The 55,749-nt window shown below is 56.0% G+C and carries 57 protein-coding genes (2 of these 57 running past the window's edge); 33 read left to right on the forward strand and 24 right to left on the reverse strand.

The window, feature by feature from the left end; translation table 11 throughout:
* The 3 genes from ACOOFE_RS03225 to ACOOFE_RS03235 form a co-directional block, all read left to right on the forward strand.
* On the forward strand, positions 1–190 hold the 3' end of the coding sequence (locus ACOOFE_RS03225) for a transcriptional regulator (protein WP_420413620.1). It extends 206 nt beyond the left edge of the window; only the last 190 of its 396 coding nucleotides appear in the window; its start codon lies beyond the left edge, outside the window; the stop codon is at positions 188–190.
* 90 nt (positions 191–280) lie between these two features.
* Entirely contained in the window at positions 281–631 is a 351-nt protein-coding gene (locus tag ACOOFE_RS03230; RefSeq protein WP_141185094.1) for an ArsR/SmtB family transcription factor, read from the forward strand.
* Positions 632–778: 147 nt separating this feature from the next.
* Positions 779–1,885 carry a YeeE/YedE family protein gene (locus ACOOFE_RS03235; RefSeq protein WP_420413621.1) on the forward strand — a complete coding sequence of 369 codons (1,107 nt, stop codon included), beginning with the start codon at positions 779–781 and terminating at the stop codon, positions 1,883–1,885.
* Between the two features lie 91 nt (positions 1,886–1,976).
* Here the strand turns inward: ACOOFE_RS03235 and ACOOFE_RS03240 are convergent, their stop codons facing one another.
* A complete protein-coding gene (locus tag ACOOFE_RS03240; RefSeq protein ID WP_420413622.1) occupies positions 1,977–2,915 on the reverse strand; it encodes an MBL fold metallo-hydrolase in 939 nt (312 codons plus the stop codon).
* A 123-nt stretch (positions 2,916–3,038) separates the two neighbouring features.
* Here ACOOFE_RS03240 and ACOOFE_RS03245 point away from each other — a divergent pair, with 123 nt between their 5' ends.
* On the forward strand, positions 3,039–4,127 hold the full coding sequence (locus ACOOFE_RS03245; protein ID WP_420413623.1) for a YeeE/YedE family protein: 1,089 nt from the start codon (positions 3,039–3,041) through the stop codon (positions 4,125–4,127).
* Positions 4,128–4,134: 7 nt separating this feature from the next.
* Here ACOOFE_RS03245 and ACOOFE_RS03250 read toward each other — a convergent pair whose 3' ends face one another.
* Entirely contained in the window at positions 4,135–5,010 is an 876-nt protein-coding gene (locus ACOOFE_RS03250; protein ID WP_420413624.1) for a LysR substrate-binding domain-containing protein, read from the reverse strand.
* Between the two features lie 117 nt (positions 5,011–5,127).
* On the opposite strand from ACOOFE_RS03250, the gene ACOOFE_RS03255 reads away from it, so the two are divergent.
* Positions 5,128–6,102 (forward strand): NAD(P)-dependent oxidoreductase, encoded by a 975-nt coding sequence (locus ACOOFE_RS03255; protein ID WP_420413625.1) that lies wholly within the window; start codon positions 5,128–5,130, stop codon positions 6,100–6,102.
* Positions 6,103–6,122: 20 nt separating this feature from the next.
* Positions 6,123–7,547, forward strand: coding sequence for an aldehyde dehydrogenase family protein (locus tag ACOOFE_RS03260; RefSeq protein WP_420413626.1), 1,425 nt, complete (start codon positions 6,123–6,125; stop codon positions 7,545–7,547).
* Positions 7,548–7,688: 141 nt separating this feature from the next.
* Here ACOOFE_RS03260 and ACOOFE_RS03265 read toward each other — a convergent pair whose 3' ends face one another.
* The 10 genes from ACOOFE_RS03265 to ACOOFE_RS03310 form a co-directional block, all read right to left on the reverse strand.
* Positions 7,689–7,871: a hypothetical protein gene (locus ACOOFE_RS03265; protein ID WP_420413627.1), complete on the reverse strand. Its 183-nt coding sequence runs from the start codon at positions 7,869–7,871 to the stop codon at positions 7,689–7,691.
* Between the two features lie 50 nt (positions 7,872–7,921).
* Positions 7,922–8,479: an SRPBCC family protein gene (locus ACOOFE_RS03270; protein WP_420413628.1), complete on the reverse strand. Its 558-nt coding sequence runs from the start codon at positions 8,477–8,479 to the stop codon at positions 7,922–7,924.
* Positions 8,480–8,518: 39 nt separating this feature from the next.
* A complete protein-coding gene (locus ACOOFE_RS03275; RefSeq protein WP_420413629.1) occupies positions 8,519–9,391 on the reverse strand; it encodes an XdhC family protein in 873 nt (290 codons plus the stop codon).
* Positions 9,392–9,410: 19 nt separating this feature from the next.
* Positions 9,411–10,610 carry a vWA domain-containing protein gene (locus tag ACOOFE_RS03280; protein ID WP_420413630.1) on the reverse strand — a complete coding sequence of 400 codons (1,200 nt, stop codon included), beginning with the start codon at positions 10,608–10,610 and terminating at the stop codon, positions 9,411–9,413.
* Positions 10,611–10,613: 3 nt separating this feature from the next.
* The gene (locus ACOOFE_RS03285) at positions 10,614–11,495 is read right to left on the reverse strand and encodes an AAA family ATPase (RefSeq protein WP_420413631.1); all 882 of its coding nucleotides are present in this window, start codon (positions 11,493–11,495) and stop codon (positions 10,614–10,616) included.
* Between the two features lie 25 nt (positions 11,496–11,520).
* Entirely contained in the window at positions 11,521–11,664 is a 144-nt protein-coding gene (locus ACOOFE_RS03290) for a hypothetical protein (protein WP_420413632.1), read from the reverse strand.
* Between the two features lie 65 nt (positions 11,665–11,729).
* A complete protein-coding gene (locus ACOOFE_RS03295) occupies positions 11,730–14,150 on the reverse strand; it encodes an aerobic carbon-monoxide dehydrogenase large subunit (RefSeq protein ID WP_420413633.1) in 2,421 nt (806 codons plus the stop codon).
* Positions 14,147–14,656: a (2Fe-2S)-binding protein gene (locus tag ACOOFE_RS03300; protein ID WP_420413634.1), complete on the reverse strand. Its 510-nt coding sequence runs from the start codon at positions 14,654–14,656 to the stop codon at positions 14,147–14,149. Before ACOOFE_RS03300 ends, ACOOFE_RS03295 begins: the two co-directional genes overlap by 4 nt.
* Before the next feature lie 21 nt (positions 14,657–14,677).
* A complete protein-coding gene (locus tag ACOOFE_RS03305; protein ID WP_420413635.1) occupies positions 14,678–15,544 on the reverse strand; it encodes an FAD binding domain-containing protein in 867 nt (288 codons plus the stop codon).
* A gap of 394 nt (positions 15,545–15,938) precedes the next feature.
* Entirely contained in the window at positions 15,939–17,201 is a 1,263-nt protein-coding gene (locus tag ACOOFE_RS03310) for an MHYT domain-containing protein (protein ID WP_420413636.1), read from the reverse strand.
* 362 nt (positions 17,202–17,563) lie between these two features.
* Between ACOOFE_RS03310 and ACOOFE_RS03315 the strand changes: the two genes are divergently transcribed.
* From ACOOFE_RS03315 to ACOOFE_RS03330, 4 genes are all read left to right on the forward strand, one after another.
* Positions 17,564–18,421, forward strand: a complete 858-nt coding sequence (locus ACOOFE_RS03315; RefSeq protein WP_420415536.1) for a metal ABC transporter substrate-binding protein — start codon at positions 17,564–17,566, stop codon at positions 18,419–18,421.
* 119 nt (positions 18,422–18,540) lie between these two features.
* Complete coding sequence (locus ACOOFE_RS03320) at positions 18,541–19,413, forward strand: manganese/iron ABC transporter ATP-binding protein (protein WP_420413637.1); 873 nt, start codon at positions 18,541–18,543, stop codon at positions 19,411–19,413.
* Positions 19,410–20,312 (forward strand): metal ABC transporter permease, encoded by a 903-nt coding sequence (locus ACOOFE_RS03325; protein WP_420413638.1) that lies wholly within the window; start codon positions 19,410–19,412, stop codon positions 20,310–20,312. Before ACOOFE_RS03320 ends, ACOOFE_RS03325 begins: the two co-directional genes overlap by 4 nt.
* A complete protein-coding gene (locus tag ACOOFE_RS03330; RefSeq protein ID WP_420413639.1) occupies positions 20,312–21,178 on the forward strand; it encodes a metal ABC transporter permease in 867 nt (288 codons plus the stop codon). The genes ACOOFE_RS03325 and ACOOFE_RS03330 overlap by 1 nt, the downstream gene beginning before the upstream one ends.
* Positions 21,179–21,236: 58 nt before the next feature.
* Here ACOOFE_RS03330 and ACOOFE_RS03335 read toward each other — a convergent pair whose 3' ends face one another.
* Both ACOOFE_RS03335 and ACOOFE_RS03340 read right to left on the reverse strand, forming a co-directional pair.
* Positions 21,237–22,295 carry an MBL fold metallo-hydrolase gene (locus ACOOFE_RS03335; protein WP_141185111.1) on the reverse strand — a complete coding sequence of 353 codons (1,059 nt, stop codon included), beginning with the start codon at positions 22,293–22,295 and terminating at the stop codon, positions 21,237–21,239.
* A gap of 96 nt (positions 22,296–22,391) precedes the next feature.
* Complete coding sequence (locus ACOOFE_RS03340) at positions 22,392–22,778, reverse strand: YciI family protein (RefSeq protein WP_420413640.1); 387 nt, start codon at positions 22,776–22,778, stop codon at positions 22,392–22,394.
* 104 nt (positions 22,779–22,882) lie between these two features.
* On the opposite strand from ACOOFE_RS03340, the gene ACOOFE_RS03345 reads away from it, so the two are divergent.
* The 7 genes from ACOOFE_RS03345 to ACOOFE_RS03375 are packed head-to-tail and all read left to right on the forward strand — an operon-like array spanning position 22,883 to position 28,794.
* Positions 22,883–23,764: a fumarylacetoacetate hydrolase family protein gene (locus ACOOFE_RS03345; RefSeq protein WP_420413641.1), complete on the forward strand. Its 882-nt coding sequence runs from the start codon at positions 22,883–22,885 to the stop codon at positions 23,762–23,764.
* Complete coding sequence (locus tag ACOOFE_RS03350; protein ID WP_420413642.1) at positions 23,761–24,441, forward strand: malonic semialdehyde reductase; 681 nt, start codon at positions 23,761–23,763, stop codon at positions 24,439–24,441. The genes ACOOFE_RS03345 and ACOOFE_RS03350 overlap by 4 nt, the downstream gene beginning before the upstream one ends.
* Positions 24,442–24,450: 9 nt before the next feature.
* Positions 24,451–24,906 (forward strand): OsmC family protein, encoded by a 456-nt coding sequence (locus ACOOFE_RS03355; RefSeq protein WP_141185115.1) that lies wholly within the window; start codon positions 24,451–24,453, stop codon positions 24,904–24,906.
* 30 nt (positions 24,907–24,936) lie between these two features.
* Positions 24,937–26,022, forward strand: a complete 1,086-nt coding sequence (locus ACOOFE_RS03360; protein WP_141185116.1) for a C4-dicarboxylate TRAP transporter substrate-binding protein — start codon at positions 24,937–24,939, stop codon at positions 26,020–26,022.
* Positions 26,023–26,050: 28 nt separating this feature from the next.
* A complete protein-coding gene (locus ACOOFE_RS03365) occupies positions 26,051–26,611 on the forward strand; it encodes a TRAP transporter small permease (RefSeq protein WP_141185117.1) in 561 nt (186 codons plus the stop codon).
* Complete coding sequence (locus tag ACOOFE_RS03370) at positions 26,608–27,915, forward strand: TRAP transporter large permease (RefSeq protein WP_141185118.1); 1,308 nt, start codon at positions 26,608–26,610, stop codon at positions 27,913–27,915. Before ACOOFE_RS03365 ends, ACOOFE_RS03370 begins: the two co-directional genes overlap by 4 nt.
* Before the next feature lie 9 nt (positions 27,916–27,924).
* Positions 27,925–28,794: a dioxygenase gene (locus tag ACOOFE_RS03375; protein WP_420413643.1), complete on the forward strand. Its 870-nt coding sequence runs from the start codon at positions 27,925–27,927 to the stop codon at positions 28,792–28,794.
* Positions 28,795–28,878: 84 nt separating this feature from the next.
* On the opposite strand, the gene ACOOFE_RS03380 is transcribed toward ACOOFE_RS03375, so the two are convergent.
* The 5 genes from ACOOFE_RS03380 to ACOOFE_RS03400 form a co-directional block, all read right to left on the reverse strand.
* On the reverse strand, positions 28,879–29,559 hold the full coding sequence (locus ACOOFE_RS03380; protein WP_420413644.1) for a GntR family transcriptional regulator: 681 nt from the start codon (positions 29,557–29,559) through the stop codon (positions 28,879–28,881).
* Positions 29,560–29,751: 192 nt separating this feature from the next.
* A complete protein-coding gene (gene ccmI / locus ACOOFE_RS03385) occupies positions 29,752–31,182 on the reverse strand; it encodes a c-type cytochrome biogenesis protein CcmI (protein ID WP_420413645.1) in 1,431 nt (476 codons plus the stop codon).
* On the reverse strand, positions 31,179–31,667 hold the full coding sequence (locus ACOOFE_RS03390) for a cytochrome c-type biogenesis protein (RefSeq protein ID WP_420413646.1): 489 nt from the start codon (positions 31,665–31,667) through the stop codon (positions 31,179–31,181). The genes ccmI and ACOOFE_RS03390 overlap by 4 nt, the downstream gene beginning before the upstream one ends.
* An 11-nt stretch (positions 31,668–31,678) precedes the next feature.
* Positions 31,679–33,664 carry a heme lyase CcmF/NrfE family subunit gene (locus ACOOFE_RS03395; protein ID WP_420413647.1) on the reverse strand — a complete coding sequence of 662 codons (1,986 nt, stop codon included), beginning with the start codon at positions 33,662–33,664 and terminating at the stop codon, positions 31,679–31,681.
* The gene (locus ACOOFE_RS03400; protein ID WP_420413648.1) at positions 33,661–34,359 is read right to left on the reverse strand and encodes a Crp/Fnr family transcriptional regulator; all 699 of its coding nucleotides are present in this window, start codon (positions 34,357–34,359) and stop codon (positions 33,661–33,663) included. The genes ACOOFE_RS03395 and ACOOFE_RS03400 overlap by 4 nt, the downstream gene beginning before the upstream one ends.
* Positions 34,360–34,700: 341 nt before the next feature.
* On the opposite strand from ACOOFE_RS03400, the gene ACOOFE_RS03405 reads away from it, so the two are divergent.
* The 10 genes from ACOOFE_RS03405 to paaZ all read left to right on the forward strand — a co-directional run bounded on the left by ACOOFE_RS03405 (position 34,701) and on the right by paaZ (position 45,849).
* The gene (locus tag ACOOFE_RS03405; protein ID WP_420413649.1) at positions 34,701–37,040 is read left to right on the forward strand and encodes a multiheme c-type cytochrome; all 2,340 of its coding nucleotides are present in this window, start codon (positions 34,701–34,703) and stop codon (positions 37,038–37,040) included.
* Positions 37,041–37,103: 63 nt separating this feature from the next.
* The gene (locus ACOOFE_RS03410) at positions 37,104–37,484 is read left to right on the forward strand and encodes a Rap1a/Tai family immunity protein (protein WP_420413650.1); all 381 of its coding nucleotides are present in this window, start codon (positions 37,104–37,106) and stop codon (positions 37,482–37,484) included.
* Positions 37,485–37,893: 409 nt separating this feature from the next.
* Positions 37,894–39,099, forward strand: a complete 1,206-nt coding sequence (pcaF, locus tag ACOOFE_RS03415) for a 3-oxoadipyl-CoA thiolase (protein ID WP_420413651.1) — start codon at positions 37,894–37,896, stop codon at positions 39,097–39,099.
* Positions 39,100–39,221: 122 nt separating this feature from the next.
* Positions 39,222–40,220, forward strand: coding sequence for a 1,2-phenylacetyl-CoA epoxidase subunit PaaA (paaA, locus tag ACOOFE_RS03420; protein ID WP_420413652.1), 999 nt, complete (start codon positions 39,222–39,224; stop codon positions 40,218–40,220).
* 31 nt (positions 40,221–40,251) lie between these two features.
* Positions 40,252–40,539 (forward strand): 1,2-phenylacetyl-CoA epoxidase subunit PaaB, encoded by a 288-nt coding sequence (paaB, locus tag ACOOFE_RS03425; RefSeq protein WP_141185129.1) that lies wholly within the window; start codon positions 40,252–40,254, stop codon positions 40,537–40,539.
* Positions 40,539–41,357: a 1,2-phenylacetyl-CoA epoxidase subunit PaaC gene (gene paaC, locus ACOOFE_RS03430; protein WP_420413653.1), complete on the forward strand. Its 819-nt coding sequence runs from the start codon at positions 40,539–40,541 to the stop codon at positions 41,355–41,357. The genes paaB and paaC overlap by 1 nt, the downstream gene beginning before the upstream one ends.
* Before the next feature lie 12 nt (positions 41,358–41,369).
* Positions 41,370–41,891 carry a 1,2-phenylacetyl-CoA epoxidase subunit PaaD gene (paaD, locus tag ACOOFE_RS03435; RefSeq protein ID WP_420413654.1) on the forward strand — a complete coding sequence of 174 codons (522 nt, stop codon included), beginning with the start codon at positions 41,370–41,372 and terminating at the stop codon, positions 41,889–41,891.
* A gap of 23 nt (positions 41,892–41,914) precedes the next feature.
* The gene (gene paaE, locus ACOOFE_RS03440; protein ID WP_420413655.1) at positions 41,915–42,991 is read left to right on the forward strand and encodes a 1,2-phenylacetyl-CoA epoxidase subunit PaaE; all 1,077 of its coding nucleotides are present in this window, start codon (positions 41,915–41,917) and stop codon (positions 42,989–42,991) included.
* Positions 42,981–43,760, forward strand: coding sequence for a Phenylacetic acid catabolic protein (locus ACOOFE_RS03445; protein WP_420413656.1), 780 nt, complete (start codon positions 42,981–42,983; stop codon positions 43,758–43,760). The genes paaE and ACOOFE_RS03445 overlap by 11 nt, the downstream gene beginning before the upstream one ends.
* Before the next feature lie 34 nt (positions 43,761–43,794).
* Entirely contained in the window at positions 43,795–45,849 is a 2,055-nt protein-coding gene (paaZ, locus tag ACOOFE_RS03450) for a phenylacetic acid degradation bifunctional protein PaaZ (protein WP_420415537.1), read from the forward strand.
* Positions 45,850–45,898: 49 nt separating this feature from the next.
* Here the strand turns inward: paaZ and ACOOFE_RS03455 are convergent, their stop codons facing one another.
* The 4 genes from ACOOFE_RS03455 to paaG all read right to left on the reverse strand — a co-directional run bounded on the left by ACOOFE_RS03455 (position 45,899) and on the right by paaG (position 49,218).
* The gene (locus ACOOFE_RS03455) at positions 45,899–46,498 is read right to left on the reverse strand and encodes a TetR family transcriptional regulator (RefSeq protein ID WP_420413657.1); all 600 of its coding nucleotides are present in this window, start codon (positions 46,496–46,498) and stop codon (positions 45,899–45,901) included.
* 132 nt (positions 46,499–46,630) lie between these two features.
* Entirely contained in the window at positions 46,631–47,941 is a 1,311-nt protein-coding gene (gene paaK, locus ACOOFE_RS03460) for a phenylacetate--CoA ligase PaaK (protein ID WP_420413658.1), read from the reverse strand.
* Between the two features lie 25 nt (positions 47,942–47,966).
* On the reverse strand, positions 47,967–48,425 hold the full coding sequence (paaI, locus tag ACOOFE_RS03465) for a hydroxyphenylacetyl-CoA thioesterase PaaI (protein ID WP_420413659.1): 459 nt from the start codon (positions 48,423–48,425) through the stop codon (positions 47,967–47,969).
* Position 48,426: 1 nt separating this feature from the next.
* Positions 48,427–49,218 (reverse strand): 2-(1,2-epoxy-1,2-dihydrophenyl)acetyl-CoA isomerase PaaG, encoded by a 792-nt coding sequence (gene paaG, locus ACOOFE_RS03470; protein ID WP_420413660.1) that lies wholly within the window; start codon positions 49,216–49,218, stop codon positions 48,427–48,429.
* A gap of 122 nt (positions 49,219–49,340) precedes the next feature.
* Here paaG and paaN point away from each other — a divergent pair, with 122 nt between their 5' ends.
* The 6 genes from paaN to ACOOFE_RS03500 all read left to right on the forward strand — a co-directional run bounded on the left by paaN (position 49,341) and on the right by ACOOFE_RS03500 (position 55,540).
* The gene (paaN, locus tag ACOOFE_RS03475) at positions 49,341–50,990 is read left to right on the forward strand and encodes a phenylacetic acid degradation protein PaaN (RefSeq protein WP_420413661.1); all 1,650 of its coding nucleotides are present in this window, start codon (positions 49,341–49,343) and stop codon (positions 50,988–50,990) included.
* Positions 50,991–51,031: 41 nt separating this feature from the next.
* Entirely contained in the window at positions 51,032–52,171 is a 1,140-nt protein-coding gene (locus ACOOFE_RS03480; RefSeq protein WP_420413662.1) for an ABC transporter substrate-binding protein, read from the forward strand.
* 66 nt (positions 52,172–52,237) lie between these two features.
* Positions 52,238–53,110, forward strand: a complete 873-nt coding sequence (locus tag ACOOFE_RS03485) for a branched-chain amino acid ABC transporter permease (protein ID WP_420413663.1) — start codon at positions 52,238–52,240, stop codon at positions 53,108–53,110.
* 3 nt (positions 53,111–53,113) lie between these two features.
* The gene (locus ACOOFE_RS03490) at positions 53,114–54,070 is read left to right on the forward strand and encodes a branched-chain amino acid ABC transporter permease (protein WP_420413664.1); all 957 of its coding nucleotides are present in this window, start codon (positions 53,114–53,116) and stop codon (positions 54,068–54,070) included.
* Entirely contained in the window at positions 54,070–54,852 is a 783-nt protein-coding gene (locus tag ACOOFE_RS03495; RefSeq protein WP_420413665.1) for an ABC transporter ATP-binding protein, read from the forward strand. Before ACOOFE_RS03490 ends, ACOOFE_RS03495 begins: the two co-directional genes overlap by 1 nt.
* A complete protein-coding gene (locus ACOOFE_RS03500; RefSeq protein WP_420413666.1) occupies positions 54,839–55,540 on the forward strand; it encodes an ABC transporter ATP-binding protein in 702 nt (233 codons plus the stop codon). Before ACOOFE_RS03495 ends, ACOOFE_RS03500 begins: the two co-directional genes overlap by 14 nt.
* Positions 55,541–55,626: 86 nt before the next feature.
* On the opposite strand, the gene ACOOFE_RS03505 is transcribed toward ACOOFE_RS03500, so the two are convergent.
* Positions 55,627–55,749, reverse strand: partial view of a LacI family DNA-binding transcriptional regulator gene (locus ACOOFE_RS03505; RefSeq protein ID WP_420413667.1) — the final stretch only. The gene runs 864 nt beyond the window's last position; 123 of the gene's 987 nt are visible here — the last part of the coding sequence; its start codon lies off the right edge, out of view; its stop codon occupies positions 55,627–55,629.

Raw genomic sequence — 55,749 nt, forward strand, 5'->3', positions numbered from 1 at the left:
TGATATTACGGACCCATGGCCGGAAGATTTGGCAAAGGTCCAGAAGGAACCGCTGACCCCGACGTTTATTCTCGTTGAAGATGGCGAGGAGGTGGCCCGCCTGCGTGGGTATCCCGGTGAGCATTTCTTTTGGCCGATGCTGAGCAAAATGCTCGACAAACTGCCGGAACATGAAAAAAGTGGCAGTTGATTGAGATAGATTATTGCATCATGTAAGCAGAATGATCACTGCTGCTGCGATGCAATATGCGTCTAATGAAGTTTGGACCGGAACCGTTCGATGAATTTGCCAGTCTTCAATAAGGATATGAGCACCGAAGACTTTGACCAGTTGATGGGGCAAGCGCGCAAGGCAAGCGACCTTTTGAAGGCTTTGTCTCACGAAGTCCGGTTGGTGATCTTGTGCCTGTTGTCCGAAGGCGAAAAATCGGTGTCCGAGTTGGAAGAAATTCTCACCGTCCCGCAAGCGGCCGTCTCTCAGCAACTGGCGCGGCTCCGGCTGGAAGGCCTGGTTCAAACCCGCAGGGAAGGGCGGATGATCTTCTACAGTCTGGTCGATGACGAAGTCAGCTCGATTATCTCTACGCTCTATGATCTGTTCTGCAGGGACGTGCGGTCAGATCAGGGGTGAGATTACAGAGCTGAGACCGCTTTTCGGATTGCGCTGCAGCATGATCGGTCGTTGAAGTGGTGATATTGCCTTGCTAGGTTTTGACCAATCCGCAGGTGTGCGGTTGGAGGAGACGCGGAAAGGGGCCGGAACTGGCCGCCAGCTGACATGCTTGATTTCGACATGATGATTATGTTGCCGCTGTTCGGTGTTCTTGCCGGATGTGCCTTGGGTTTTGTCGGGCGGGCGACACACTTTTGCACCTTGTCAGCACTTGAGCGGCATTGGTATGCAGGCGACAGTAGTGGTCTCCGGACTTGGGTTTTGGCCGCCATGGTTGCCTTGATTGGCACACAGGTTCTGGTCGCACTCGGTATCGCGAACCCTGCCGCTTCCTTTTACCTAGAGCCAGGGTTCCCTTGGACAGGTGCCATTTTGGGTGGCGCTATGTTTGGGCTCGGTATGGCCCTGGTCGGTACCTGCGGTTTTGGTGCAGTACTGCGTCTCGGCGGCGGCAGTCTCAGGGCTTTGGTGGTGCTGACCGTGATTGGGCTGGCGGCGCTTGCCGCTCAACGCGGGATCGTCGGTCTGATCCGAGTGCCGCTCGTCGACGACCACATCATCACTTTCGCAAGTGCGGGCAGCCAATCCATGGGCGACATTGTGTCCAGCTGGGCCGGATTGGACCTGCGCTGGCTGGTTGCGCTGTTGATCATTGCCCTTGGCCTTGGCTGGGTTTTCCGATCAAAGTCTTATCGCGGTGCTTTCGGCAAAATAGCATCGGCTGTTGCCATCGGGTTGGTCATACCTTTCGGCTGGTGGGCGACGACCTTTGTGGCCGCGCAATCGTTCGAACCGGTACAAATCGAAGCCGGTTCCTTTGTCGTGCCGGTTGGCGACAGCATTTTGCAGCTAATCACGTATACGGGCGTTTGGCCGGATTATGGCGTTGGTCTGATAGCCGGCACGCTAATCGGTGCTGTGATCGCGGCACTCTGGAAACGGGACATCCGCTGGGAAGCGTGTGACGATGCCCGCGAACTTGGCCGTCATATTTTGGGCGGCACGCTGATGGGCATCGGCGGTGTATTTGCGATGGGCTGTACCGTTGGGCAGGGCATCACCGGGTTCTCAACGATGGCGATCTCGGCACCAATCGTCATGCTGTCGATGGCCTTTGGCGCCCGCGTCGGACTTGCCTGGCTGGTTGAAGGTTCAGCACTTGCCGCCTTCCGCCGCAACCACGATGCGGGCCATCAGCATCCAGCGGAATAGCCAGTTCTTCCAATAGTTTTCTAGGCTGTCCCGGCCTTGTGCCGGGACCATTATTGAGGCCTCGGTTCAAGGCCGGGGTGGCTTCGCAGCTTTAGCCCGCGACAAAACGGTAAGCAGCTCCTGAACGCTCCACACGGCCGATTCCCATATTGGGCAAGTGGAACCCAATCAAGCGGCTCTGGTCGGTCGCCATCCGGTCCAAGAGTGTTTTGCGGGTTTCGATGCCCTTTTGCGGATCTTGATCCGATCCGGAATTCCATTCGGGCTTTTCAAACGAGATCACGGAATTGGTGATTGCATCGCCGACCACGAGTAGGGATTCGCCGCCGCCATGGATCATAAAAGACATATGGCCGGGCGTGTGTCCGGATGTGTCGACAGCCTCGACGCCAGGAAGCACCTCCATGCCTGGTTTGATCATTTGAACCTGATCTTCCATGGTTTCAAAACGTGATTGTGCCCCGACGACGAAGCTCTTGCGGGCCTCAGGTGTTTTCGCAAGCGTATCGTCTGCACGCCAATAATCCCACTCAGCTTGCGGAACCCACAAAGTTGCCTCTGAATAGAGGACGTCATCAAAATCGTCGAGAATGCCCCATAGATGATCTGGATGAGCGTGTGTGAAGATAACATCTGTGACATCCGCCGGATCAATTCCCGCGTCTTCCAGGCCGGACAAAAGCTCTCCGGCAGAGGATTGGAAATTGGCTCCTGCGCCTGCATCAAACAGAACCAGCCGGTCATCCTGGCGCAGAACAGTGATGTTGCAGTCCGGAGTGGCTGCATCGGTTGGCAGGCCATGCGGTTTGAACAAGGCTTCGATTTCTTCGGCACTTCGGTCCGGCAGCAGGAAATTCATCGGAAGGCTAAGGTTGCCGTCGGATATGACTGTCACCTCATTTGCCCCGAGCTTTATAGCGTCGGACATGGCAAACGATGGTCGAATGCCGGCAAAGGCAGTAGCACCCAGTCCTAACCCGGTTTTGAGCAGCGTCCGGCGCGATAATTGATCCGTCGACGTGATTGCCATGAATTTCCCTCCACATATTCAAATTTATGAATTTATCTATGTTTCCTTGAGAAACGTCAATGCACATCAACAAATGGCGGCGCAATCGTAATGGGTGCTCGTTAGTCAAGGCGGCGGACTGCCATGGATCTGACCTATTTCCTGGACCGTTTTTCTGAACCCTGGGTTTTGACCATCGGGGGGTTTTTGGCAGGCGCCTTGTTTGGCGGCTTTGCGCAGCAAAGCCGGTTTTGCCTTCGGGCTGCTGCCTTGGACTTTGCCCACGGCGTATTTGGCGTTCGTTTGTCGATCTGGTTGTTTGCCTTTTCAGCAGCGCTTTTAGGGACCCAGCTCCTTGTCGGAGTAGGCGAAGTTCAATCCCAGGAAGCGCGGCAGCTGGCATCTCCGCAGAGCCTCTCCGGGGCCGCGCTGGGCGGGATCATGTTCGGTGTCGGCATGGTTTTGGCGCGTGGCTGCGCCAGCCGCCTATTGGTGCTCTCGGCAACGGGCAACTTGCGAGCGCTTTTGTCGGGGCTGGTGTTTGCTGTAATCGCACAAGCCAGTCTGCGCGGGATCTTGAAGCCCTTGCGTGAATGGTTTGCAGGCCTTTGGACGACGGCCGATATCGGCGGCAATGATCTGATTGCCCACTTGGGTCTTTCTCAAACTGCAGTCATCGCTTTCGCGCTTTTGTGGTTCGCCGCCGGATTGGCGATTGCCATCCGTGCAAGGACTAAGCCCTGGCAGGCGTTTTCTGCATGCGTTGCGGGGCTCGCAGTGCCGTTGGCCTGGTGGTTCACATCGTCTGTGGCAAGTCAGGCCTTCGATCCGGTGCAGATTGAAGGCATCACCTTTACCGGTCCGTCTGCTGATACGTTGATGCTGTTTTTGTCCCCGGCACATTCGGCTCTCGATTTTGGAATAGGTTTGGTCCCCGGTGTTTTTGCCGGTTCTTTTATTGCCGCATTGCTGACCCGCGAACTGGAGCTTCAAGGTTTTGAAGGTGGCCGGTCTATGGCGCGCTACGGAACGGGTGCGGGCCTGATGGGGTTTGGTGGCATGCTGGCGGGTGGTTGCGCTGTTGGCGCAGGCATCACAGGAGCCTCGGTATTTGCTGTGACGGCCTGGATCACGCTCTCTGCAATTTGGTTGTCAGCGGGGCTGACCGACTATGCCCTGAATGGCCGTCCAGTGCGCAATGGGCGGGCCGGGGCGGCCATCGAAACACCTTAAGACAGGGTCAATTGAGGATGTGTCTGAGCCAATCTTTGACCGTTTCGACCTCCGGACGGGTGCGGGTTTTATGGTCCCGTTCAACCAGGTAATGGTCTTGGCCGAGCGGAATGCTGGTCTCCAAAGGAATGGCCAGTCTGCCTGTGTCTCTTTGCCGGATCGCCGCGCGTTCCAGAATCAATGCAACGCCAGCCCCGGAGGCCGCTAGTTCGGCAGCAGCCAGAGTGGTGTCCGCCATGACACGCGGGTGGTCTTCTGACGGTGTCAGGCCGTAGTGGGCAAAATACCGGCCCCATTGATCTTCAAATCCCAGAATGTGAATGAGTGGTGTGGAACACAGCGCATCCGGCGACTTGATTTCTTGCGAAAGCGAAGGGGTACACACTGGAACAATGGTGTCTTTTGCCAAGAGCTCTGCATGACCGTCCGGCCACTTTCCATTTCCAAGACGCACATCGATGTCGACTTCGGTTTCCAGAACCGTTTCCGCCCAAATTGCCGATAAAAGCCGAACATTGATCAACGGATTTGCCTTTAGAAACTCCGGCAACTGGGGGGCTATGACGAGGACCGTTGTTGAAATCGGGGCGCGCAAGGTGATGGTACCAGTGTGTTTCGCGCCAAACAGGCCTGCGGTCGAGAGAGCCAGCTCGTCAATCGCTTTGCGGACGGACGGCAGATAGGCCTTGCCAATTTCGGTCATCGTCAACTTCCGCGTCGATCGCCGGAAGAGCGAATGGCCAAGCTGGCTTTCCAGATTGCGGATGTGGGTGCTGACAGCCGCCTGGGTGAGGCCAAGTTCCTGGGCCGCCGCGGTAAAGCTGCCGAGCCGGGCCGCAGATTCAAAGCTGCGAAGCCACAACAGATTGGGCAAGTTAGACATGTCTTTATTGATAAAAAATATCGCTAAATGTCCATCAATTTATTCGTTTTTCTTTCTGAAAAAAGTCGCTGATCCTTGGCTCAGTTGAATTGGTATCTCGGACACGCAGAGGCGGACATGAACGTAGGATTTATCGGGTTAGGGAATGTTGGCGGTAAGCTTGCGGGCAGTATCTTGCGCAACGGATTTGAGCTGACGGTTCTTGATCTCGACGAAAACTTGATGGCCAAATTTGTCTCGAACGGCGCCAAGCGGGGCGAAAGCCCGAGGCAACTGGCTGAAACTTGCGATGTGGTGATCACCTGTCTGCCAAGCCCGGCAGCCTGTGCAGCCGTGGTTGAAGGGCCTGACGGGATCTTGGAAGGGATCGGGCCAGGCACGGTTTGGGCGGAAATGTCGACCACCGATGCAAGCGAAGTGAAGCGACTGGCAGGTCTTGCAATCGCAAAGGGCGGCGAGGCAATCGAATGTCCGGTCTCCGGCGGTTGCCACCGTGCGGCGACGGGCAACATTTCCATTTTCGCCGGCTGCAGCCGTGAGACCTTTGAAAAGGCCTTGCCATTCTTGACCGTCCTCGGGCGGAGGGTGTTGCACACCGGTGAGATCGGTTCAGCATCAGTCCTGAAAGTGGTCACCAATTATTTGGCGACGGCCAATCTTGTTTCAGTGTGTGAGGCGCTGACAACGTGTAAGGCGGCTGGTATGGATTTGAACACGGCCTATGAAGCGATCAAGATTTCGTCTGGCACGTCCTTCGTTCACGAGACGGAGGGTCAGGTTATCTTGAATGGGTCGCGGGATATTTCTTTCACCATGGATCTGGTTGCCAAGGATATTGGCTTGTTTCAGGCGATTGCCGAAACGCATGAGGTGCCGCTTGAGTTGTCGCCCCTCCTGAACAAGATTTTTGCCGATGGCATCGAACGTTACGGTCCGCGGGAGCTTTCACCCAATATCATCAAGCGTTTGGAAGAGGACACTGGCCTAACAATTTTAGGCGATGGGTTTCCGGCCGAAATGGCAGACGATGAACCGGAAGAGCCGGGCTATGAAGTTGTTGCAAATCGTGCTCAAAGTGTTGCGGCTGAATAGGGATAGGCGCGAAAACAATCATGTTGGACAAAAGACAATTCTATATTGATGGCCAGTGGGTTGATCCGGTCGAAGGCAAGGATTTTGAGGTGATCAATCCGGCAACCGAACAGCCGGTTGCCGTGATTTCTCTCGGGTCTTCTTCGGACCTCGACAAGGCGGTCGCGGCTGCCAAGGTTGCCTTTGAAACCTGGTCAGAAACGTCCGTTGAAGACCGGGCGGCTTTAATCGAACGTGTGATCGAAATTTATGAGCGCCGCTCAGCTGAAATGGATGACGCAATCCGCCTGGAAATGGGGGCCCCGGCCAAGTTCGCGCGTGAACAGCAGACACCCGCCGGATCAGGTCATTTTCAGGCAACCCTGGAGGCGCTGAAAGCCCACGAATGGGAACGGCCGAGCCCACGCGGCGGCAGCACCTTGCGGAACGAGCCGATCGGCGTCTGCGGTCTGATCACACCGTGGAACTGGCCGATCAACCAAATCGCGGCAAAGGTTGCACCAGCACTGGCCGCTGGATGCACCATGGTCTTGAAACCGAGTGAAGTCGCGCCGCTCTCGGCAATGCTGTTCGCAGAAATTCTTCATGAGGCGGGCTGCCCGGCTGGTGTCTTCAATCTGGTGAATGGTGACGGGTTGGGTGTCGGCGCGCCGATGTCATCCCACCCGGACATCGACATGGTGTCTTTCACCGGATCGACGCGGGCAGGGACCTCTGTGTCCCAAAACGCCGCGCCGACGGTCAAACGGGTGGCACTGGAGCTCGGCGGTAAGTCTGCCAATCTTCTGTTCGCCGATGCCGATCTTGAAACGGCGGTCCGGACATCGGTTGAGGGCTGTTTTTCCAACTCCGGCCAGTCGTGTGACGCTCCAACCCGGCTGTTGGTTGAGCGCTCTGTCTACGATGAGGCCGTCACGTTAGCCAAACGGTTTGCGGAAGAAACCGAAGTCGGCAATCCGGAAAAAGACGGTGATCATATCGGACCCGTCGTCAGTCAACTCCAGTATGACCGCATTCAAGGGCATATCGAAGCCGGTTTGAAAGATGACAATAAACTGATCACTGGCGGCCCGGGCAAACCGGAAGGTCTGGAAACCGGGTATTATGTCCGCCCGACGATCTTTGCCGATGTGAGCAATGACATGCATGTCGCGCGGGAAGAGATCTTTGGACCGGTGCTGGCGATTTTACCGTTCGAAACGGAAGAAGAGGCCATCCGGATCGCCAACGATACGCCTTACGGGTTGGCCGCCTATATTCAGACTGGAGATCCGGAACGGGCCAATCGGGTCGCCCGTAAATTGCGCGCAGGCAACGTCTATATCAACGGCGCAGGCATTGATTACGATGTTCCCTTCGGCGGTTACAAACAGTCCGGCAACGGCCGCGAGTTTGGCCAGTTCGGTCTTGAGGACTTTTTGGAACTGAAGGCGATTACGGCCTGAGGCCGGTTTCGCCCTATCAGCCCCGCTTGCGCCGCCCCGGCCTTGAGCCGGGGTCTTGACGTTTGGCAAGGTGATCCCGGCTCAAGGCCGGGACGGCCAAGCATTGGTTCGCTTGCTGATGCCTTTGCTTAGCCGAAAACGTCAGCCAGCCGAAGAACAGATCTGCAGAAGCGCTGCGATCTGGGGTGTCGCGAGACCCAGGCAGCAGGCGTGAACTGTTGCCAGGAAAACAGTCAGCACGCTTCCGGTACCAAGAGCCAACAGGAGAGACATATCCTGCCGGATCTCATTCCAAGCATCTTTCACGGAAATTGTTGCTGTCATTCGTGGTGTCCTCCCAAATCAGTCTATGCCAGCCCAGCTGGACCGTAACCTTACTCAGCAGCCTCTTGTGGCTGGTCGTCTGTTTTCTTGCCGCCGAACAGGCCGCCCAGCCAGCCTTTCTTTTCTTTCGGAGCTTCCGCTGCTTCAGCATCGCCTTCTTCGGCTGAGGCACTTGGAGCAACTTGTTCTGCAAAAGCGGTAAAGAACTCGCCTGCCAGTCGCTTTGCCGTTGAATCAATCAGCCGTGCTCCAAGTTGCGCCAACTTGCCGCCGACTTTGGCGTCAACGTCATAGTGCAGAATGGTTGCCTTGGGGCCATCCTCTTCAAGACGGACAACCGCGCCGCCACGGGCGAAACCGGCAACGCCGCCTGCACCTTCGCCCTCAATGCGGTAACCATTCGGCGGGTCGAGATCGAGCAGTTCCACTTTGCCGCCGAAGGTTGCCTTCACGGGGCCGACCTTCAGCTTCACCTTGGCTTCCAGTTCCGTATCGGAGTTTTTTGTGAGCTCCTCGCAGCCGGGAATGGAAGCTTTCAGGATGTCCGGATCATTCAGAGCGGCCCATACGGTTTCGCGCGGGGCTTCGATCCTTTGGCTGTCGGTCATTTGCATAAAGGGTGTCTCCGTGGTGTCTGTGAATCAGTTTCAGATGAGATGAATGTCCGTGCCGCGTTGGCCTTTTCTGCGGACCATCAGAAGTTCGGCAAGAATGGAGAGCGCGATCTCTTCTGGTGTGATCGCACCGAGGTCAAGACCAGCAGGACCACTGATCCTGTCCAAATCCGCTTCTTGAATGTCCTTTTCGCGCAGCTTGTTTTTAAGTGCGGCGATCTTCCGATTGCTGCCGACAAAGGCGATGTGTTTTGACCGGGCTGCGAGGGCTGCCTCAAGGGCCGCAACATCCCCGCGCCCTTGTGTGGAAACCACGACAAATCGGTCTGCATTGCTGTTTTCTGGAACACCAAAGCCGTCGATCCACTCGCAGTATTCGGGGAACGCAGACAGATCGTCCAGCGGTGCGTAGGCGACACAGTCAAAACCAATTGACGGCCCCTGTTTCGCAAGCGCCACCGCAACCGGGCTGGAGCCCAGAATGACAAGTTTGGGCCTTGGCAGAACGGGCTCAACGAAAATATCCATTGTTCCCTGGCTCGGGCACATGTTTTTGGCGAATTGAATGCCTTCGCGATTGTCGCCAGCTTCGACACCAAGCTCAGCCAGGAGTTCTTCCGGCTGGATGGAAATCAGCTTGGTTTCACCGTCCTCAATCGCAGCTTTTGCCGCTTTCACCACCGCCGAGCGGGCACAGCCGCCGCCAATCCATCCACCAAAAATACTACCGTCTGCACCGATCACCGCCTTTGCGCCAGCCTTGGCAGCTGTGACAGAAATCGTACGGACAACAGTTGCCACGGCAAAGGGTTCAGCCTCATTGCGCAAGCGGTCCGTCAGGGTGGCGAGATCATCCGTCAAGGTCGGGTGGGCTGTGCCGATGGTGGCAGGATCGGAGTGTTTCATAGGTTTTTCTCCCATCGCATCAGAGGCTCGCCAGATAGGGTTCAAGGGCAGCGAGGCTGTTTAGATTATGGGCCGGTGCAAACAGGTCGACATGGGGCAGGGCGGCCTGCATGCCGCTTGTCACCGGTTCGTATCCGTCCCAACCAATCATCGGATTGAGCCAGACTATCCGCTTGCAGCGTTTGCGCAGGCGGTTCATTTCTTCGCCGAGCTGGTCCGGAGTGCCCGTGTCATAGCCGTCCGAGAGGATCATCACGCAGGTACGGGAATGAATGACGCGGGCCGCATGGTTTTGGTTGAAGTCGGCCAGTGCCTCGCCGATTTTGGTGCCGCCTCCGATGCCCTGCGCCATCAGGCCCATCCGGTCGAGCGCGCGTGTTGTGTCGCGTTCCGAAAGAGCGGATGAGACATGCACCAGTCGGGTGTGAAAGAGAAAGGCTTCGGCTTCCCGGAAATTGTCGAGCATACCGTGCACAAACCGGGTGAAGACGCCGGTGTAGTTGCTCATGGAGCCGGAGGCATCGAGCAGGATCACCAGTCGTAGCTGGCGCGCGCGCGGACCCTTGTGGATCAATTCAATTGGCGTGCCGCCGTGAGCGATGGAATGATGGATTGTCTTGCGCAGATCCAGGCGTGGACCCTTGCGTTTTTGCTTGTCGCGCCGGGTTAGGCGGATCCGCATGGCTCTTGCGAGCTTTTCTGCCAATTCATGAGCTTTGGCCATTTCATCCGGATCATGGATGTTGCGGAAGTCGACTTTGCCGAGGTTTTCCGCAATGCTAGCGCCTTCCCGGCGGCCGGACGGTGTGTCGTCATTGCTTTCGTCCTCTTCGCCCGGGATCCGCTCAACATCGCCTGCGATGGTGTCCTGGCGAGCGCCTTGTGCATCCACCAGTTCGCGGATGGTCTTCATGGACTTCTTTGAGCTGGTGCCAGATACCTTGATGCCGGATTTAACGCCGCGCCCAAGCCAGTAAGCATCGAAAAGTTCGTCGAATTTCTTCCAATCCGAAAGCCGCCCACAGAAAAGCGCCCGGAACGCTTCTTTCAGTTTTTGCGGCCGTTTGAGGGCCTCAGACCGCAACAGTTTGACAGCATCTTCCGTTTCTCCCAATCCCACCTTGTAGCCGCTGTCGCGCAGCGAGCGCACAAATCCGGCGAGCCGGACCCGGAGGGCGGCACCAAGATCGTTGCGTGTTTCAAGGGAAAGACTGGTCACGGATTAAGCCACCTTTCCAAGCAGGCGGTCGGTGACTTCCGGCGTGATCCGGGCCTGGTCTTCGCGGGTTTTCAGAACACACACGAGCGTATCGAAAACCAGTTCACGTTGCTCATGGAGTTTTTTCGTTCCGAGACCCACAAGGGCTGCCGCCCAGTCAATGGTTTCGGCAACACCGGGAACCTTCGTCAGATCCTCTTTCCGCAATTTGCCCATCAATTCAGCGATTTGCAGGGCAAGGGCCGTGTCCAGCCCGTCGACGCGGCTCAAGAGAATACGGGCCTCGCGGCCGGTGTCCGGGTAATCGACATAGTGATAGAGGCATCGCCGGCGCAGCGCGTCCGAGAGTTCACGAGTTCCGTTTGAAGTGAGGATTACCCGGGGAATGCTCTTGGCTTCAATCGTGCCAAGCTCGGGAATAGACACCTGAAAGTCCGAAAGAAGTTCCAGAAGAAAGGCTTCGAATTCCTCGTCGGCCCGGTCGACTTCGTCGATCAGAAGAACCGGAGCCTTGTCCTGCCGGATGGCCGCTAGCAGGGGGCGTTCCAGGAGGTACTTTTCGGAAAAAACCGCTTCTTCGACCGTTTCGGCATCTGCGCCGCGGCCTTCGCGCGCCTTAATGGCAAGAAGCTGGCGCTGGTAATTCCACTCATAGATCGCATCGGACCGGTCAAGGCCCTCATAACACTGCAGCCGGATGAGATCCGTGTCTTCTAGCTTTGCCAGCGCTTTGGCAACTTCGGTCTTGCCAACGCCGGCCTCGCCTTCAAGAAGCAGAGGACGGTTCAGCATCTCCGTCAAAAGAAGAGCCATCGCCAGTCCGTTATCGGCGACGTAGCCCGTGGCGGCCAGCGCTTCGGCAAGGGTTTCTTTTGTCTGGGTCATCTTGGTCCGTTCAGTGGCACCCTCATTAGGATGCATCGGCCTTTTCCGGTCTGTTCTGGTTGGGTTTCGGCCAAACAACCAACCCGTTTGCGATGGCGATCTCGAACATGCGCGGGTAGGATGTTCCGGCTTGCAGGATCAGTTCATCAATCTGAACTATGCTGCTCATAAGGTGTTCCCTATTCTTTCCTCTCTCCCGGAAATCCGGGAGAGAGGTGGCTTGCAAACCTGCCCTTATCCGTGGGCACCAAGGTCCTTGGCCGCTTGCCAGATCCGCCAGGCATCATGCGGCATCTGAATGTGCGTTGAGCCCAGGAACTGGAACGCATCATTGACGGCATTGGAGAAGGCCGGGACACCGCCGACATTTGGGCTTTCACCCACGCCCTTTGCCCCGATGGGATGATGCGGGCTTGGGGTCACGGTATGGTCTGTCTCCCAATGCGGTGTTTCCACGGCAGTTGGGATGAAGAAATCCATGAAAGACGCGCCCATGACGTTGCCCATCTCGTCGTAGCGGATCTCCTGGCCCATCGCGATGGCGAAAGCTTCCGTCAAACCACCATGCACCTGGCCCTCAATGATCATCGGGTTGATCCGCGTGCCGCAATCATCCAGTGCGTAGAAGCGCCGGGTTTTTGCAACGCCGGTATCCACATCGATATCCATGACGCAGAAGTAGGCGCCAAATGGATAGGTCATGTTCGGTGGATCGTAGTAGCTAACCGCTTCGAGACCCGGCTCCATGTTGGGCGGCGGGGCGTTGTAGGCGGCCCAGGCGATTTCCTTCATGGACTTGCGTGCCTGCGGATTGCCTTTCACCTGGAAACCATCGACGTCCCACTCAAGGTCGTATTCTGAGACCTCCAGCATATGAGCTGCGATCATCTGAGCCTTGTTGCGGATCTTGCGCGCGGCAAGGGCAATGGCAGCACCGGCGACCGGCGTCGAGCGGGAGCCGTAGGTTCCAAGGCCGTAAGGCGCCGTATCGGTATTACCTTCCTCAACCATGATGTCATCGGCCGGTATGCCGATTTCAGTCGCAATGATCTGGGCCCAGGTTGTCTCATGGCCCTGGCCCTGAGACTTGGTGCCCATGCGCGAGATGACGGAGCCTGTCGGATGGACCCGGATTTCGGCACTGTCGAACATGGCAACACCGAGAATGTCGCAGTTCTTGGAAGGTCCAGCGCCGACGATCTCGGTGAAAAACGAGATGCCAATGCCCATGATCTCACGGGTTTCGCCGCGCTTGAAGGCTTCCTGTTTTGCCTTTTGCTCTTCACGCAGCTGACGGTAGCCGATGGTGTCCATCGCCTTCTGCATGGCGGTATGATAGTCGCCGCTGTCATACTCCCAGCCGAGAGCGGACTGATACGGGAATTGTTCCTTCTTGACGAAGTTTTTCATGCGCAGATCGGCCGGATCCATCTCAAGTTTTTGCGCCAGGATGTCCATGGCCCGCTCGATACAGTAGGCGGCTTCCGTCACGCGGAAGGAACACCGGTAGGCCACGCCGCCTGGCGCCTTATTGGTGTAGACACCGTCGACTTCGAGATGCGCCGCCGGGAAGTCATAAGACCCGGTGACGATGTTCATGAATCCAGCCGGCCATTTGGATGGATCGGCACAGGCGTCAAAACCACCGTGGTCGGCGAGGACGTGCACTTTTAGTCCGGTCACGGTGCCGTCTTTTTTTGCGGCGATTTCCGTGGTCATGTGATAGTCGCGGGCAAAGGATGTGGTGGAGAGGTTCTCCATCCGGTCTTCAACCCATTTCACCGGAACACCGGTGACGATGGAGGCCACGATCGAGCAGATGTAGCCCGGATAAGCGCCCACCTTGTTGCCGAAGCCGCCGCCAATATCCGGTGCAATCACATGGATCTTGTGCTCTGGAATGGTTGAGAGCAGGGAGGCGACTGTCCGGATGACATGTGGCGCCTGGAACGTTCCCCAAACGGTCAATTCACCCTTCACTTTGTCCATGGAGGCCACGCACTGGCAGGTCTCCAGCGGAGACGGGTGCGTGCGGTGATAGGAGATCATATCCTTGGTAACGACGTCTGCCTCGGCGAAGGCTTTTGCAGTTTCGTCCTTGTCGCCCACCTGCCACTTGAAGATGTGGTTGTGATGGTCGCGCGGACCATGCGCACCTTCGGTTTTACCTTCTAAATCCGGGCGCAGAACCGGGGCATCCGGATCCATCGATTTGAACGGATCGACCAGAACCGGCAGTTCCTCATAGTCGACTTCGACAAGCTGGATGGCATCGTCTGCGATGTAGCGGTTTTCCGCGACAACGAAAGCGACTTCCTGGTTCTGGTAGAGCACCTTGCCGTCAGCCAGCACCATCTGGACATCACCGGCTAGCGTCGGCATCCAGGCAAGGTTCACGCCTTTCAGGTCTTCGGCCGTCAAGACAGCAATCACACCTGGGATTTTGAGAGCTTCGGTTGCGTCGATCTTGGTGATCTTCGCGTGTGCATAAGGCGAGCGGACGAAGTCACCGAAGACCATGCCCGGCAGTTTCAGATCGTCGACATACTGGCCCTGGCCTTGCGTGAAACGAACATCTTCCACGCGCTTGCGTTTGCAGCCCATGCCTTCAAGGGCTGCTTCCCGCTGTTCCCGTGTCGGGGTCATGTCATTCATTCTGCAGCCTCCTGGAATTCAGTGCCGTTGAGCTTGGCCGCGGCATACTGGATGGCTTTGACGATGTTCTGGTATCCGGTGCAGCGGCAGAGGTTGCCGGCAATGCCCATGCGGATTTCTTCTTCCGTTGGGTTTGGGTTTTCTTTCAAGAGCACATGCGCGCGCATGATCATGCCCGGGGTGCAGAAGCCGCACTGAAGGCCGTGCATCTGGCGGAACCCTTCCTGCAAGGCAGACAGTGTGCCGTCGGCATTGGCCATGCCTTCAACAGTCGTTAGCTCCGCGCCGTTCGCTTGAGCTGCAAACATTGTGCAGGTTTTCACCGACATGCCGTTCATCTCAACCGTGCAAGCACCGCAATGTGAGGTCTCGCAGCCGATATGAGGGCCGGTGATATTCAGATCTTCCCGCAGGAAATGGATCAAAAGTGTGCGCGGTTCGACAAAGCGCTGCACCTTCTTGCCGTTCACCGTCATTGTGACCGGGATTTGTTCAATGTCGCTCATCTATTTCTCCCTCGTCACCGTTTATGAGCTTGCGCGTTCCGCTGCGCGGGCAAGGGCCCGTTCCAGCATGATGCCAGCCATCTTGGTGCGGTATTCTGCTGGACCGCGTCCGTCAGATGCCGGTTCCGTGATCGCTTCGGCAGCGGCGATCGCTTTTTTCACGGTGTCCGGGTCCAGGCTGGATCCTGTCAAAATGCCTTCAGCGTCTGCGGCATGAAGCGGTGTGTCCGCCACATTCGTCAGCGCGATGGAACAGGACGAAACTGTGTTTCCATCCATTGTCAGCACGACTGCGGCGGCCGCGGTGGCGTAATCGCCAACCTTCCGCTTCAGTTTTTCATATGCAAAACCGTGGCCAGACGGTGGTGTCGGGATGCGCACCGCTGTCAGGATTTCTTCCGGTGCCAGTGCGGTGAAGTAAGCTGCCTCATAAAAGTCGCGCGCAGCCACTTCACGGTTACCTTCCGGACCTGTCAGAACGTAGCTCGCATTGAGGCATTGCATCAGCGCCGGCATGTCATTGCCCGGATCGCCGTTAGCAACATTTCCGCCGAGCGTGCCGAGATAGCGGATTTGCGGGTCGGCAATCAGCAGCGACGTTTCGCGGATGATCGGCAGCTTTTCGCTCAGAAGGTCCGAGTGGATCATCTCGTGCTGTGTGGTCATCGCGCCAATGACGATGGTGCCGGCGTCTTCCTTGATCCCCTTGAGGCCTTCAACGCCTGCCAGATCAACCAGGTGTTCTGGCGCTGCCATGCGCAGCTTCATCATGGGAATTAGGCTATGTCCGCCAGACAATGGCCGGGCTTCATCGCCATGTTGGGCCAAAATAGAAACCGCTTCGGCAACGGTTGATGGCCGGTGGTAGATAAACTCACCAGGGATCACGTTGGTCTCCTCCCTCATTCTGTGCTGCGGTCTGCACCTACGTCAGCAAGTGAGCCACATCGACGTCCCAAACCTCTCATTCGGGTGATGTCTCGACATTCAGTCTGCTACCAAGGGTGGATGGTGTTGCGTTGCACCCTCAAGGCTGAGTGCACCGGAAGCCTGAAAATTGCACAAACTGCGGAGGCTATTGCACGAAGTACGACAGAAATGCTGTCGTATTTTGCGTCTATGAGAAACTACGTAGGTTTGCAGAAGGGCCTAACTGACTGAGCTATCTGTATTAGGCGTCTCTGCAGACAATAGGGAGTACACTCCGGCCGAAAGGTGCCGCCATTCGTGCAAAACCCCTTTTTGATCGGCTTTAGGCGGCGCTGTGGCAGGACTGCCGAAATTATTGCGCTGCAGCGGTGGACGGATCGCCGCTGGATTGCTCAAGGGAGGTCAATTTGGATTTGACGTGGCCCCATCGTGACCGGCTTACCGGAACCGTTTGACTGTCGTCTCCCGCTAGGTGCAGAACGCCACCATCGCCGGCCCTTTTGAAATTGATGACTTTTGTCAAATTGACGATATGGCTGCGGTGGACCCGATTGAAAATTTTGGGATCAAGCTGCTGCTCTGCTTCACTGATCGACAGAGGGCAGAAATACTCGCGGCTGCTGTCGTGGAGCCGGGTGTAGTGCGCATCCGCATGGATGGCGACGATCTCAGCGGGATCTATTTGCGTTTTCCGGCCATCAAGTTCAATCGGTATCGGCTTGCGAATGGCGCTGGCCGACTTGCGGACGGCTTTTGCTGCAGCTTGCAGACCAGAGGCTGGCTTCGGCTGCAGGCCTGTCTTTTGTTCAATTGGATGGGAGGTTGCTTGATCTGGGTCTACATCAGCGGAAATGTTGGCCGTAGGTGCGGAAACTGCGGTGCCTGCTTCTGCTTCGATTGATTTGTCACCGGACTGTGCTGGAACCAGCGCCAACAAAAATAGCGCCGATACTAAAAAGGCGACGCAGGAGACCAGAATGGCCAATGCTCCCGGCCCCAGAGAGGGGGCAGTCAAACTGGCAGCTGTTTGAGCCGGGTCAAAGGTCAATCCGGTCATTGCGGTGTAATGCATGGCGGAAATCGCAAGGCCCATGACAACGGCCGACACGACAATAGGCGGTCGCCGACCTGCGCTGAACAAGAGCCAAAGCGCCAAACCGGCAGCATTAAACGCGATCAAAAAGCTGGCAAGGACATAGGCGGGGTCATGCGCCATATGCAAAGACGTGTGCAAGGCATACATGCCGAGGTAGTGCATGGTGCAAATCCCGGCCCCCATCACAAAGGCAGACAGGCCGAGGCGGAGTGGGGTCAGGCGTTTGTTGCTGGCCGCAAAAACCGCGATACCGACAACCAGCACACAAACGAGAAACGACAGCAATGTCGGCAGAACCAGATAGTCTATGGTGACCTGAAACTTTGCTGCCAGGATGCCGACAAAATGCATGGACCAGATGGCAAGGGCCAGTGTCAGCGCAGCGCCTGCCAATAAATGGCGGCGGCGTGGATCTTGAGCGCTGCCGACCTGGACTGCCAAGCTTAATCCAACAAAACTCCCTTGGAAGGCCATAACCAAGGAAAGTGCCACGAGCCAAGGCTCGTGCGTCACTGTCATCGTGATGCCCCTCCCGTCTAGTGCCGTTCTCGCGCCTGACTCGGCTTTCCGGGAATTCATGATAGGCGAAGACTGTCAATTGTCCAAGTGTCTGCAAAAACACCGCGATTGGGTTTGCAGAACCTGGTGACAGCTTTCAAAGATCGCCGTGTTTTGGGAAGTCTGCTGTAATCAATCTTGGGAAAGCGGATCATTAGTGCCGCCGAGGGGTGGAGATTAATTCAGTTTTTAATGCAACTCATTCGCAACTGGGTTGACAGTTGCGAATGAGTTGCAATATCAATTGCGAGAAGGGGCAATATTCAAAGGGACATTTCAAAGTGAAAAAGACAATTCTCTTCGCCGCAGTTGCGGCGGTCGCCATGGCAGCGGCTTCAGGGGCCTCGGCCAAGGACAAGATGAAGGTCGTAACAACCTTCACTGTGATTGCTGATATGGCTGCAAATGTTGCCGGCGATGCTGCAGAGGTTGTCTCTATCACGAAGCCGGGGGCTGAAATCCATGGTTATGAGCCGACACCTCAAGATATCGTTCGGGCCCATGATGCCGATCTGATCCTTTGGAACGGTATGAACCTCGAACTCTGGTTTGAACAGTTCCTTGCCAATGTTGGTGAAGTTCCATCAGCCACTTTGACCGACGGTATCGACCCGATTTCCATCAAAAGCGGATCTTATGAGGGCAAGCCCAATCCGCACGCCTGGATGGGTCTTGGCAATGCGCAGATCTATATCGACAACATTGCAGCAGCGTTTTCAAAACATGATCCGGACAACGCGGTGACGTATGAAAAGAACGCTGAGGTCTACAAACAAGAACTGCGCGCGGTCATTGAACCTCTGCAGGCGACGATCAACAAGGTTCCAGAAGACAAGCGCTGGCTGGTCACCTGCGAAGGCGCCTTTAGTTATCTCGCCCGCGATTTCGGCATGAAGGAACTATATCTGTGGCCGATGAACGCCGATCAGGTCGGGACACCGAAACAGGTGCGGTCTGTGATTGATGGTGTCAGGGAAAACAACATTCCGGTCGTTTTTTGTGAGAGCACGGTCAATACGGCGCCAGCCGAACAGGTTGCCCGGGAAACCGGCGTGTCTTATGGCGGCGTCCTCTACGTCGACTCCCTCAGCGAAGCCGATGGCGCCGTTCCAACTTACCTCGATCTTTTGAAAGTCACCTCAAGCACGGTCGCTGAAGGCCTTGCAGCTGCAACCAACTGAGTGCGTTTGTCTGCTGAGCCCTGTTATTGCAGTTGTTTTGCAGATGAATGCAGCACACAATCACCTAAAGCGTCTAAGGGCGAAAAAGCTGCATGTTGAATGTTTTGAGGGAAGCGGGAATGGAGGTGGCTCCAGACCAAGCCGACAATGGGATTTCGGCTGAAGACGTGACGGTCACTTATCGAAACGGCCATACCGCTCTTTGGAATGCAAGTTTTGACATTCCGCGCGGCACGGTGACAGCTTTGGTCGGGGTCAACGGTGCCGGTAAATCGACCCTCTTTAAGGCGATCATGGGGTTTGTGCCTGCGGCCAAGGGCGATATCCGAATTCTCGATATGAGCGTCCGGGAGGCCTTACGGAAAAACCTGGTCGCTTATGTCCCTCAATCGGAAGAAGTAGATTGGTCGTTTCCGGTGCTGGTTGAAGATGTGGTCATGATGGGCCGTTATGGCCACATGGGCTTTCTGCGCTGGCCGAAAAAGGCAGATCATGAGGCGGTGTCAGAAGCGCTTGCCAGGGTCAATATGCAGAATTTCCGGCACCGTCAGATCGGGGAACTTTCTGGCGGACAAAGAAAACGGGTGTTTCTAGCCAGAGCATTGGCGCAGGACAGTCAAGTCATCTTGCTGGATGAACCCTTTACCGGCGTCGATGTGAAGACCGAAGAGCAGATTGTCGAGCTCCTGCGCGAGCTCCGAGCAGAAGGCCGGGTCATGCTGGTATCTACACACAATCTCGGTTCTGTGCCGGAATTCTGTGACCGGACGGTGCTGGTCAAAGGAACTGTGCTGGCGCATGGACCAACGGAGACAACGTTCACGCGTGAGAACCTGGAGCATGCCTTTGGCGGGGTGCTGCGCCACTTTACCATCAGTGATCAAACGCTTCACACAGATGGGGATGAGCGCACGGTCACCATCCTGACCGACGATGAGCGGCCCTTTGTGCAGTATGGTGGTGAAGTGCAAACCACTGAGGGGCGGAAATGATATCCGTTCTATTGGAGCCGTTCAGTTACAGTTACATGACCAATGCCATGTGGGTGTCGGCCTTGGTCGGCGGGGTCTGCGCATTTTTGTCTGCTTACCTGATGCTCAAAGGCTGGTCGCTGATCGGTGATGCGTTGTCTCACTCGGTCGTGCCGGGCGTGGCCGGCGCCTATATCCTCGGCTTGCCGTTCGCGCTGGGCGCCTTTATCGCCGGAGGGCTTGCAGCCGGGGCAATGCTGTTCTTGTCAGAGCGATCTGGTTTGAAGGTCGATGTCATCATCGGTTTGATCTTCACTTCTTTTTTCGGACTGGGCCTCTTCATCGTTTCGGTCAATCCAATGTCGGTGTCGATCCAAACCATCACGATGGGCAACATTCTGGCGATCACACCTGAAGACACCTTGCAGCTTGCGATCATTGGATTTGTCTCGCTGGCTGTCCTTCTCGTTAAGTGGAAGGACCTGATGGTGACCTTCTTTGACGAGAACCATGCCCGGACGATTGGGCTTCGGCCTGGCCTTTTAAAGGCCGTCTTCTTTATTCTGCTGTCGGCCTCTGTCGTGGCTGCGATGCAAACAGTTGGGGCTTTTCTTGTTATTGCCATGGTCGTAACGCCCGGCGCGACGGCCTATCTGCTGTGCGACCGCTTTCCACGGCTGATCATGCTGTCGGTCGTGATCGGATCGCTCACCAGTTTTGTTGGCGCCTACATCAGCTATTTTCTGGACGGTGCAACGGGCGGAATCATCGTCACCCTGCAAACACTAATCTTTCTCGTGGCCTTTGTGTTTGCGCCCAAACACGGCCTTCTGGCTGCCCGCCACAAGGCGGCTGAAGCTCTGCGCCAAGGGCCGGCTGACACAAACATGCACCAGGCCGTTGTCGGGGAGGACCTGTGATGGACCTCGATATGTTGATGCTGCCTTTCAAATTCGCGTTCATGCAGAATGCGTTTTTGATATGCGTGCTTGTTTCTGTCCCAACCGCGCTCTTGTCCTGCTTTCTAGTGATGAAGGGGTGGGCCTTGATGGGGGATGCTGTCAGCCACGCTGTGCTGCCCGGCATTGTGCTTGCCTACATCTTTGGTATCCCTTTGATCCTGGGGGCGTTTGGAGCAGGAATGATCTGCGCCGTTGCGACGGGCTATTTGTCCGGCAACAGCCGGGTCAAGCAAGACACGGTCATGGGGGTCGTCTTCTCCGGCATGTTTGGTCTTGGCATTGTGCTTTATGTTTCGATCGAAACGAATGCGCACCTAGATCACATCCTTTTTGGCAACATGCTGGGGGTTGGCAGTCAGGACCTTTGGACAGCGGGCATTATTTCGGTGCTGGTTGCCGGTGCGCTTGTCTTGAAATGGAAAGATCTTGTGCTGCACAGTTTTGATGCCGCTCAGGCGCAAGCCTCCGGCCTTCCGGTCAATGTGCTGCACTACGGATTGCTGGCAGCCCTGTCCTTAACGATTGTTGCCACATTGTCTGCGGCCGGATTGATCCTCGCGATCGGCTTGCTGATCGCTCCGGGTGCGATTGCCTTTTTACTGGTGCGCAAGTTCGGCACGATGCTTTGGGTCTCTGTGATTGTTTGTATGGGGTCTATGCTTGCCGGGACTTACCTGAGCTTCTTTTTGGACAGTGCCCCGGCGCCGACGATCGTGCTGATCCTGACGGCTGTCTTTATGATTGCGTTTATCAGGCGCCAAATTGTGACCCGGCGAATGTCGATGCGCCGGATTTCTCAGACTGAAGCGACTGCATCGGAATAAAAAAAGCCGGCTCACGCACTCGCGGGCCGGCTCAATTGTTTGATCAAAGATCTTTCGATCAGTTCTGCACTGGTAGAGTTAGAGAAACCAGGTCAGTCCCAACAATCGTGTCTCCTTCAAACCCGCTGTCCGAAACTGCGCCGAGATAATCTTCATTGGCCAAGGCGCCGTCAGGCAACTTGTAAGGGCCTTGGCGCGGTGCGCCAACGGGTGGGATCAAATGGGTCAGCATGAGATGTTTGACACCGGCACGGCGGGCCAAATGGCCAAGATCGGTGGCATTGCTTTGCCGGAAATAGATCGGCGGCGGGAAACCGGTCCCGCCATCCGGTCCCATCACCGGGTGGATTGTAGAATGAACCACGATGTCAGCACCATTAGCGAGTTTTTCAACCTGGGCTGATGTAGACGTTTCCCGAGGTGGCTTACGGGTGTCGTTTCCGGCATCTCCACCGATTACAACGCTGCCGGCCGGCGTATCAACCCGGTAGGAGGCATGACCTGCAATATGAGTTGAGCGGATAGCGCTGACCGTGACATCACCTTTGGCCCAAACCTGTTTTGCATCCTCTTCAGGCTTGAAGTCTTTCACGTTGATCAGGTCTGCAGGACCTCCGGGGAGCCGTTTTTTGTTTTCGGCAAGACGCTGGGCGATTTCACCGGAATTGATGAGCGCATCCCCAATATGTTTGGCAAAGCGTTCGCAGCTCAGGGCAAAACCAAGAGGAGACTTGGTTTCCTCGCTGCATACCAGATCCACCTTCGGACCGCCTGAATTGAAGTGCCAGCGCAACTGCATCATGTCGGCGAGGCCTTCCGTGTGGTCGGAGTGCAGATGGGTTAGAAAAACCGCATCTAGTTTTCCGACCGGAACTCCGGCCTGTGACAAGCGCTGTGTCGTTCCACGGCCGGTGTCGAACTGCAGACGAACGTCATTGCATTTGTTTTCCTGCGATCCGTATTGAACAAGAGTACCGGCACCCGCCTGTCCTTGAAAGACAGGAGGTCCGCCTTGGGTGCCGGTTAGTGTCACTTTGAGGCAAGGTTCCGCCATGGCGGTTTGAGCGGCAAAGGTACCCAAACCAATCAGCATTCCTGAGATTACTGTTCTCAACATTCTCTCCTCCCAACAGTTTTCGCTTTTGAACGGCGTGTTTTTGTTGGGCCACCGGAGCTCAGGATTGGCTGCCGGTCGCCAGTTAGCTTTTTGGTGTCATTTGAAGTCGATTTTTGCAGTAGACAGGCCGACCGATAGGGTGAAGCTGCCTTCATTGATCAGCCAGCGGCGGATTGTGTAGCTGCGTACTCCGCGCGCATGCATGGGGTCACCATCTGCAAGTTCCCGGGCGGCATCGAGCGATTCTGCTCTGTAAACAATCATGCCTTCTCCGAACATCTCTTCACCGCTTTCGTCAGAGACAGGACCGGCGAAGGCGAGGCTGCCTGCGGCCTCCATTTTGGCTTGGTAGGCAAGATGATCGGGCAGGGTGCCTGGAATATCTGCGTCGGGTCCTACTGGCTTGGTATTCACCACATAAAGCTCAAGCGCCAGGGCGCCTCGTTCTTTGGCTGTGCGTTTGTAATCTTCCCACTTGGGCATTCCGTTTCTCCCGATTTTTGGTGAGTATAAAAAAATCGATATTATTTGACAAATGAAAAAAACGTCGTCAAAGTGGAGGCTGATTTCGAAACACCGAGGAAACTATGCGCATCATTGTGGGAACGGGGCCGGCAGGGCCAGGCGTCTACCTGATCGAGGGGGAACAGGCGTGGAATTTAACGGCACTCGACAATGCCGTTGGCCATGATCTGATGGGACTAATTGCCGGTGCAGCTGATGCTGCGGCTTTAGCGGCCCGCAAGGACGGTGTGGCCGCGTGTGACGCTGCAGCCATCACACCTGCGCTACCGGTAACGAAGCCCGGTAAGATTATCTGTCTCGGCCTCAATTACGTCGACCACATCAAAGAGGGTGGATACGATGTGCCCACCTATCCTGCGCTATTTATGCGGTCCACCACATCAATGATCCCTGCAGGCGCCCCAATGGTCCGCCCTTCCTGTTCTGAACAGCTGGATTATGAAGCCGAGTTGATGGTGATTATCGGCAAAGGCGGTCGGCATATCAGCGAAGCGGATGCCCTTGATCATGTCTTTGGCTATACGCTGTTCAATGATGGGTCCGTGCGCGAATACCAGCGCAAGACGCACCAGTGGACGCCGGGCAAAAATTTTGATGGCACAGGCCCGATTGGACCAGTTGTTGTGACGCCAGATGAGCTTCCGGATGGCGCGGAAGGTCTGAAAATCGAAAGCCGCGTCGGCAGCGAGATCCTTCAAAGCGCGACCACATCCGATATGCTTTGGAGTGTCGCGCGCACCATTTCCACCATCTCCGAATATACGACCCTCGAGCCCGGCGATTACTTGGCGATGGGCACCCCTCCAGGGGTTGGCCATGCCAAAAAACCGCAGCGTTGGTTGCGCCCGGGCGAGATTGTTGAAGTCGAGATTGAGGGCATCGGCATATGCGCCAATCCGATTGTGGCTGAAGAAGATGTTTCTGCGACGGAGGCCGCTGAATGACAATGTCTGCCTCAGTCGCGCCTGTCGGTGAAGCCTTGGAAAAACTCCGGGCCGAGGCGCAAGACGTGGTGCGATCCTTGCGGGGCCGGCTTCCGCACCTTGACGATGATAGTATCGATCTCATTCTTCGGGGGGCGCGCTCGCATTACGCCTGGCAAGACAAGCCTGTGTCCCGTGAGATGTTGGAGACGCTCTACGAGATCACCGCTTCCGGCCCGACAAGCATGAATACCTGCCCAGCACGGTTCTTCTTTGTTGAAAGCATGGAGGCTAAGCAGCGGCTGGCAAAATCGCTCAAGGATAAGAACATCGACAAGATGATGTCGGCTCCGGTGAGTGTGATTATTGCCCACGATCTCGAATTCTGGAAAGAACTGCCGTTCTTGTTTCCGCATGAGGACCGCAGGCCGCATTTTGTCGGCAAACCCGAGCACTCGGAAGTAACCGCATTTCGCAATGGAACATTGCAAGGCGCCTATTTCATGATAGCGGCGCGGGCACTTGGGCTCGATGTCGGGGCCATGTCCGGGTTTTCGAACCAGATTGTGGATGAAGAGTTTTTTGCAGGAACAACTCTCAAGTCCAACTTCCTGTGTAACCTGGGATATGCGGATGAAAGCGCATTGTTCCAGAAATTACCGCGGTTGCCGTTCGAGACGGCCTGTAAGTTTCTCTGAGAGGCACAGATGGCCATTCGGCAAAAAACAGTTATTACGGTTCGTATGACCGGCACTGCCAGCAGCCATTCCCGCTGCGAGGTTCTGGTGCGCGATCTGAAGTCAGAGATTGATGAGCCGGTTGAACGAGGCGGCACCAACACCGGGTTCTCTCCAACCGAAACCGCATATGCCGCGTTGATCGGTTGCACGAACACCATCGGCAACAAATGTGCAGACAAGCTTGGGGCCGATATCGGCCACCTCAGCTTTCAAATGGAAATTGATTTCGACCGGCGGGGCGTCCTCTTGATGGAGGAAGTGGATGTTCCATTCAAGGAAATCCGGCTCGACATCACGTCCGACGGCCCGGCGAGTGACGAAGAACTCGCGCAGGTCGCGGAAGAAACAGCCAAATATTGCCCGATTTCAAAGCTCTACGAACAAGCGGGAACCAATCTCGTGATCAGTTGGAAGAAGGCCTGAAACCTCGGAAGTTTTTTGGGAGGAAATACAATGATCGGAAAACTGACTAGACGGAGCGTGATTGCACTTGCAGCGTTGAGCGCAACGGCAATGCCATCCTTCGCGACCGAAGTTATCAAAGCGGTAGCGATCGACGGCTATCCGTCCAGAGCTATGTGGGTGAAAGAATTCTCAGAGTTCTTCATCCCAGAAGTCGATAAGCGCCTTGCCAAGACCGGCAATTACAAGATCGAATGGCAAGAAAGCTACGGCGGCTCAATCGTCAAGCCGAAGGGCGTCCTTGAGGGGATTAAGCTTGGCCTCGGCGACATCGGTATCGTCACCACGATTTTCCATTCATCGAAACTGCCAAGCCAGGCTTTGTCGGCTGTGACACCGTTTATCGCGCCGGATGCAAGAGCGGTCGCGAAGGCGGTCGATGAAATCGCCAAAGAATTCCCGACAATGCAGAAGGAATTCGAGGCGCAGAATCAAGTCTATCTGGCAACGGGGGTTGTGCTCGATACCTATCAGGTGTTCTCCAAGGAACCGATTGATTCTATTTCCGATTTGGCCGGATCCAAAGTGGCCGGTGCCGGCATGAACCTGCGGTACCTGGAAGGCCTGGATAATGCGGCTGGTGTTCGTGGTGGTCTGACTGACTTCTATAACATGCTGCAGACCGGGCTTGTCGACAATGCCATGTTGTGGCCGGAAGCAGCCAAGACTTTCAAGATCGCAGAAGTCGCCCCTTATATGCTCAAAGCGGATCTTGGTGCGGTGAATTCCAAGACGATCACCGTCAACAAAGACTACTGGGACAAGTTGCCGGATGAGGTCAAAGGTGTCCTTCAAGAGGTCGCCGTGGCTTATCGTGACCATGTTGCCGGTGTCGCCATGGACCGGGCGGATGCAAGCCGGACTGCCTACATGGAATCGGGTGGAACCGTTGTTGAAATGGATCCGGCCGAGCGGGCTCAATGGGCTGCAAACATGCCGAATATTGCGGTCGAATGGGCGGCTGGTCTCGATACCAAGGGCGAGCCGGGCAGTGATATGCTCAAGGCTTATACGGCTAAGCTCAAGGACGCTGGTTATACGCCGGTCCGGGACTGGTCCGCGGAACTGACGCAATAAGCGCCGTATCAGAAACAGGATAGCTCATATGCTGCGTCTTTTGGACATCGGCCTGCGGGCTATCTCAACAGTGGCCAACTGGGTGGCGATTGGCGCCAACGCAGTTGGCACATTGATCGTCCTCGCCCTCGTTCTGGTGGTAAGTTATGATGTGGTGGCGCGTGGATTTTTCAACGCGCCATTCAGGGGAGCTGTCGAAGTTGTACAGTTCTCAATGGTTCTCATAGTCTTCCTACAGTTGCCGGACGTGGTGCGTGTTGGCCGTCTGACCCGCTCAGATGGGTTTCTGACAGTTTTGGGGGTGACACGCCCTGGTCTTGTAAAGTCGCTCCGCCGGCTGATCGATTTTGCATCTGCCGTGTTCATGGCGCTTGTCGCCTATGCGATTTGGCCAGAATTCCTAGAAATGTATGAAACAAAAGACTTCTTTGGCGTGCCAGGTGTGTTCACCGCGCCTTGGTGGCCCATAAAACTCGCGATCTATCTCAGTGCGGGTCTGTGCACAGTGATATTTCTGCTGAAGGTCTATCGGCCAGAAACCAAGCTTCCGCCGTTGCGTATGAAAGTAAACAAAGAGGACCAGGCGTGACACCTTTTGAAATTGGCACTCTGTCCGTCATCGCGATCGTAGTCCTGGTCTATATCGGCGTTTACATTCCGATTGCGCTTGGCCTCGTGTCTTTCGTTTCCATCCTGTTGATGCGGGACAATTTTGACCTCGCCATCAATCTTTTGAAAATCGCCATTGGCGACAGTGTGATGGAATACACCTTCGCCACGGTCCCCTTATTTACGTTTATGGGGCTAATCGTCTCAAAGGCGGGACTGGGCGCTGATATATATCAGGTGATGAATTCCGGTTTCCGGAGGGTCAAAGGCGGGATCGGAATGGCAACGGTCGGAGCCAATGCGGTCTTTGCGGCCGTGACTGGATCCTCCATCGCGTCTGCCTCGGTGTTTTCCAAGGTCTCTGTGCCGCAAATGTTGGCTTTCGACTACAATCCACGCTTTGCCGTTGGGGTGGTCGCCGGATCGTCGGTGCTTGGAATGATCATTCCGCCATCAGCGATGTTGATCATCTACTCTTTTGTGGCTGAGCAAAGTGTCGGCGATATGTTTTTGGCCGGGGTGGTTCCGGGACTGATGCTGGCCGCCGCTTATGTTGTCGCGATTTTCCTGATGGGCCGGCTGACGCCCAAATATGTTGGTGGCCGCTCGGTGGAAGAAACAGAGTGGATGTCACCGCTGGAAATCGCCGATAAGACTGTGCCAACGTTGGTGCTGATCGTTGCTGTCCTTGGTGGGATCTATACTGGCTGGTTGACGCCTGTGGAAGCGGGCGCTGCAGGATCGCTCCTGGGATTGTTGATCGCAGCGTTCCGCAAAAAATTGTCCCTGCAATCGCTCTGGCAGGCACTTTTAGAAACCGGTCATATCACCGCGTCCATTCTTTTCCTGATTACGGCTGCTTCGATCTACAGCCGGATGCTCGGGCTTGCTGGTGTGCCGAATGAGCTTGGCGATCTACTCAACGACACACAGATGACCTTCTTCTGGATCATGGTCATTTATGTACTCATGATGATTTTTTTGGGCACGATCCTCGATACGGCGTCGATCATCCTAATCGTCGTGCCGTTATTCCTGCCGCTGGTCGAGCCCATGGGCCTGTCGCTGGTCTGGTTCGGAATTGTGACGGTTGTTGGTGCAGAAATCGGGCTCCTGACACCGCCGCTCGGCATCTCCTGTTTTGTCATCAAAGCCACGTTGAACGACCCCAGGATTTCGCTCAAGGACGTTTTTGTCGGCGCGTTTCCGTTCGCGCTGGTCATGCTGATCGTCCTGGTTGCCTTGATCCGCTGGCCGTCATTGAGCCTGGCCATCCTAAACTAAGAGGACTTCATGCGCCGCGTCACCAAAGACAACATAACCGACGTTTTCATGAACTATTTCGGTCCGGATACAGACCCGCGGCTGAAGGAAATACTGAAGAGCCTCGTCACTCATTTGCATGATTTTGCACGTGATACGAACTTGACCCATGCCGAATGGCGTAAGGGCATTGAGTTTCTGGAGTGGGCTGGAAACATTTCTGACGAAGAGCGGCATGAATTTGTGCTGCTTTCCGATGTGCTCGGGTTGTCGTCCCTTGTCGACATGTTGAATTCCAGTCCGGACGGAACATCGTCAAGCGTGCTTGGTCCGTTCCATATTACCGGAGCACCAGCTTTGCCGATTGGCGGCGACCTCAGAAAGGACTTCAAAGAGCAAGTCCTTTTGGCCGAGGGCACGATCCGTGATGTCATGGGGAACCCGATCGAGGGAGCGGAACTTGATATCTGGCAGACCGCGCCAAATGGGATGTACTCTAGTCAGGATCCGGATCAGGACACCTATTCCTTCCATGGGATTCAAACAACCGGAAAAGACGGGCGTTATGCCTTTACGTCCGTGAAACCTATTAGTTACACGGTTCCAAGTGACGGGCCGGTTGGCGATATCTTGAATGCCAGCGGCCGCCACCCGTGGCGTCCGTCACACCTCCACTACATTGTAAAAGCGCCTGGGTATCGTGATCTGGTGACTGAGATTTTCCCGGATGATGATCCATATTTGGATGAAGACACGGTCTTTGGTGTCCGTGAAGATTTGATCATGACCTATGTCGAACAGCCGGCCGGAAGTTTCCCGGAAGAAGGGTTCGAGCTCTCCGGCAAGGTCGATGGGCCCTATTTGAAGGCTTCTTTCGATCTGATCCTGGTCAAGGCGTAGGCGGCAACGCTTAAAAAACAGAGGCGGGAGTTATGTGCCCGCCTTTTTTGTTGCTGTGTCTCGTTCTGAAATGAATCGTTCGCGTTACGCGACGGCTTCGGAAGAAAAGTGCTTTTCCAGAAAAGCCCCGGTCCGCTGATAGTGATCTAGCAGTAAGTAACAGGCTTTTTCAGTGTCGCGGTCGACCGCGGCATTCATGATCTCAGTATGCTCTTTGCCGATGTCGCGAGTGGAATAATCCAGCGCTTTGCCAGCCAGATAACGGTAGCGGATATTGAGATCGTAAAGCTGGTTGCAGAACTTCAGCAAGACATTCGATGTGCAGGCCCCGATCAGGCTCATGTGAAAGGCCTTATGCAGGTCTTCGAACCGCTCAACGTTACTGCGCGGTTCGCGCATCATTCTGTGATGGCTGATCACCAGCTGATCTTCCCAAGTCTGATTGGCATGCTCGATGCTCTCGCGCAGAGCCATCTCCTCAAGATGACAGCGAAGTTTCAAGATCTCTGCGAAATTCTCAGGACCGACCTCGGCGCTGCGGAACCCGCGTTGATCAAGCCGCTCCACCAAAAGGTCTGACACCAGCAACGTGAGGGCTTCGCGGATCGGTGAGCCGCCCATGTCCAGGATTTTGCGGAGACTTTCTATTTTAAGCTTTTCACCCGGCGGTATTTCTCCAGTCAGGATCTTGTGCCGAAGCGCTAGATAAGCACGCTGGGTGGCGGACGGCTCTTGCGCCGGATCTAATTGGGCCTGGATGCTCATGAGGTTGATAATATCGATATTTTTCGAAGTTTGTCAGATATCACGAAAATTTTAGGTCGCCTGTTGATACTACCTACTGCGCAGAGTGTCCAGCGCTTGCGCGTTGCGAAACTCAAGGATCTTGGCCAGGGTTCCTGAGGGCTTCAGGTGTTGCAGCTTTCCGGTTAGGACAGACACACCGTCGCAGCGAAATTACTTGCCGATCAAGCTCCCAACGCTCTTTTTGATCCGTGCTAGTATGATCGGGTCGGAAGCATAGTGATCCTCCGCCTTGGCAAAAGCTGCTTCTGCTTTTTCGGTGTCACCCAGGGTCGCGTAAGACCGCACCAGCATTGTCCATCCATCAGGGTTGTCGGGGTTTTCTTCCAGCTTGGCGGCCAATCCTGCGACCATCCCTTGAATGAGGTCAGCTTGATCATCTTGTGACAGGCTTTGGACAGCAGCTACGTCTTCGTCGGTTATTCTTTTGGTGCCGGATTGGCTTTCAATGAGGTCCAAACCCAGATCAGTCGCAGTCTCATTGATCTTGGCAAGGACGAAGGGGGCCGCGGCAAACCGCTGACGGGCTTCTTCGATGGCCAAACGTGCCAGATCGTCTTCGCCGAGAGCAGCTCGGATTTGAGCCAGCTCCTGCCAGCCCTTGTAGTTGGTCGGGTCACCCACCAAGGATTGATCCAGATCTGCTGCCCGGTCGGCGAGGGCAACCGGATCCCTACCGTTGCCATCACCGCCGGCTCTGGCGACTTCGGTGTCGGTTGCTTCCGGCAAATAGTCTTTGACATCCCGTTTGGTGAAGCGGGCCATATTGACGATGTCGCGCCGGACGAGCTGCATCCATGGTGCGCGCGGATCGGAATCTGCTGCAAGGGCGGCCCAGTCGTTCAATGCGCCCTCAAAATCTTGTGCCTGGGCCTTTGCAAGAGCCAGGTAATAGCGTGCCCGCGGGTCGTTGTTTTCTGCCCGGATTTGCTCGAACAGAATCTTTGCTGCCTGGGGAACCTTGTTGCCATTGGCCAAGGTCATGGATTCAGCATAAGTGGACAGAACGCTCGGATCATTGCCGGACAATTCCGCTGCGCGTCTGTAAGCATCGGCTGCAGACGCATTGTCACCGGTCGCCGCATAGCTTTTTGCGAGCAGCCACCAGTTTTCAAAAGATTCCGGGCTCTCCTTGACTGCTTCAACCAAAAGCTGGATGCGGCTGTTGATGTCGCCTGCCTCCGCCTTGCGGATCAGGGTTTCCGTTTTACGAGCCGCCAGCGGCTGGTCTTGCAGTTCAGGATGGCCGAGCCAGAGATATCCACCGATCGATCCGACACAAATTGCGATCAAGACAATGACTGCAACGATCGGCGAGCGGTGAGACACAGACATGCCGCCGACCGAATGACGGGCTGTGCGCAGAGCACGCGCTTCGATTTCTCTTTGGGCGGCATCAAACTCCGACTGTGAAATCAGCCCGGCGTCCAGGTCTCTATGGACCTCATCTGCCTGATCCCGATAAATAGATAGTGCTGCGTCGGTTTCATCCCGTTCAACTTCGGTTCGGCGCAAAAACGGCCAGACCAGCCAAAGGGCGCACAGACCCAAAGCGGCAATTGTCAGTATCCAAAAAGAGGTCATGACCGGCCATCCTTCAGTATTTTCTGCGCCGAAGAGCGTTCTTCCTCGGTCAGCGAAATCTCTTCAACAGGGTGCCTATGGGATCTCATATATCCGATGGCAGCCCCCAGGCTCAGCAGCAGTGCCATGACCGGCGTCAACCAGAGAACAGCGTTCTTGAGAGACAAGCGCGGGTTCAACAGGACATAATCGCCATAGCGGTCCGCGATGTAGGAGAGGATCTCCTTATCCGTTTCGCCTTCTTCCATACGGGTGCGCACCAGGACTCTGAGGTCTTTGGCCAAACCGGAATTGGAATCAAAGATCGACTGGTTTTGGCAGACCATGCATCGGAGCTGGCGGCCGATTTCCCGAGCGCGTTCTTCTTTGGCCGGGTCGGCAAACATTTCGCTGCCGTCAACCGCAAGGGCTGTGCTGGATGCAAGAGTTAAGGCGATAAGTGCTGCCAGAAGCGGTCTTAGTGATAGCCGGAGAACTGTGGTCATCAGACGGCCTCCTATTCGGCCGGTTGGGGCACTGCCCCAGCCGATTTACGGGAGGCCGGAACGCCGACACGGAGGCGGCGGTCACCGAGCGAAATCAGTCCGGACAAGGAAATAAGCAGGGCGCCAAGCCACATCCAGGGAACGCCAGGATTATAATAGAAGCGGACCACAAACTGGCCATTGGCAGCTGGATCGCCCAGCACTGCGTAGTAATCGCCGTGCCAGCGGGTTTCAATGCCGGCTTCTGTCGTGGGTTTTTGCTCAACCGGATACCAGCGGCGCTCGGGATAGAGCGTGGTCACCGGTTCGCCGCCTAAGGTGACGTTAACAGTGGCGACAGATGTCCTGTAATTCGGCCCAAAGCCGTCCTTGACCTGAACCAAGTTATATTCATAACGGCCGACCTCAATCGGGACGCCCGGTGTGACGGTCTGGATCTTTTCGATGCTCCAGAGGGATGCTGCGACGACACCGGCCGAGGCGATTGTGATCCCCAGATGTCCGGTATAAAGCCCCCAGGCCGACAGCGGCAGGCCGAACAATCGTCTTGGAATAGCTGACCATTTTGCCGACCCGACACCGGCACGGCGGGCGAGATCCAGGAGCGTTGCAACGCCTAAGAAAAGCGCGGTGCCGATACCGAAGATGCTGACCGGATCGGGCGTGCCGAAGACGACCAGCAGCAGGATTCCCAGCACCGCAGTTGTCGATGCTGTTATCAGCGTATCCCTGCGAACGCGGCGCATGTTGGCCCGTTTCCAGGACAAGAACGGCCCAATTCCAGCGAGCAGCACAACGCCAGCAAAGATCGGCAGGAAAGTTCGGTTGAAGTACGGCGCGCCGACGGTGATTTTTTCGCCTGTCACGATATCAAGGAACAGCGGGAACAGTGTGCCGACAAACACGGTCGCCGTGCAGGCACTCAACAGCACATTGTTCATCAGCAAACCCGTCTCGCGGGAGAGTGTTCCAAAAGTTCCGCCTTCCCGGATGTGCGACGCCCGCGCTGCAAAAAGGGTCAAGGCTCCACCAATCGCCAAGACCAACAGCAGAAGGATGAAGACGCCGCGTTCAGGATCGTTAGCGAATGCGTGAACGGACGACAGAATGCCCGATCGCACCAGGAAAGTGCCCACCAGACTGAGCGCAAAGGTCAGGATCGCCAGCAGGATTGTCCAGGTTAGGAGGGCTGCGCGTTTTTCAACGACGATGGCCGAGTGGAGCAGTGCCGTTCCCAGGAGCCAGGGCATGAAGGACGCATTTTCAACCGGATCCCAGAACCAGAAACCGCCCCAGCCGAGTTCGTAGTAAGCCCACCAGCTGCCAAGCGCGATACCGGCGGTCAAGCCGGACCAGGCCAGCAATACCCAGGGGCGCATCCAGCGAGCCCAGCTGGGATCAACTTGGCCACGAACCAGAGCTGCAATGGCAAAGGAGAACGCCGTCGAAAATCCGACATAACCGAGATAAAGCAGCGGCGGATGGAAGGCGACGCCCGGATCCTGAAGCAGCGGGTTCATGCCCTGGCCATCGAGCGGAGGATGAGGAATGCGCTCAAACGGGTTCGATGTGAGCAGGATAAATCCGATGAAACCAACGCCGATCATGGCCTGGACGGCGAGCACTACGGAGCGCATGCTGACCGGAATGGTCTTGCCGAAGAACGCGATTAGAACACTGAACAAGGCCAGGATCAGCACCCAGAGAAGCATCGACCCTTCGTGGTTCGCCCAGACACCCGTCACTTTGTAAAGTAGCGGCTTGCTGGAATGGCTGTTGAGCGCAACGTTCAGAACCGAGAAGTCGGACACCACATAAGCGTAGGTGAGAGCTCCAAAGGCGGCCGCGATCGCAAGGAACTGGATCTCCGCTGCGTGATCCGCAAAGCGCATGGCGGAGGCGTTGTCGGTTTGAAGACCCCAAATCGGGACGATGGCCTGGAGAACGGCAACTGCAAGCGCCAAGACTAGACAAAAATGACCAAACTCGATGATCATGAACAGGCTCCGTCCCGGAAAGATTGAGGTGAGGTGGACCCAGTCAGGACCTCCCTGACAACAGAGTTTGTCGAGGTCTCTGGCACTGGTAACGGCAACCGTCTTTGAAGCGCTGCCGGATCAATCAGAGAATAGGCATTGCGTGCCGGAAACTGGACCAGTTTGCTTTTTTTCAGCCGGGTGAAAATCCGGCTAATGGTTTCGGTATTCAGCCCCAAATAGTCGGCAATGTCCTCCCGGGTCATCGGAAGTTCGACGTAGATGCCCTGGTTCACAGGCCGGCCAATCCGGTTAGCCATGTCCAAAAGAAACAGGGTGACCCGTTCGGTGCTGTCGAGCCGGCCGAGGGTAACGAGATGCGCAGAACACTCTTCCAGCCGTTGATGCATGACATTGAAGAGTTCGCTTACCAGAGCTTGCGGGCAACCTTGCCTCGATCCGTCGCTCATTTGAACCATTGTTTGAAGGTCGAGCTCGCATAACATCGTGTCGCAGAGCGCCTCGATCCATTCACCCGTTCGGGGACCCGCGCTGGTCCCAACACCGCAAATGACATTTCCGGCGGTTTCTATGCCGAGTATCTGGCGCCGGCCGTCAGCCAGCCCAATGCAGATAGCGGTCATGCCGCTGAGAATGACCCAGATTTTCCGGCAAAAACCTTCTGAAATATCCAGTCTGTCGCCACGGCGCAGCATTTTGTGCCGGCGGCTTGAGTGAGTGGACTGCGCGCTCCGGCAAAGCCTGTGTGCACACATGGACTCGCTGCATTCCAGATTGCCATTTATCGAAACATTGTAACTCGACATGCGGCCCCGCACGAACCTGTTGCCTACTTGACTTTGGTTAGTAAGGTTCACGCAAAGAACGCTACAGTGCCTTCGAACTCCTCTCTATGATTTGAATCATTTCAAATCTTTGAAACTAAATATGTAAACTTTGATACCTGCTAATTGCAGAACTCTGACAATTATCAGGGAATGAGATTCTGCTCCTTCGTAGCTTCAGGAAGACTGAACTCGGAGAGGAGTCGGGTCTTATGAGAAACCTGTTGATTGCGATTGGCGTGCTGCTGTGTGGCTCTGCCTTTGCGCAAGAAGTGCCCGAAAAGGTCGACCTTGCGGTCGCCCAGGAAAAGGGCTGTTTGTCGTGCCACGAGGGAATTGAGAAATTCACTGGTGGCGTGATGATGGAAACCATTGAAGCCATGGGGCCGGATCTCGGCGATCCTGCTGGCTGTGTGGTTTGTCATGGCGGCAATCCGCAAGGGCTGACCGCCGAAGATGCCCACAAGGGCACAGTTCAAGATCTGGCTGATGCCGGTGGTCCGCATACTTTCTATCCCGACCCCGGCGCCTTGCCGATTGCGGAAAAAGCCTGTGGCCAGTGCCATGAAGGCTATACCGAGCGCTTGACCAAATCCCTGATGAACACCGAAGCCGGCAAGCTTCAGGGCAACCTGTGGTCCTGGGGCGTGATTGACGGCCGCCGTGCGGTCTACGGCAATTACACCCTGGTTGATGAAGACGGCAAAACCCCGGCTGTCGGGACGGACAAGTATAAAGAGTACATGACCGCTTATGCCGAAGCGCATCCCGATCAGTTGCCGGACTCCATGGAGCAGGTGCCGGATGTGGATGTTGAGGCGGTATCTGATCACCCGAATCTGGCTGGTATCACCTATTCCCGTCAGCAGTGTCAGCGCTGTCACGTTGGTGTGACGGGCCGCGAAAAACGCGGTGACTTCCGCGGGGCCGGGTGCTCTTCCTGTCACGTTCCCTATTCGAACGATGGCTTTTATGAAGGCAGCGACCCAACCATCGCGAAGGATCAGCCGGGCAAATTGCTGACCCACCAGATGCAGGGATCTCGGAAGTCCAAGGTCAATCACAACGGTCTTGAGTATTCCGGAATTCCGACGGAATCCTGTGTGAGCTGTCATAACCGCGGCAAGCGGATCGGTGTCAGTTATCAAGGCATCATGGAATTTCCCTATGGCTCGCCATATGATGAAAAGGGTGGCAAACAGCCGAAGCTTCACACCAAGAAGTACCTTTACATCAAGGAAGACCTGCACCACGCGCAAGAGTCGCGTCCGGGCAACCCGGAAGGCGGGCTGCTATGCCAGGACTGCCACACAACCATCGACATGCACGGCGACGGCAACCTGCCGGGAACCACGCTGGCACAGGTTGAAGTTGAGTGTGAGGACTGTCACGGCACCGTCAGCCAGTTCCCGTGGGAGCTGCCGCTCGGATATGGTGAAGAGTTCGGCGTTAAGGCTGAAGGCGACGCCCGCGGTCTGACCGATGAACTGACAGAAGAACAGTATCTGGCTTATGAGTATGAAGCTCAGGACGGTTACCTTCTGACAGCGCGCGGCAACCCGTTCGGCAACGTCGTGAAGTCTGGTGACAAGGTCATCATGCATTCCGCCTCTGGTCTCGACTTCGAAATTCCGGTCCTGAAGCAGATTGCCAAGGACGGCACTTGGAAGTCGCCGAATGCGGAAGTCGCCATGATGAGTGTCGGCAAACACATGGAAAGCATGGAGTGCTATGCCTGTCATGCTGACTGGGCACCGCAGTGCTACGGCTGTCATGTGACTGTCGACTATTCCGAGGGCAAGACCGACGTCGACTGGATCACCAACGCCAACAACCGCGGCGAAGATGGTCTGACTCCGGACGCGGCCATGGGTACCAACGGCATGACCGGTCCTGGCAAGGTTTCTGAAACCCGCAGTTACCTGCGGTGGGAAGAGCCGACCCTGGGCATCAACGGTGAAGGCCGTGTCAGCCCGCTGATGCCTGGCTGTCAGGTGATCACGACCGTGATCGACAAGGATGGCAACACGGTTGCGCACAATGAGACCTGGATGACCCCGGATGCCGGCGGGACCAAGGGTGTCGAGCATGCCGCTGTTCAGCCGCACACAGCCGGCCGGGAAGCCCGGTCCTGTGAGAGCTGCCACAACAATCCGAAAGCACTCGGATATGGCATCTCCGGTGGCCGCTTCCTGAACGGTTATGACAAAGGCTTCACAGTGGATCTGGAGACGGCAAAGGGTGAAATGATCCCTGGCAAGACCTCTGTCCAGAGCCAGCCGATCCCAAGCCTTGATCATGACCTTTCCAGGATCGTGACCGAAGACGGCAAACAGCTGGTGTCTGTTGGTTCCCACTGGGATCTGACCGGACCGCTTCCACAAGAGATGCGCGAGAAGATGGAACGGACAGGTCTGTGCATGGGCTGCCACCAGAACATGACGGATGAAAATCTCTGGGACAAAGTCAACAGCGAGAAATTCGTCAACAACAAAGAGCACCAGGAAGTCATGGACAAAGCGATCCATGCGCTGTCTGAAAGCAAAAAGTAAGACCGATATCCGGGCCGCCTTCAGCGGCCCGGATCCCGCCTATTTACTGAGGAGCCCGACACGATGCGCGCTTTTCGAATTTTAGCACCTGCCGTGTTTGCCGGTGCTCTTGTGGCAAGTCCTGTGCTTGCCGACTCCCACGGTGGACCGTCTGTCTATCTGGCTGCAGACCTCTTGTCGCCGTGTCAGGAAGCCGACAATGATGCCCGCTGGGGGGAGGCTGCCGAAACCGAGTGTGAGCAATACATGATCGGTTTTGTGGATGCCTTGAAGTTAACTGGCGCCAAAGAGAGCATGGGGATATGTGCTCCTGAGCTGAATACGGCCGACGAAGTCCGCTGGGCGTTCATGCGCTGGGTTCACGCATCTTATTCCAAACGCAAGGCGATGCCGGCCAATGAAGCCGTTCTGGCGACTTTAAAAGAGAACTTCGCTTGCAAATAACCTGAGCCTCTTTGACGTCACTCCATGAGTGGATTGGTAAAGACAGATTGAAAGTTATTTGGAAAGGCTTGAGAGGGGTTTCCTCTCAAGCCTTTTTGTTTTGAAATTGCGCCTTACCCGCGTGCGCGCAGGTAGGGAGGCGGCAGGTGCTTGCTTTGAGATCGGTGTCAGCAGACTGGGAAAATCGGCGCAATTTCCTTAAACTAGGACTCTAAAAGCCTGATTTTGCCGTGGGTCCGGTTTATTGCGTATGGTCTTAATTTATTGAAAAATATGCGATAAAATTCGTGACTCTTGCAAACATCACAATTTTTCCAAAAAATTGTTCTATGTGTGATGTTTTGGTGCTATATAAAACTGACCGACCGGTCGATGAATTTTATTGCCGGTCGTCAAATGGGAGAGACATATGCCAAATGCCTTTATCTGTGACGCAGTGCGCACACCTATCGGACGATACGGAGGTGCCCTGTCTCAAGTGCGGACAGATGATTTGGCTGCAATCCCTTTGCAAGCTTTGAAAGACCGCAACGCGTCCGTTGATTGGGAGGCGGTGGCAGATGTCATTCTCGGGTGTGCCAATCAGGCCGGTGAGGACAACCGCAATGTTGCCCGCATGGCGGTGCTGTTGTCTGGATTGCCGGTGTCGGTCCCCGGAACAACGGTCAACCGCCTTTGTGGATCCGGGATGGATGCAATTGGCCTGGCCGCGCGCACGATTCGGGCCGGTGATGCGGAGCTGATGATTGCGGGCGGCGTCGAAAGCATGAGCCGCGCTCCGTTTGTGGTCGGCAAGGCAGCCACCGCCTTTTCACGCAATGCGGAAATGTACGACACCACTATCGGCTGGCGTTTCAAGAACAAGAAACTGGACAAGGCATTCGGTACACATTCAATGCCGGAGACGGCAGATAACGTTGCCGAAGATTATAACATCTCCCGCGAAGATCAGGATAAGTTCGCTGCTGAGAGCCAGCGCCGCTGGGATGCCGCGCACAAGGCCGGCGTTTTCAAGGAAGAAATCGTCCCGGTCACAATCCCGCAGCGCAAGGGTGATCCGATCGTTGTCGATACGGATGAGCATCCGCGTCCGGGCACTGGCGTAGAAGCCCTGGCAAAGCTGCGCGGCGTCAATGCACCTGAGCTTACTGTCACGGCCGGCAATGCCTCCGGTGTCAACGACGGTTCGGCCGCCGCGATCCTCGCCTCAGAAGCCGCGGCTAAGGCGAACGGCCTGACGCCGAAGGCGCGTATTGTTGCCATGGCAGCAGCCGGTGTTCCGCCGCGCGTCATGGGCATTGGACCAGTTCCGGCCACACAAAAAGCATTGGGACTTGCCGGTCTGTCCATCGATCAGATGGATGTGATTGAGCTCAATGAAGCTTTTGCATCCCAGTCGCTGGCTGTGCTGCGGGAATTTGGCCTTCCGGACGATGCGGCGCATGTAAATGCGAATGGCGGGGCAATCGCAATTGGACATCCGCTTGGCATGAGCGGGTCTCGTTTGGTGTTGCATGCGGCCAACCAACTGCAGCGCACGGGCGGTCAATATGGCCTTTGCACCATGTGTGTCGGAGTAGGGCAGGGTATCGCCCTCATCCTGGAGCGGGTGTAATTTATCTTTGAAGGGCTTGGGAGGGCGTTCACCGTCGGATTTTGCCGATAGGCGGATGTAGCAAAGCCTGAACGGAACGCGCCGGACTTTAAGACCTGTCTGGCGGACTTGGAGGAAGTGGCATGTATGCACAGCTGGTGAAATCTGATGCTCTGAAAGCGCGCGAAGAGATGTCGCCCGAAGAGCAGGCGTTTCAGGATCGGGTCGACAACGGCAAAAAGATCGAGCCGAAAGATTGGATGCCGGAAGGGTATCGCAAGACCCTCATCCGTCAGATCGGTCAGCACGCGCACTCCGAGATCGTTGGCCAGTTGCCGGAAGGAAACTGGATCACTCGTGCGCCGACGTTGGAGCGTAAAGCCATTCTTCTGGCCAAAGTTCAGGATGAAGCCGGTCATGGCCTCTATCTCTATTCAGCAGCCGAAACGCTGGGCGTGAGCCGGGATGAACTTCTCGAAGCACTGCATTCGGGCAAGATGAAATACTCGTCAATCTTCAACTATCCGACGCTGAACTGGGCTGACATGGGCGCGGTCGGCTGGCTGGTAGATGGTGCGGCGATCATGAACCAGGTGCCGCTGCAGCGCACGTCTTATGGTCCCTATTCCCGCGCGATGATCCGGATCTGTAAGGAAGAAAGCTTCCACCAGCGCCAGGGCTATTCCATCATGATGAAGATGGCCTTCGGCACGCCAGAACAAAAGGAAATGGCCCAGGATGCCATGAACCGCTTCTGGTATCCGGCGCTGATGATGTTCGGCCCGTCGGACAAGGATTCTGTTCATTCCGCGCAGTCCATGGCCTGGAAAATTAAGATCAATACCAACGATGAACTGCGCCAGAAATTCGTCAATGAGACCGTGCCGCAGGCTGAATATCTCGGTCTGAGCATTCCGGACGAGACGCTCACCTGGAACGAAGAAAAACAAGGTTACGACTTTGCCGAGCCGGATTGGAGCGAGTTCTTTGAAGTGATCAAAGGCAACGGCCCGTGCAACCGCGAACGCATGGAGGCCCGGGTCAAGGCTTGGGATGACGGCGAGTGGTTCCGCGATGGTTTGAATGCGTATGCCGACAAAGCTGCCGCGCGCCGTCAGGCCGCTGGTGTGGCTGCGGAATAACCGAACAACGATGATTGAGGGAGAGACAGTCATGAGCAAAAAAGAATGGCCGCTCTGGGAAGTTTTCATCCGTGGCCAGCATGGCCTGAACCACCGTCACGTCGGCAGCTTGCATGCATCGGATGCGGAAATGGCGATCAATCATGCGCGCGATGTTTATACCCGCCGCAAAGAAGGTGTTTCCATCTGGGTGGTGCCGTCCAAGGAGATCACGGCCTCAAGCCCGTCTGACAAAGGACCGCTGTTCGATCCGGCGGAAAGCAAGACCTACCGGCATCCGACGTTCTTCGATATTCCCGAAGAAGTGGGGAAAATGTGATGGCTGAAGACACCACAACCACCACACCCGTGCAGGATCCGTTCATTTCGGATGTTTCCCTAAAGCCGGCCTTTTTCGAATGGCTCTGCCGGTTGGGTGACAATGCTCTGGTCCTCGGCCACCGCACCTCAGAATGGTGCGGTCATGGTCCGGTTTTGGAAGAAGATATTGCGCTGGCCAACACGGCTCTCGATCTGATCGGCCACACCCAACTGTGGCTGGGTCTTGCGGGAGAAGTGGAAGGCGAAGGCCGGGATGCCGATCAGCTTGCCTATCTGCGCGATGCCTTCAAATTCCGCAATGTCCTGCTTGTCGAGCTGCCAAAGGGCGACATGGGCGTGACAATGATGCGCGAATTCCTGTTCGATGCTTATCATCACATTCTGCTCTCATGGCTCTCAGAAAACTCCAAGAGCCCGCGTGTTGCCGAGATTGCTGCCAAGGCCCTGAAGGAAGTCAGCTACCATCTGGAACGGGCGTCCGATCTGGTTGTCCGGTTGGGGGACGGTACACCGGAAAGCCATCAGCGCATGCAGGATGCACTGGATCTTCTGTGGCCTTACACCGGCGAAATGTTCATCGGAGATGAGCTGGATGCTGCGGTCGCTGAGGCTGGGATTGCGCCTAAACCTGAAGACCTGAAGGTTGCTTGGGAAACCAGCGTGCGCGAAGTTCTGGAAGAGGCCACTCTGGCTCTGCCGGAAGGCGCAGGCTTCGTTCACAAGGGTGGCAAGCAAGGCCGGCATACAGAGCATCTTGGGTACATTCTGGCGGAGATGCAATTTCTGCAACGCGCCTATCCTGGCGCGACTTGGTAAGGGATCAAGGCCATGTCCATCACCCAAACCACGCCGACTGAGCAGGTCTGGGACTGGCTTGCTGAAGTTCCTGATCCGGAAATTCCGGTTGTCTCAGTTACCGAGCTCGGCATCATCCGCGACGTGCACTATGAGGGCGAAACCCTTGTTGTCGCCGTCACGCCGACCTACTCAGGCTGCCCTGCTACGGCTGTCATTGATTTGATGATCGAGGACAAGCTGCGGGAAAAAGGCATGCAGGACATTCGTCTTGAGCGCCGATTGTCGCCACCCTGGACTACGGACTGGGTCACACCGGAAGCGCGCGAAAAGCTGACGCAGTTTGGCATTGCGCCGCCCATTGACGGCACGGCCGCTGACGGCATGAGCGCAAAAGCTTCGCGCTTGTCCGGCAAAACCAATCTCGTGGTTCCCTGCCCAAGATGCGGGTCCGCTCACACAGAGCGGGTCAGCCAGTTCGGGTCAACCCCTTGCAAAGCCGCCTGGCGCTGCAAGGACTGCCTGGAACCATTCGACTATTTCAAGTGCATTTGACGCCCAGGAGGAGGGTTTCGCCTATGGCACGATTCCATTCGCTAGAAGTTACCGACATCCGCCGCGACACGCGCGATGCCGTTGTGGTTACATTGCAGCCGGATGCGGCTGATCAAAACGCTTTTGAGTTTACACAAGGCCAATACCTGACCTTTCGCCGCGACTTCGACGGTGAAGAACTGCGCCGGTCCTATTCGATCTGCACAGGCAAAGACGAAGGCTGCCTTAAGGTCGGAATCAAGCGGGTCGAAGGCGGTGCCTTTTCAACCTGGGCCAATGAAGACTTGAAGGTGGGCGACCATCTGGACGTCATGCCGCCGATGGGCCGTTTTTTTACGGATCTGGAACCGGAGAAGACGAAAAACTATCTCGGGTTTGCCGGTGGATCCGGAATTACCCCGGTTTTGTCGATCATCAAGACCGTACTGGCGCGTGAGCCAAATAGCACCTTCACACTGATCTATGCCAACCGGCAGACCAGTTCGATCATGTTCCGAGAGGAGCTGGAAGATCTCAAGAACAGCCACATCGGCCGCTTCTCAGTGATCCATATTCTGGAAACCGAGTCCCAGGATATCGACCTGTTTACCGGTCAGATTGATGCTGAGAAAATGGATCTGCTGTTCAAGCTTTGGGTCGATGCCGAAGGTGTCGACACTGCCTTCATCTGCGGTCCGGAACCGATGATGCTGACCATCGCGGATGGTTTGCGCAAACACGGTCTCACCGATGAGCAGATCCGGTTTGAGCTCTTTGCTTCTTCCCAGCCGGGACGGGCGAAAGCTCGCGCAACATCGCAGTCTGCCGCCACCGGTGCTGGAACGTGCGATATTTCCGTCACGCTCGACGGCAGCACCCGGAACTTCCAGATGGAAAAGAACGGCACGTCCGTTCTGGAGGCGGCCATCGCCAATTCCATGGATGCACCCTTCTCCTGTAAGGCAGGCGTCTGTTCCACCTGCCGGGCAAAAGTTGTCGAAGGTGAAGTGGAAATGGAAGTGAACCATGCGCTGGAGGACTACGAAGTCCGCGCTGGATACGTCCTTTCCTGCCAATGCATTCCGGTCTCAGACAAGGTGGTGATCAGCTATGACGAATGAAGCCGTTCTTGAAGACAACACCACCATGTCCTTGACCGACTATTTGGCCAAAGGAGGCAAGCTCTCCTCTCCGAACAATGTGCCGCCGCGCTACCGGGGCGAACTCCTGCGCCTGATGTCGTCCTTTGTTGACAGTGAGCTGGCCGGGTCTGCTGGATTTGCCGATGCGATCAATTGGGCACCCGGTTTGAAAGAACGCATTGCGGCGAGCCGGATCACTTTGGAAAAGGTCGATCACGCCGAACAGGTGCTCGATCTGATGACCGACTTTGGTACCGACAAGGCGCTTTACAACAAGGCGCACAGCTGGTCCGCCCGTCAATCCAGGGATGCCCATGTTGATCCGAAACGTCAGGGCGGAGACATGCGCTTGTCGGTGTTTCATTACCCAATGCAAGGCTGGGCCGATGCGGTTGTCATGAACTTCCTGATGGGCCTGGCGACAGTGCATCAGCTCAAGGAGCTCAGCCAAACCTCTTATCAGCCGCTTGGAGAAGTGTTCCGCAAAATCCTACCGCGCGAACAGCGCCATATGGAGCTTGGCCTGGAGGGGCTGCAGGCTCTGGCAGGCACCGAGACAGATCGTGCGGAGGTGGCGGTTTCCATCGGTTATTGGATGCCGCGGGTGGCTGAGACGTTTGGTCCTGGTCAATCCGAGCGGTTTGACCGCCTCAAGGAAATGGGCCTGCGCCAGACTGACAATGAAACCTTGCGGGCAGCATGGAAAGCAGACGTAGACGCGCGGCTTGCCGAGCTGAAGCTCAACTAAGCAAAAAAGACAAAAAAGGACATCCAGAATGGCCATGGGGACGACGGCGCGCCGTTTGGAAAGTTACGTTGAGGGCGCCTGGCGCCGCGGAGATGGCGAAGGCCAACCAGTCTTGAATGCCGCCACGGGCGGCATTCATGCTTTGATCGGGACAGAGGGGCTCGATTTCAAAGCAGCTCTTCAGTGGGGCCGCGCCAAAGGTGGACCAGCACTGCGCGCCATGACCATCCACGAGCGGGCTTTGATGTTGAAAGCCGTTGGCCTGAAGCTGATGGAGCTCAAGGAAGAGTTTTATCTGGAGAATTTTGCCACCGGTGCAACCCGGCGCGATGGCTGGATCGACATTGAAGGCGGTATCGGCACGATGCTGACCTTCGCTTCAAAAGCGCGCCGGGAATTGCCGAACACCAAGGTTCTAACGGAAGGTCCCGTAGAAGTTCTGGCGCGCGATGGTTCCTTTGTTGCCCAGCATATCTTGAGCCCGTTTATCGGTGTTGCTGTTCACATCAACGCCTACAATTTCCCCGTCTGGGGCATGCTGGAAAAGATCGCGCCGTCGCTGATCGCCGGAATGCCTTGTATCGTTAAGCCGGCGTCTCAGACCGCTTACCTGACAGAGCTTGTGGTTCGTCGGATCCTAGAAACGGGGCTCCTGCCGAATGGCGCTTTGCAAATCGTCACCGGATCTGCGGGTGATCTGCTGGATTATGTGGATGAGCAGGACGTCGTGACCTTTACCGGCTCCGCCTCCACGGGCCAGAAACTGAAATCCAGCCCGGCAGTTCTGAAACACTCCGTCCGCTTTACCATGGAAGCCGACAGTCTCAATGCTACGATCCTGGGCGCTGACGCAGGCCCTGGCACAGATGAATTTGATCTCTTTGTCCGCGAAGTTGCAAATGAGATGACCGTCAAAGCGGGACAGAAGTGTACCGCGATCCGCCGGATCATTGTGCCCAAAGCCCATGAACAGGCTGTTGTTGAGGCCGTATCCGCGCGCCTATCGAAAACCAAAATCGGGTTGCCGGACGATGAAGCGGTGCGCATGGGCGCAATCGTCTCCTTGAAGGACCGCGAAGGCGTCAAGGCGAAGGTGGCCGAGCTTTCCAAAGAAGCCGAGATCGTTGCCGGATCCATGGACAGTGTTGACTTGGTGTCTGGTGACGCAGAGCAGGGTGCCTTTATGGCGCCAGTGTTAATGCGCTGTGCTAAGCCGCTCGATGCTGAGATAGTGCATTCCGTTGAAGCCTTTGGCCCGGTCGCCACGGTTATGGCCTATGAAGACAATCAGGAAGCTGTTGAACTGGCGCGCAAGGGTCGGGGTTCTTTGGCCTCCTCACTCTTCACAAATGATGGTGCGCTTGCGCATGAAGTTGTCACAGGTTTGGCGCCATTCCATGGCCGCGTGCTGATGGGCAACCGCGGATCAGCCAAATCTTCCACTGGTCACGGTTCGCCCCTCGCACCTTTGGTGCACGGCGGTCCAGGACGTGCGGGCGGCGGCGAAGAAATGGGCGGCATGCGCGGCGTCAAACATTTCATGCAGCGCTCTGCGATCCAGGGCACGCCGGAAATGCTGTCAGCTGTGACCGGTCAGTGGATTGAAGGCGCACCGGTGCGGGCGGACGTTCACCCGTTCAGTAAGTCTTTGGCCGAACTAAAGATCGGCGATCAGATCGTCACCAAGGCACGCGAAGTTACCCTGGAAGACGTCGAACATTTCGCTGAATTTACCGGTGACACGTTCTACGCCCATATGGACAGCGAAGCCGCCAAAGCGAACCCGTTCTTCGATGACAGGGTCGCGCATGGCTATCTGATCGCATCGTTTGCGGCGGGGCTTTTCGTAGACCCGGAGCCGGGCCCGGTGCTCGCCAACTACGGTGTCGACAACTTGCGCTTCCTGACACCCGTCTATTTTAGTGACAGCCTGAAAGTCCGGCTCACCTGTAAGGAAATCAATCCACGTGAAAACGCTGGGCATGGCGAAGTTCGCTGGGATTGTCAGGTCACAAACCAGAAGGATGAAGTGGTTGCGCAATATGATGTTCTGACCATGGTTGCCAAGACCTGGCCGGAGACGTCATAGGGCCGGGGACGACTTGCCGGTCAACAATGGAGCTTGACCGGCAGACTGATTAGCGGACGGCCTTGACGCCTTCCAGGATCAAGGTGGTGGCGACCTTGGCGTAGTCTTCGCGTGAGATCGGGCCGCCCTCCTTGAACCACATATAGACCCAGTTCATCATGCCGAAGAGCGACATGGTCACCGGCATTAAAAGCGGCCGATCTGCGGTGTCCAAATGCGGATGAATGTCCTTTAGGGCATTTGAAAAATGACGAACGATCCGCCGTTCGATGGCAACGATTTCGCTTTTTTGCTCGTCCGAAAGCGCTGGACCAGCATTTAGCTGAACCTTGTGCTGGTCATCTGCGCCTCGATAGGAATCAAGCACAGTCATGACCAAGGTCTGCAGCCGCTCCTCTGGGGGCAGCGTCGGATCATCGGCCTCTTCCAGTGCCTTGTCGAGGATAGCCAGGTGGGACTGTATGATCTCGAAAATGAGGGCGTCTTTCGACGGGTAGTAGTGATAAAGCAGGGATTTTGAAACGCCGGCTTCCTGAGCAATTTGTGCCATAGAAGCTTTTTCCATGCCCTGCGTTGCAAAGACATTTGCTGCGGTGAGCAGAAGGACGTGCTGTTTTTCCGCAAAATCACTGGCGCGGGTTCTCGCCATGTGTTCGGAACTCCATATTTTGACAAGTTGCTGCCATAGCAACCCAATGCCATTTCCAAGTCAATCGACTTACCGGTCGGCCAATGAATGGCCAACCGGAAATTTCACAGATTTTTATATGAGCCTGTTTCGTTAGTCCTTCGGGCGATTGTCTACGACCCGCTTGGCTTTACCTTCCGAGCGCTGAAGTTTTTCTGGGTCATGGATTTCGATTTTTGTTGAGATTCCGATCGTCGACTTGATGTGGTGCGCCAATTCCTTTGCGGAAGCCTCGCGTGCTTCGCTGCTGGAGGCATTCGGCATGGCTTCGCCGTGGACAATCATCGCATCCATACGTCCTGCCCGGATAAGCTCGATCTGGAAATGAGCGGCAAGACCTTCACATTTGAGGATCTGCTCTTCGATCTGTGTCGGGAAGACGTTGACACCACGAAGAATGATCATGTCATCGCTGCGGCCGGTGATTTTCTCGATCCGGCGCATAGAGCGTGCGGTTCCCGGTAAGATCCGGGTCAGATCACGCGTCCGGTAGCGGACCATCGGCAGGCCTTCTTTGGTGAGTGTGGTGAAAACCAATTCACCCATTTCACCGTCCGGCAGAACTTCTTCCGTCACCGGATCAATGATCTCTGGATAGAAGTGATCTTCCCAGATGTGCAGTCCGTCTTTGGTTTCAACGCACTCTTGTGCAACGCCCGGCCCCATGATTTCAGAAAGGCCATAGATGTCGACTGCATGCATGTCGAAAGCCTGTTCGATTTCGAGCCGCATCGCATTGGTCCAGGGTTCGGCGCCGAAAATGCCGACTTTCAAGAAACTTTGGCGGGCGTCGAGACCACGGCGCCGGTATTCGTCGAGAATGGACAGCATGTAGGATGGTGTCACCATGATGACGTCCGGCTTGAAGTCTTCAATCAGTGTCACCTGGCGTTCAGTCATGCCGCCGGAGATCGGCACCACGGTGCAGCCAAGGCGTTCTGCGCCATAGTGTGCGCCGAGGCCGCCGGTGAAGAGGCCGTATCCATAGGCATTGTGCAGAATGTTGCCCTTGCGCCCTCCGGCCGCCCGGATGGAGCGGGCAATCAAGTCTGACCAATGGGAAATATCATTGGCGGTATAACCCACAACAGTCGGCTTGCCTGTCGTGCCGGATGAGCCATGGATGCGAACCAGGTTTTCCCGTTCTGTTGCAAACATGCCGAACGGATAGCAGTCGCGCAGGTCCTGCTTAATGGTGAAAGGGAATTTTGCGATATCTGCCAGAGACTTGAAATCGCCTGGGTGCGCACCGTGTTCATCAAACCGTTTTTTGAAAAACGGAGAATTTTCATAGGCGTGGGTGAGTGACCAAGTCAGGCGCTCTTGCTGTAGCGCTGAGATTTCATCGCGGCTGGCGATTTCGATGGGATCCAGAGTGGCGCGATCAGGAGTAAGATCGATCATGGTGTTTCCTCATAAAAGGCGCGGTTCAGGCCGGCTGTTCTTCTGTTGGCAGAAAAGTGCGATTGATGGTGCGGGAGTGGCCGCGGAACTCTGCGATAACAGTGCCGTCTTCGCGGATCACTCGAATGTCGTAAATGCCGGATCGTCCGGTCCGGGAAATCTCACGGGCAGAGGCCGTCAGAAAATCCCCCAAGGTTCCCGGAGCAATGTAGGTGACCGAACAATGCTGGGCGACGGTCATCTGATTGTAGGTGTTGCAAGCAAAGGCAAATGCACTGTCCGCCAGGGAAAAGATATAGCCGCCATGACAGTTGCCGTGGCCGTTGGTCATATCTTCAGTGATGGTCATGGAGATATCGGCTTCGCCAGGTGCGATATGCAGGATTTTCATGCCCAGTTTTTGCGATGCGTTGTCGCCGTCCCACATCAGCTTGGCGCAGGCTTCGGCCAGTTCTTGTGGTGTCATGTCTTTGGCATTGGTCATGTTATTCACCGCGGAAATTGGCTGGGCGCTTTTCCAAAAACGCAATGACGCCTTCTGCGTAATCGTCTGTGAAGCCGGCGGTACGCTGGCAATCCCGTTCCATATCCAGATGGGTGTCGAGGTCCTGAGTGGCGGCAGCCTGAATGAGACGTTTGGTCAGTCCCAGGCCAACGGTAGGGCCGCCTGCGAGCTTCTCGGCAATTGCGTTTGCTTCGCTGAGAAGAGCATCATCATCAATTGCTTTCCAGATGAGACCCCAGTCCGCAGCTTGCTCAGCCATCAAGGGTTCAGCCAGAAGCGCGAGCGCCTTGGCGCGCGGTTCACCCAAGATGCGGGTAAGAGACCAGCTGCCGCCAGCGTCCGGAATGAGGCCGATCTTGGAAAAAGCTTGGATGAATTTTGCCGAGCGGGCAGCCAGAACAATATCGCAGGCAAAGGCGATGTTTGCACCGGCGCCGGCTGCTACGCCATTGACTGCGCAGATGACGGGCTTTTCCAGGCTTCGGATAAGACGCAATGTCGGATTGTAGAACGTTTCAATCGTGTGGCCGAGGTCGGATCTTTCTCCATTGCGCGGGTCTCGGTCGCCGAGATCCTGGCCGGCACAAAAGCCTCTTCCGGCGCCTGTCAAAAGAATTGCTCTCACCGTTTTTTCGGAATGTGCGCGCTCAATTTCTGCGCGAAATGCCAAGTGCATTTCCTCGTTAAACGAGTTGAGTTTGTCCGGTCGATTGAGCGTAATTTGCAAAACGCCGTTGGTTAGATCCGAAATAACAGTTTGATTTTCTGACATATTTCTCTCCCTGACACCATTTTCCTCCGGTGTCGATGAAACAAAATGTTGCATAAACCGTCCGGTCGGTCAATTATAAGGATCAGCACGGCTCGCCCGTGATGCAGTTGGGAGGAGACTACATGACGCAGCTTTTTGATCGGCACCGCACGTTGCTCGAGCGCGCATTGCATGCGATCAAAACGCGCGAATTCTGGACGCCGTTCCCGGAAATTCCTTCTGGCAAGTTTTATGGCGAAACGGCCCGCGCAGATGGTGAAGCGGGGTTTGCCGGTCTGCTCGGCAAGCCCTTTGATCTTCCCGGTCACCCCGAAGATCGCCGTGCCGGCAATGAGACCTCTCCCTGGGGTCAAAACCTCGATCTGTCTTATCCGGCAGCTGAAGTTGATACTCTTGCCGCAGCATCAAAGGCAGCATTCGAAGCATGGGCGGAAACATCCGTCGAGACCCGCATTGGGGTGCTGCTTGAGGCGCTATCGCGCCTGAACAAGATCAGTTTTTTGCTCGGCCATGCGACTGTTCACACGACGGGACAGGCTTTTGCGATGGCCTTCCAGGCGGGCGGCCCGCATGCTCAGGATCGAGGTCTGGAAGCTGTAGCAGCCGCCTACGCCGAATTGACCTCAACTGCCCAAAGCGCTGTTTGGGAAAAACCGCAGGGCAAACATGCTCCGATCATCATAGAAAAGCGTTGGGAGATTGTGCCGCGTGGAATAGCGTTGACAATCGGCTGCAACACGTTTCCAACCTGGAACGGATATCCCGGCCTGTTCGCCAGCCTTGCAACCGGCAACACGGTGATCATTAAACCGCATCCCAAAGCCATTCTGCCGCTCGCGATTACGGTCAAGTTATTGCGCGAAATTCTTGCCGAAGAAGGTCTGCCGGCCGATGCAGTTCTCCTTGCGGCCGATGAACTGGAAACCCCGATCACCAAAGAGCTGGTGCAGCATCCGGACGTTCAATTGATCGATTACACCGGGTCGTCGGAATTCGGTGGCTGGATCCGTCAGAACGCTGGCGATGCTTTATTGTTCACGGAAGAAACCGGCGTAAATTCTGTAGTGATCACCGGCACGGATGAGTTTGACGCCATGTGCGCCAATCTGGCGTTTTCGGTGTCGCTTTATTCCGGACAAATGTGCACCTCTCCGCAGAACATTTATGTGCCGAAAGGCGGCATAGAGACTGATCAGGGGCACAAGTCCTTTGATGAGGTCATCGGTGGCATCTCGGCCGAGATCGACAGCTTGCTCGCCGATCTGAAACAGGCCTCCGGTGTTTGTGGAACCATCGTCAATCCAGCAACGATGGACCGTATTCAGGCTGCCCGCGGCGCTGGTCGTGTTCTACGGGAAAGTGGTGAAACTGGCATTGGTCAATCAGCAACGCCTTTGATTGTTGCCGTAGACCCATCGGACCAGATGCACCAACAGGAGTGCTTTGGGCCGATCGTTTTTGCTGTCGCCAGTGAGACCGCTGAGGAGGCGGTGCGTCAGGCGTCATGCCTTGCCCGGGAAAAGGGGGCGATCACCGCAGCGCTTTATGCCACGGATCAAGAGCTGATCGGCCAAGCGTCGAAAGCATTTGCCCGTGCCGGTGTCAATCTGTCGGTCAACTTGACCGGCAACATCTTCGTCAATCAATCGGCGGCGTTCTCCGATTTCCATGTGACCGGTGCAAACCCGGCCGGAAACGCAAGTCTCACCGATACCGCATTCGTCGCACCGCGCTTCCGGCGCGTGATGATCCGCTGGCCCAAAACCGCCTGATCAGGCGGCCGGCCATTCGTCATTAACATTGGGAGGAAACCATGAAACTTGCACAAACAGCCTTGGCCACATTGATGGTCTTGGGAACAGTGACCGCTGCTCAGGCTGACATCAAACTCGGCGCAAGCCTGTCTGCCTCGGGTCCGGCCGCGTTCCTCGGTGATCCGGAAGCCAAGACGCTCTACATGCTGATTGAGGATCTCAACGCGAACGGCGGCATCAACGGCGAAAAGATTGAACTGGTGCTCTACGACGACGGCGGCGATCCGAACAAGGCCCGCACGTTTGCAACCCGCCTTGTTGAAGATGATGAAGTTGTCGCCATCATCGGCGGGTCTACCACCGGCACGACCATGTCCATTCTTTCTGTCGCAGAAGATGAGGGCATTCCGTTCATCTCGCTCGCCGGGGCAATTCAGATCATCGATCCGGTTCGCGACTATGTCTTCAAGACGCCGCACACAGACCGCATGGCCTGCGAAAAAATCTTCACCGACATGCAGAAGAACGGCATTACCAAAATCGGTATGATCTCCGGGACCGGCGGTTTTGGTGCGTCGATGGAAGCTCAATGTGTCGATGTATCCGGCAAGTACGGTGTTGAGATCCTGGCTCAGGAAACCTACTCCCGTCAGGATGCGGACATGACCCCGCAGCTCACCAAAATTAAATCGACCGAGGGTGTTCAGGCTGTACTGAACCCAGGTTTCGGCCAAGGCCCAGCGATTGTCACCCGGAACTATGCGCAGCTCGGGATTGATCTGCCACTGTACCAGAGCCACGGTGTTGCCTCCGACAGCTTCATCGAGTTGGCTGGCAAAGCTGCGGCTGAAGGCGTTCGCCTTCCGGGAACCGCGCTGTTAATCGCGGATATTCTCGACGCAGATGATCCGCAGAAGGAAGCAGTGGTTGCCTATAAATCTGCATATGAGGAAGAATATGGCGAAGCCGTTTCGACCTTTGGCGGTTATGCGCATGATGCTTTCCGTTTGATGACGGATGCTATGGCCCGCGCCGGCAGTTCAGATTCCAGCGCAATCCGCGATGCGCTGGAAGCAACCAGCGGCCTCGTCGGTACAACTGGCACTTATACATTCAGTGCTGATGACCATCTGGGTCTCGATCTGAGTGCTTTCCGGATGCTCGAAATCCGCGACGGCAAGTGGACCTCGATCGACTAACGATCCCTAAAGTGGCCGGGAACTTGTTCCCGGCCAACCTTCAGAAATTCCCCTTAGGAGACGCTGATGGACGCTTTGATGCAGTTCGTCTATTCCGGCTTGACCGTCGGTGCGGTCTACGCCCTGGTCGCGCTGGGCTTCACCATCATCTACAACGCGTCGGATGTGGTGAACTTTGCCCAGGGCGAGTTTGTCATGCTCGGCGGTATGATCACCGTGTTTGCCTTTGATGCAGGGTTACCGCTGCCGCTGGCTGCACTGATGGCCATTGTGGCGACGGCGGCCATTGGTGTTGCGCTTAACAAGTTTTCCATTGAACCGGCGCGCGGCGCACCCGTGGTGTCGCTGATCATCATCACCATCGGGGCGTCGATCCTGATCCGCGGAACGGCACAGGTCATCTTTGACAAGCAGCTGCACAGACTTCCAGCTTTTTCCGGCGACGACCCGATCCATCTGCTGGGTGCGACGATCCTGCCGCAAAGCCTTTGGGTGATTGGCGGGGCCTTTGCCATCTTCATCGGGCTCTGGCTGTTTTTTACCCGGACACTTCTGGGCAAAGCCGTTTTGGCGACCGCTAACAACCGGCTGGCTGCGCAGCTGGTCGGGATCAACACCGGGTTTGTCATGACGCTGTCCTTTGCCTTGTCCGCGGCCATCGGTGCGCTCGCCGGCGTTCTGGTCACACCAATCACTTTGGTCAGCTACGACGTCGGGGTCGGATTGGCTCTGAAAGGGTTTGCCGCGGCCATGCTCGGCGGCATGGGCAACCCAAAAGGCGCGCTGGTTGGCGGTTTGCTGCTTGGCTTGTTTGAAGCGCTGACGGCCGGATACATCTCGTCCCAGTACAAGGAAGCGGTCGCCTTTGTGGTGATCCTGGCGGTGCTGTTTGTCATGCCGCAAGGCCTCTTTGGTCAGAAGACGACGGAGAGGGTCTGAGCCATGACAGCCAAGCACAAATGGATTCAGCTTGCCGTTCTGGCAGCAATTGTCCTCATCCTGCCTATCTTTTTTCCGTCCGGATATTACTACCGCGTTGGTGCGCTTGTTTTTGTCAATGCGCTCTCTGTGGTCGGCCTTGTCATTCTGATCGGCTATGCCGGACAGATAAGCCTTGGTCACGCGGGGTTTGCCGGGATCGGCGCTTATTCCTGCGCCTTGGCGCCGGTTCATCTTGGACTGCCACCCGCTCTGTCTATTCTGCTGGGGGCAGGAATATCAGCTGGACTCGCCATTTTGATTGGCCGGCCGATCTTGCGCCTGAAAGGTTATTATCTCGGGGTTGCTACGCTCGGCTTCGGCATTTTGGTGTCGATGGTGCTTGCCAATGAACGCGGCCTGACTGGAGGTCCGGATGGCATGTCGGTGCAGGGCCTCGGTTTGCGCAAGGTCTTGCGTGAGATGGGGCTGCGCCTCTCCGGCGGTGAATTCTGGTACATCTTCAACGCCATCGTGCTTTTGATCGGCATCTGGATCGCGCTCAATCTCTATCAAAGTGCGACGGGCCGGGCGATGCGGGCCTTGCATGGTTCTGAAACCGCAGCCCAAACTGTCGGTATTGATGTCGCCCGTTATAAGCTGCAGGCCTTTGTAATCTCGGCCGTCTACGCCTCTGTTGGTGGCTCACTTCTGGCACTTCAAAACGGCTTTATCACGCCGGATGTGGCCGGGTTTATGCATTCCGTCGAGATGGTCACCATGGCTGTTCTTGGGGGCGTCGGCTCCGTCCTTGGTGCAACGTTTGGCGCGGCCATCCTCACGCTGCTGCCGCAAGTGCTCACGGTTTTCCATGACTATGAACATCTGGTGCTTGGACTTGTGATGATCCTTGTCATGATCTTCCTGCCGCTTGGTCTTCTGCCGTCGCTTGCGGCCCGTATCAGATGGAGGGGTGTCTGATGAGCATTCTCGAAATCAGCGGTCTTGGCATCAGCTTCGGCGGGCTTCGTGCGGTCAATGATGTGGGCTTTTCGGTCAAGCCCGGTGAGATCGTCTCCGTGATTGGCCCGAACGGCGCTGGCAAGACAACGCTCTTCAACATGATCTCTGGCGTTTACTTGCCAGATGCTGGCCAGGTAAAACTGAACGGCGAGAATGTGACGGCCAAGGCGCCGTTTCATCTGGCCCGAAAGGGTCTCACCCGCACGTTTCAGAACCTGCAGATTTTCCAGGACATGACCGTCCTTGAAAATGTGGTTGCCGGATTTCATCTGACCGAGCGTCCGTCCATTTGGGCAGATCTTTTATCTTTGCCTGCTGCACGGCGGCGTTCTGCTGATGTTCGTGAACAGGCGATGGCGCTTTTGGATAAAGTCCGTCTGTCGAAAGCAGCTGAAGAAGAAGCTGGAAACCTATCTTACGGCGCGCTCAAGCGTCTGGAAATTGCCCGGGCCCTTGCCGTTGGGCCGCAGGTCCTGCTGCTTGATGAACCAGCTGCCGGCTGCAATGCGGTTGAGACGGAAGAGATCGACGATCTTATCGCCGAACTCGCCAAAACCGGCATCGCAATCCTGCTGGTTGAACATGACATGAAAATGGTGATGCGAATTTCCAACCACATTGTGGTGCTCGACCACGGCGAAAAGATCGCCGAGGGCACGCCAGAAGAGGTCTCGAAGAACCCGGATGTGATCGCCGCGTATCTCGGTACGGAAGAGGAGCCCGCTCATGCTGTCGATTGATGGACTGCGCTCGGCATATGGCCACATCGAAGTGCTGCACGGCATTGATCTGGAAGTCTCTTCCAAGGAAATCGTCACCGTGGTCGGTGCCAACGGTGCGGGCAAAACAACCTTGCTCAAGTGCTTGTCGGGCACACAGCCTGTGACGGGCGGGGATATCCGATTCCGGGGAGATGCTCTGACAGCGGTGCCGGCTTACAAGCGCTTGAAGCGTGGCTTGTCTCAGTCTCCTGAGGGGAGGCAAATCTTCACCAACCTGTCGGTGGAAGAGAACCTGCGGCTAGGTGCGTTTCTCTTCACGGACAGCCGGGTTGACCAGGACATGGAAGATGCCTTCCAGATGTTCCCGATCCTCAAAGAAAAGCGGAACCTGTCTGCGGGTGGCCTGTCCGGTGGTCAGCAGCAGATGCTGGCGATTGCCCGGGCATTGATGGGGCGTCCACATTGCCTGTTGCTCGACGAACCGTCGATGGGGCTCGCGCCGCTTCTTGTCGCTCAGATTTTTGACGTGGTGAAATCATTGAAAGACAAGGACGTAACGGTGCTTTTGGTTGAGCAAAACGCCTTTGGCGCGCTAAAGATCGCCGACCGGGGGTACGTGATGGAGACCGGAAAAGTCACGCTGTCCGGCCCGTCTGAAGAACTGATCGCTGATCCGCGTATCCGCGAAGCTTATCTCGGAATTTGATTTTTTGTTTGATGTCCGCTGGCAAAACAATCGGTGGACATTGAAGCATAGAAAAAACGTTCCCAGAGGAGGCTTCTGAGTGGTGATCAGCGCCCGGCAGTTGATTCCCGGACAACAAGACTTCCGGAAATCTCTTCATCACCGGCTGCTTTGTCTCGATCGAAAATACGATTGACCGCAGATAGGGCGAGTGCGGAGATCGGCTGGCG

The organism is Roseibium sp., from assembly GCF_965216085.1.
Lineage (GTDB): Bacteria > Pseudomonadota > Alphaproteobacteria > Rhizobiales > Stappiaceae > Roseibium.

Excerpts from the sequence above, each read along its gene's own strand:
- ACOOFE_RS03230 (WP_141185094.1), top strand. The coding sequence starts at position 281 with ATGAATTTGCCAGTCTTCAATAAGGATATGAGCACCGAAGACTTTGAC.
- ACOOFE_RS03235 (WP_420413621.1), top strand. The coding sequence starts at position 779 with ATGCTTGATTTCGACATGATGATTATGTTGCCGCTGTTCGGTGTTCTT.
- ACOOFE_RS03240 (WP_420413622.1), bottom strand. The coding sequence starts at position 2,915 with ATGGCAATCACGTCGACGGATCAATTATCGCGCCGGACGCTGCTCAAA.
- ACOOFE_RS03245 (WP_420413623.1), top strand. The coding sequence starts at position 3,039 with ATGGATCTGACCTATTTCCTGGACCGTTTTTCTGAACCCTGGGTTTTG.
- ACOOFE_RS03250 (WP_420413624.1), bottom strand. The coding sequence starts at position 5,010 with ATGTCTAACTTGCCCAATCTGTTGTGGCTTCGCAGCTTTGAATCTGCG.
- ACOOFE_RS03255 (WP_420413625.1), top strand. The coding sequence starts at position 5,128 with ATGAACGTAGGATTTATCGGGTTAGGGAATGTTGGCGGTAAGCTTGCG.
- ACOOFE_RS03260 (WP_420413626.1), top strand. The coding sequence starts at position 6,123 with ATGTTGGACAAAAGACAATTCTATATTGATGGCCAGTGGGTTGATCCG.
- ACOOFE_RS03265 (WP_420413627.1), bottom strand. The coding sequence starts at position 7,871 with ATGACAGCAACAATTTCCGTGAAAGATGCTTGGAATGAGATCCGGCAG.
- ACOOFE_RS03270 (WP_420413628.1), bottom strand. The coding sequence starts at position 8,479 with ATGACCGACAGCCAAAGGATCGAAGCCCCGCGCGAAACCGTATGGGCC.
- ACOOFE_RS03275 (WP_420413629.1), bottom strand. The coding sequence starts at position 9,391 with ATGAAACACTCCGATCCTGCCACCATCGGCACAGCCCACCCGACCTTG.
- ACOOFE_RS03285 (WP_420413631.1), bottom strand. The coding sequence starts at position 11,495 with ATGACCCAGACAAAAGAAACCCTTGCCGAAGCGCTGGCCGCCACGGGC.
- ACOOFE_RS03290 (WP_420413632.1), bottom strand. The coding sequence starts at position 11,664 with ATGAGCAGCATAGTTCAGATTGATGAACTGATCCTGCAAGCCGGAACA.
- ACOOFE_RS03295 (WP_420413633.1), bottom strand. The coding sequence starts at position 14,150 with ATGAATGACATGACCCCGACACGGGAACAGCGGGAAGCAGCCCTTGAA.
- ACOOFE_RS03300 (WP_420413634.1), bottom strand. The coding sequence starts at position 14,656 with ATGAGCGACATTGAACAAATCCCGGTCACAATGACGGTGAACGGCAAG.
- ACOOFE_RS03310 (WP_420413636.1), bottom strand. The coding sequence starts at position 17,201 with ATGACAGTGACGCACGAGCCTTGGCTCGTGGCACTTTCCTTGGTTATG.
- ACOOFE_RS03315 (WP_420415536.1), top strand. The coding sequence starts at position 17,564 with ATGGCAGCGGCTTCAGGGGCCTCGGCCAAGGACAAGATGAAGGTCGTA.
- ACOOFE_RS03320 (WP_420413637.1), top strand. The coding sequence starts at position 18,541 with ATGGAGGTGGCTCCAGACCAAGCCGACAATGGGATTTCGGCTGAAGAC.
- ACOOFE_RS03325 (WP_420413638.1), top strand. The coding sequence starts at position 19,410 with ATGATATCCGTTCTATTGGAGCCGTTCAGTTACAGTTACATGACCAAT.
- ACOOFE_RS03330 (WP_420413639.1), top strand. The coding sequence starts at position 20,312 with ATGGACCTCGATATGTTGATGCTGCCTTTCAAATTCGCGTTCATGCAG.
- ACOOFE_RS03335 (WP_141185111.1), bottom strand. The coding sequence starts at position 22,295 with ATGTTGAGAACAGTAATCTCAGGAATGCTGATTGGTTTGGGTACCTTT.
- ACOOFE_RS03340 (WP_420413640.1), bottom strand. The coding sequence starts at position 22,778 with ATGCCCAAGTGGGAAGATTACAAACGCACAGCCAAAGAACGAGGCGCC.
- ACOOFE_RS03345 (WP_420413641.1), top strand. The coding sequence starts at position 22,883 with ATGCGCATCATTGTGGGAACGGGGCCGGCAGGGCCAGGCGTCTACCTG.
- ACOOFE_RS03350 (WP_420413642.1), top strand. The coding sequence starts at position 23,761 with ATGACAATGTCTGCCTCAGTCGCGCCTGTCGGTGAAGCCTTGGAAAAA.
- ACOOFE_RS03355 (WP_141185115.1), top strand. The coding sequence starts at position 24,451 with ATGGCCATTCGGCAAAAAACAGTTATTACGGTTCGTATGACCGGCACT.
- ACOOFE_RS03360 (WP_141185116.1), top strand. The coding sequence starts at position 24,937 with ATGATCGGAAAACTGACTAGACGGAGCGTGATTGCACTTGCAGCGTTG.
- ACOOFE_RS03365 (WP_141185117.1), top strand. The coding sequence starts at position 26,051 with ATGCTGCGTCTTTTGGACATCGGCCTGCGGGCTATCTCAACAGTGGCC.
- ACOOFE_RS03375 (WP_420413643.1), top strand. The coding sequence starts at position 27,925 with ATGCGCCGCGTCACCAAAGACAACATAACCGACGTTTTCATGAACTAT.
- ACOOFE_RS03380 (WP_420413644.1), bottom strand. The coding sequence starts at position 29,559 with ATGAGCATCCAGGCCCAATTAGATCCGGCGCAAGAGCCGTCCGCCACC.
- ccmI (WP_420413645.1), bottom strand. The coding sequence starts at position 31,182 with ATGACCTCTTTTTGGATACTGACAATTGCCGCTTTGGGTCTGTGCGCC.
- ACOOFE_RS03390 (WP_420413646.1), bottom strand. The coding sequence starts at position 31,667 with ATGACCACAGTTCTCCGGCTATCACTAAGACCGCTTCTGGCAGCACTT.
- ACOOFE_RS03395 (WP_420413647.1), bottom strand. The coding sequence starts at position 33,664 with ATGATCATCGAGTTTGGTCATTTTTGTCTAGTCTTGGCGCTTGCAGTT.
- ACOOFE_RS03400 (WP_420413648.1), bottom strand. The coding sequence starts at position 34,359 with ATGCTGCGCCGTGGCGACAGACTGGATATTTCAGAAGGTTTTTGCCGG.
- ACOOFE_RS03405 (WP_420413649.1), top strand. The coding sequence starts at position 34,701 with ATGAGAAACCTGTTGATTGCGATTGGCGTGCTGCTGTGTGGCTCTGCC.
- ACOOFE_RS03410 (WP_420413650.1), top strand. The coding sequence starts at position 37,104 with ATGCGCGCTTTTCGAATTTTAGCACCTGCCGTGTTTGCCGGTGCTCTT.
- pcaF (WP_420413651.1), top strand. The coding sequence starts at position 37,894 with ATGCCAAATGCCTTTATCTGTGACGCAGTGCGCACACCTATCGGACGA.
- paaA (WP_420413652.1), top strand. The coding sequence starts at position 39,222 with ATGTATGCACAGCTGGTGAAATCTGATGCTCTGAAAGCGCGCGAAGAG.
- paaB (WP_141185129.1), top strand. The coding sequence starts at position 40,252 with ATGAGCAAAAAAGAATGGCCGCTCTGGGAAGTTTTCATCCGTGGCCAG.
- paaC (WP_420413653.1), top strand. The coding sequence starts at position 40,539 with ATGGCTGAAGACACCACAACCACCACACCCGTGCAGGATCCGTTCATT.
- paaD (WP_420413654.1), top strand. The coding sequence starts at position 41,370 with ATGTCCATCACCCAAACCACGCCGACTGAGCAGGTCTGGGACTGGCTT.
- paaE (WP_420413655.1), top strand. The coding sequence starts at position 41,915 with ATGGCACGATTCCATTCGCTAGAAGTTACCGACATCCGCCGCGACACG.
- ACOOFE_RS03445 (WP_420413656.1), top strand. The coding sequence starts at position 42,981 with ATGACGAATGAAGCCGTTCTTGAAGACAACACCACCATGTCCTTGACC.
- paaZ (WP_420415537.1), top strand. The coding sequence starts at position 43,795 with ATGGGGACGACGGCGCGCCGTTTGGAAAGTTACGTTGAGGGCGCCTGG.
- ACOOFE_RS03455 (WP_420413657.1), bottom strand. The coding sequence starts at position 46,498 with ATGGCGAGAACCCGCGCCAGTGATTTTGCGGAAAAACAGCACGTCCTT.
- paaK (WP_420413658.1), bottom strand. The coding sequence starts at position 47,941 with ATGATCGATCTTACTCCTGATCGCGCCACTCTGGATCCCATCGAAATC.
- paaI (WP_420413659.1), bottom strand. The coding sequence starts at position 48,425 with ATGACCAATGCCAAAGACATGACACCACAAGAACTGGCCGAAGCCTGC.
- paaG (WP_420413660.1), bottom strand. The coding sequence starts at position 49,218 with ATGTCAGAAAATCAAACTGTTATTTCGGATCTAACCAACGGCGTTTTG.
- paaN (WP_420413661.1), top strand. The coding sequence starts at position 49,341 with ATGACGCAGCTTTTTGATCGGCACCGCACGTTGCTCGAGCGCGCATTG.
- ACOOFE_RS03480 (WP_420413662.1), top strand. The coding sequence starts at position 51,032 with ATGAAACTTGCACAAACAGCCTTGGCCACATTGATGGTCTTGGGAACA.
- ACOOFE_RS03485 (WP_420413663.1), top strand. The coding sequence starts at position 52,238 with ATGGACGCTTTGATGCAGTTCGTCTATTCCGGCTTGACCGTCGGTGCG.
- ACOOFE_RS03490 (WP_420413664.1), top strand. The coding sequence starts at position 53,114 with ATGACAGCCAAGCACAAATGGATTCAGCTTGCCGTTCTGGCAGCAATT.
- ACOOFE_RS03495 (WP_420413665.1), top strand. The coding sequence starts at position 54,070 with ATGAGCATTCTCGAAATCAGCGGTCTTGGCATCAGCTTCGGCGGGCTT.
- ACOOFE_RS03500 (WP_420413666.1), top strand. The coding sequence starts at position 54,839 with ATGCTGTCGATTGATGGACTGCGCTCGGCATATGGCCACATCGAAGTG.